Source organism: Pseudomonas sp. Lb2C2 (assembly GCF_052112205.1).
Classification (GTDB): Bacteria; Pseudomonadota; Gammaproteobacteria; order Pseudomonadales; family Pseudomonadaceae; genus Aquipseudomonas; species Aquipseudomonas kilonensis.
Genome location: NZ_JAUTYW010000003.1, coordinates 802,854 through 853,089, shown reverse-complemented (window position 1 = coordinate 853,089; position 50,236 = coordinate 802,854). Strand labels below are relative to the sequence as shown.

Annotated in this window: 44 protein-coding genes (1 of these 44 running past the window's edge); 23 read left to right on the top strand and 21 right to left on the bottom strand. The window is 59.8% G+C overall.

All coding sequences use genetic code 11. The annotated features are described in order from the left end of the window. Nucleotides 1-477: 477 nt before the first annotated feature. Nucleotides 478-1,677, bottom strand: coding sequence for a tyrosine--tRNA ligase (gene tyrS / locus Q7F16_RS12110; protein ID WP_046064577.1), 1,200 nt, complete (start codon nt 1,675-1,677; stop codon nt 478-480). Between the two features lie 212 nt (nt 1,678-1,889). Between tyrS and Q7F16_RS12105 the strand changes: the two genes are divergently transcribed. Next, entirely contained in the window at nt 1,890-3,308 is a 1,419-nt protein-coding gene (locus Q7F16_RS12105; RefSeq protein WP_046064576.1) for a peptidoglycan DD-metalloendopeptidase family protein, read from the top strand. A gap of 2 nt (nt 3,309-3,310) precedes the next feature. Next, entirely contained in the window at nt 3,311-4,402 is a 1,092-nt protein-coding gene (locus Q7F16_RS12100) for an anhydro-N-acetylmuramic acid kinase (protein ID WP_409557396.1), read from the top strand. A 67-nt stretch (nt 4,403-4,469) separates the two neighbouring features. Here the strand turns inward: Q7F16_RS12100 and erpA are convergent, their stop codons facing one another. Both erpA and argC read right to left on the bottom strand, forming a co-directional pair. Then, nucleotides 4,470-4,820: an iron-sulfur cluster insertion protein ErpA gene (gene erpA / locus Q7F16_RS12095; RefSeq protein ID WP_003177727.1), complete on the bottom strand. Its 351-nt coding sequence runs from the start codon at nt 4,818-4,820 to the stop codon at nt 4,470-4,472. A 148-nt stretch (nt 4,821-4,968) separates the two neighbouring features. Then, entirely contained in the window at nt 4,969-6,003 is a 1,035-nt protein-coding gene (gene argC, locus Q7F16_RS12090) for an N-acetyl-gamma-glutamyl-phosphate reductase (RefSeq protein ID WP_046064574.1), read from the bottom strand. A 135-nt stretch (nt 6,004-6,138) separates the two neighbouring features. Between argC and hemJ the strand changes: the two genes are divergently transcribed. The 6 genes from hemJ (at nt 6,139) to coq7 (ending at nt 10,589) form a co-directional block, all read left to right on the top strand. Then, nucleotides 6,139-6,570 (top strand): protoporphyrinogen oxidase HemJ, encoded by a 432-nt coding sequence (hemJ, locus tag Q7F16_RS12085; RefSeq protein ID WP_003206117.1) that lies wholly within the window; start codon nt 6,139-6,141, stop codon nt 6,568-6,570. Between the two features lie 35 nt (nt 6,571-6,605). Beyond that, a complete protein-coding gene (locus Q7F16_RS12080; protein WP_046064573.1) occupies nt 6,606-7,601 on the top strand; it encodes an NAD(P)H-dependent flavin oxidoreductase in 996 nt (331 codons plus the stop codon). A 24-nt stretch (nt 7,602-7,625) separates the two neighbouring features. After that, on the top strand, nt 7,626-8,594 hold the full coding sequence (locus Q7F16_RS12075) for a DUF805 domain-containing protein (RefSeq protein WP_046064572.1): 969 nt from the start codon (nt 7,626-7,628) through the stop codon (nt 8,592-8,594). A gap of 62 nt (nt 8,595-8,656) precedes the next feature. Further along, on the top strand, nt 8,657-9,445 hold the full coding sequence (locus Q7F16_RS12070) for an SDR family NAD(P)-dependent oxidoreductase (RefSeq protein ID WP_046064571.1): 789 nt from the start codon (nt 8,657-8,659) through the stop codon (nt 9,443-9,445). A gap of 82 nt (nt 9,446-9,527) precedes the next feature. Further along, nucleotides 9,528-9,866: a histidine triad nucleotide-binding protein gene (locus Q7F16_RS12065; protein ID WP_003316306.1), complete on the top strand. Its 339-nt coding sequence runs from the start codon at nt 9,528-9,530 to the stop codon at nt 9,864-9,866. Nucleotides 9,867-9,941: 75 nt separating this feature from the next. Further along, a complete protein-coding gene (coq7, locus tag Q7F16_RS12060) occupies nt 9,942-10,589 on the top strand; it encodes a 2-polyprenyl-3-methyl-6-methoxy-1,4-benzoquinone monooxygenase (RefSeq protein ID WP_014340488.1) in 648 nt (215 codons plus the stop codon). 113 nt (nt 10,590-10,702) lie between these two features. On the opposite strand, the gene Q7F16_RS12055 is transcribed toward coq7, so the two are convergent. Beyond that, nucleotides 10,703-11,125 carry an OsmC family protein gene (locus tag Q7F16_RS12055; RefSeq protein ID WP_003206127.1) on the bottom strand — a complete coding sequence of 141 codons (423 nt, stop codon included), beginning with the start codon at nt 11,123-11,125 and terminating at the stop codon, nt 10,703-10,705. Nucleotides 11,126-11,365: 240 nt separating this feature from the next. Between Q7F16_RS12055 and crp the strand changes: the two genes are divergently transcribed. Then, nucleotides 11,366-12,010 (top strand): cAMP-activated global transcriptional regulator CRP, encoded by a 645-nt coding sequence (gene crp / locus Q7F16_RS12050; protein ID WP_046064570.1) that lies wholly within the window; start codon nt 11,366-11,368, stop codon nt 12,008-12,010. Here the strand turns inward: crp and Q7F16_RS12045 are convergent. Genes Q7F16_RS12045 through Q7F16_RS12030 form a run of 4 tightly spaced genes read right to left on the bottom strand, consistent with a single transcriptional unit; the run spans nt 12,007 to nt 15,197 of the window. Next, nucleotides 12,007-12,708 (bottom strand): lipoate--protein ligase family protein, encoded by a 702-nt coding sequence (locus Q7F16_RS12045; RefSeq protein ID WP_014340491.1) that lies wholly within the window; start codon nt 12,706-12,708, stop codon nt 12,007-12,009. The genes crp and Q7F16_RS12045 overlap by 4 nt on opposite strands. Nucleotides 12,709-12,711: 3 nt before the next feature. Then, complete coding sequence (gene trpC, locus Q7F16_RS12040) at nt 12,712-13,548, bottom strand: indole-3-glycerol phosphate synthase TrpC (protein ID WP_014340492.1); 837 nt, start codon at nt 13,546-13,548, stop codon at nt 12,712-12,714. Next, on the bottom strand, nt 13,545-14,594 hold the full coding sequence (gene trpD / locus Q7F16_RS12035; protein WP_046064569.1) for an anthranilate phosphoribosyltransferase: 1,050 nt from the start codon (nt 14,592-14,594) through the stop codon (nt 13,545-13,547). The genes trpC and trpD overlap by 4 nt, the downstream gene beginning before the upstream one ends. Before the next feature lie 9 nt (nt 14,595-14,603). Further along, on the bottom strand, nt 14,604-15,197 hold the full coding sequence (locus Q7F16_RS12030) for an aminodeoxychorismate/anthranilate synthase component II (protein WP_014340494.1): 594 nt from the start codon (nt 15,195-15,197) through the stop codon (nt 14,604-14,606). A 411-nt stretch (nt 15,198-15,608) separates the two neighbouring features. Here Q7F16_RS12030 and estP point away from each other — a divergent pair, with 411 nt between their 5' ends. Continuing rightward, nucleotides 15,609-17,516, top strand: coding sequence for an esterase EstP (gene estP, locus Q7F16_RS12025; protein WP_409557397.1), 1,908 nt, complete (start codon nt 15,609-15,611; stop codon nt 17,514-17,516). 63 nt (nt 17,517-17,579) lie between these two features. On the opposite strand, the gene trpE is transcribed toward estP, so the two are convergent. The 10 genes from trpE to Q7F16_RS11975 all read right to left on the bottom strand — a co-directional run bounded on the left by trpE (nt 17,580) and on the right by Q7F16_RS11975 (nt 30,073). Then, the gene (gene trpE / locus Q7F16_RS12020; RefSeq protein ID WP_046064567.1) at nt 17,580-19,061 is read right to left on the bottom strand and encodes an anthranilate synthase component I; all 1,482 of its coding nucleotides are present in this window, start codon (nt 19,059-19,061) and stop codon (nt 17,580-17,582) included. Nucleotides 19,062-19,131: 70 nt separating this feature from the next. Next, on the bottom strand, nt 19,132-19,950 hold the full coding sequence (locus Q7F16_RS12015) for a phosphoglycolate phosphatase (RefSeq protein WP_079302809.1): 819 nt from the start codon (nt 19,948-19,950) through the stop codon (nt 19,132-19,134). After that, nucleotides 19,947-20,621: a ribulose-phosphate 3-epimerase gene (rpe, locus tag Q7F16_RS12010; RefSeq protein WP_014340498.1), complete on the bottom strand. Its 675-nt coding sequence runs from the start codon at nt 20,619-20,621 to the stop codon at nt 19,947-19,949. The genes Q7F16_RS12015 and rpe overlap by 4 nt, the downstream gene beginning before the upstream one ends. 78 nt (nt 20,622-20,699) lie before the next feature. Beyond that, nucleotides 20,700-21,848, bottom strand: coding sequence for an iron-containing alcohol dehydrogenase (locus Q7F16_RS12005; protein WP_046064565.1), 1,149 nt, complete (start codon nt 21,846-21,848; stop codon nt 20,700-20,702). 202 nt (nt 21,849-22,050) lie between these two features. Further along, on the bottom strand, nt 22,051-22,875 hold the full coding sequence (locus Q7F16_RS12000; protein WP_018607199.1) for an ABC transporter permease: 825 nt from the start codon (nt 22,873-22,875) through the stop codon (nt 22,051-22,053). Between the two features lie 13 nt (nt 22,876-22,888). After that, nucleotides 22,889-24,136 (bottom strand): ABC transporter permease, encoded by a 1,248-nt coding sequence (locus Q7F16_RS11995; protein ID WP_018607201.1) that lies wholly within the window; start codon nt 24,134-24,136, stop codon nt 22,889-22,891. A gap of 226 nt (nt 24,137-24,362) precedes the next feature. Beyond that, nucleotides 24,363-25,406, bottom strand: coding sequence for an ABC transporter substrate-binding protein (locus tag Q7F16_RS11990; RefSeq protein WP_014340502.1), 1,044 nt, complete (start codon nt 25,404-25,406; stop codon nt 24,363-24,365). Between the two features lie 49 nt (nt 25,407-25,455). Next, nucleotides 25,456-26,580 (bottom strand): ABC transporter ATP-binding protein, encoded by a 1,125-nt coding sequence (locus Q7F16_RS11985; RefSeq protein ID WP_409557398.1) that lies wholly within the window; start codon nt 26,578-26,580, stop codon nt 25,456-25,458. A gap of 343 nt (nt 26,581-26,923) precedes the next feature. Beyond that, nucleotides 26,924-27,553: a response regulator gene (locus Q7F16_RS11980; protein ID WP_003206156.1), complete on the bottom strand. Its 630-nt coding sequence runs from the start codon at nt 27,551-27,553 to the stop codon at nt 26,924-26,926. A gap of 123 nt (nt 27,554-27,676) precedes the next feature. Beyond that, complete coding sequence (locus Q7F16_RS11975; RefSeq protein ID WP_409555833.1) at nt 27,677-30,073, bottom strand: PAS domain-containing sensor histidine kinase; 2,397 nt, start codon at nt 30,071-30,073, stop codon at nt 27,677-27,679. 74 nt (nt 30,074-30,147) lie between these two features. Here Q7F16_RS11975 and Q7F16_RS11970 point away from each other — a divergent pair, with 74 nt between their 5' ends. After that, nucleotides 30,148-31,140, top strand: coding sequence for an alpha/beta hydrolase family protein (locus tag Q7F16_RS11970; protein WP_186652104.1), 993 nt, complete (start codon nt 30,148-30,150; stop codon nt 31,138-31,140). Nucleotides 31,141-31,206: 66 nt separating this feature from the next. On the opposite strand, the gene Q7F16_RS11965 is transcribed toward Q7F16_RS11970, so the two are convergent. The 3 genes from Q7F16_RS11965 to Q7F16_RS11955 are packed head-to-tail and all read right to left on the bottom strand — an operon-like array spanning nt 31,207 to nt 33,669. Continuing rightward, nucleotides 31,207-31,974 carry a TerB family tellurite resistance protein gene (locus Q7F16_RS11965; protein WP_041476175.1) on the bottom strand — a complete coding sequence of 256 codons (768 nt, stop codon included), beginning with the start codon at nt 31,972-31,974 and terminating at the stop codon, nt 31,207-31,209. A gap of 1 nt (nt 31,975) precedes the next feature. Beyond that, nucleotides 31,976-32,647 carry an N-acetylmuramate alpha-1-phosphate uridylyltransferase MurU gene (murU, locus tag Q7F16_RS11960; protein WP_046064561.1) on the bottom strand — a complete coding sequence of 224 codons (672 nt, stop codon included), beginning with the start codon at nt 32,645-32,647 and terminating at the stop codon, nt 31,976-31,978. Further along, on the bottom strand, nt 32,644-33,669 hold the full coding sequence (locus Q7F16_RS11955; RefSeq protein WP_409555832.1) for an aminoglycoside phosphotransferase family protein: 1,026 nt from the start codon (nt 33,667-33,669) through the stop codon (nt 32,644-32,646). The genes murU and Q7F16_RS11955 overlap by 4 nt, the downstream gene beginning before the upstream one ends. 1,129 nt (nt 33,670-34,798) lie before the next feature. Here Q7F16_RS11955 and ltrA point away from each other — a divergent pair. The 12 genes from ltrA to Q7F16_RS11895 form a co-directional block, all read left to right on the top strand. Beyond that, nucleotides 34,799-36,502: a group II intron reverse transcriptase/maturase gene (gene ltrA, locus Q7F16_RS11950; protein WP_409555831.1), complete on the top strand. Its 1,704-nt coding sequence runs from the start codon at nt 34,799-34,801 to the stop codon at nt 36,500-36,502. Nucleotides 36,503-36,657: 155 nt separating this feature from the next. After that, on the top strand, nt 36,658-39,456 hold the full coding sequence (locus Q7F16_RS11945) for an LPS-assembly protein LptD (protein WP_046064558.1): 2,799 nt from the start codon (nt 36,658-36,660) through the stop codon (nt 39,454-39,456). After that, nucleotides 39,437-40,753, top strand: coding sequence for a peptidylprolyl isomerase SurA (gene surA, locus Q7F16_RS11940; RefSeq protein ID WP_152667581.1), 1,317 nt, complete (start codon nt 39,437-39,439; stop codon nt 40,751-40,753). The genes Q7F16_RS11945 and surA overlap by 20 nt, the downstream gene beginning before the upstream one ends. Next, the gene (gene pdxA, locus Q7F16_RS11935) at nt 40,750-41,739 is read left to right on the top strand and encodes a 4-hydroxythreonine-4-phosphate dehydrogenase PdxA (protein ID WP_079302816.1); all 990 of its coding nucleotides are present in this window, start codon (nt 40,750-40,752) and stop codon (nt 41,737-41,739) included. Before surA ends, pdxA begins: the two co-directional genes overlap by 4 nt. Beyond that, a complete protein-coding gene (gene rsmA / locus Q7F16_RS11930) occupies nt 41,736-42,554 on the top strand; it encodes a 16S rRNA (adenine(1518)-N(6)/adenine(1519)-N(6))-dimethyltransferase RsmA (protein ID WP_409555830.1) in 819 nt (272 codons plus the stop codon). The genes pdxA and rsmA overlap by 4 nt, the downstream gene beginning before the upstream one ends. A gap of 115 nt (nt 42,555-42,669) precedes the next feature. Next, nucleotides 42,670-43,050 carry a Co2+/Mg2+ efflux protein ApaG gene (gene apaG, locus Q7F16_RS11925; protein WP_046064555.1) on the top strand — a complete coding sequence of 127 codons (381 nt, stop codon included), beginning with the start codon at nt 42,670-42,672 and terminating at the stop codon, nt 43,048-43,050. Then, entirely contained in the window at nt 43,050-43,925 is an 876-nt protein-coding gene (locus Q7F16_RS11920; protein WP_409555829.1) for a symmetrical bis(5'-nucleosyl)-tetraphosphatase, read from the top strand. Before apaG ends, Q7F16_RS11920 begins: the two co-directional genes overlap by 1 nt. A gap of 33 nt (nt 43,926-43,958) precedes the next feature. Continuing rightward, nucleotides 43,959-44,288, top strand: a complete 330-nt coding sequence (gene glpE / locus Q7F16_RS11915; RefSeq protein ID WP_014340515.1) for a thiosulfate sulfurtransferase GlpE — start codon at nt 43,959-43,961, stop codon at nt 44,286-44,288. Nucleotides 44,289-44,587: 299 nt separating this feature from the next. Continuing rightward, nucleotides 44,588-46,510: a PrkA family serine protein kinase gene (locus tag Q7F16_RS11910; protein ID WP_014340516.1), complete on the top strand. Its 1,923-nt coding sequence runs from the start codon at nt 44,588-44,590 to the stop codon at nt 46,508-46,510. A gap of 112 nt (nt 46,511-46,622) precedes the next feature. Then, the gene (locus tag Q7F16_RS11905; protein WP_018607231.1) at nt 46,623-47,894 is read left to right on the top strand and encodes a YeaH/YhbH family protein; all 1,272 of its coding nucleotides are present in this window, start codon (nt 46,623-46,625) and stop codon (nt 47,892-47,894) included. Beyond that, nucleotides 47,891-49,456 (top strand): SpoVR family protein, encoded by a 1,566-nt coding sequence (locus Q7F16_RS11900; protein ID WP_014340518.1) that lies wholly within the window; start codon nt 47,891-47,893, stop codon nt 49,454-49,456. The genes Q7F16_RS11905 and Q7F16_RS11900 overlap by 4 nt, the downstream gene beginning before the upstream one ends. A gap of 63 nt (nt 49,457-49,519) precedes the next feature. Further along, on the top strand, nt 49,520-50,236 hold the 5' portion of the coding sequence (locus Q7F16_RS11895; protein ID WP_409555828.1) for a multifunctional CCA addition/repair protein. Its footprint extends 510 nt past the window's final position; only the first 717 of its 1,227 coding nucleotides appear in the window; the start codon lies at nt 49,520-49,522; the stop codon falls past the right edge of the window.

Sequence of the window (50,236 nt, the reverse complement as noted above, 5' to 3'; positions counted from 1 at the left end):
ATGCTGATAATCTGTTGACTAGCAGTCTGACTCCACAAGCACCCACACGAATTGCTTGATTCAGTTGTTAAAGAGCGGTTGGCTGAGTCTTTCGTCTCAACCGAGGCGCGCATTCTACAGCGCCCCGTGTATCTGTCAAGCGGTTATTTTCAGAAGTTTTCAAAGTTTCGCTTCGGAAACATCAACAACTTCAACCACTTGCGCTTCCGATCTCTCGTTAGCGGGAGGCGAATTCTACAGCGTTACTCGCCGCTGTCAACACCTCTTTTTCACCGCTTTCGACCGAAAAGATCGAACCGCCGATAGAGCCAAACAACACCGCTCTACCTGCTCCTTCCGGGCTTCGATGACCTGAAGCCCAACACCTTCGAAACTTACTTAACTCATTGAATCTCAAGGAGTTTTCCGTTTCGACTGCGCCGGAAGTGGGGCGAATTATAGACTTCCAGAATCTGCCGTCAACCCCTATTTTCAGCTTTATTCAGATTTCAGCGTAATACGCGCGAAAGCCTTCTTGCCAGCCTGACATACATGAGTAGAACCCAGCTCATATATATAGGTGCGATCCACAACCTCACCATCGATACGCACCCCACCCGAACCCAAAAGGTCTCGCGCCACCGCCGCGTTCTTGACCAGGCCTGCTTTATTAAGGACTGCCGCAATCGGCATATCCTCGGCAGCAGTCAACTCGATCTCCGGCAGATCATCCGGCAGCTCACCATCCTTCATACGATTACCCGCCGCACGATGAGCATTGGCCGCAGCCTCCTCACCATGGAAACGAGCAACAATCTCTTCAGCCAGCTTGATCTTGATATCACGCGGATTGGCTCCAGCCTCGACATCGGCACGGAACGCATTGATTTCATCCATGGACCGGAAACTCAACAGCTCAAAGTAACGCCACATCAGCACATCAGGAATGGAGACCAGCTTGCTGTACATGACGCCCGGCGCTTCCTGGATACCCACGTAGTTGCCCAGCGACTTGGACATCTTCTTCACACCATCCAGACCCTCCAGCAATGGCATGGTCAGGATGCACTGCGCTTCCTGACCATAACCACGCTGCAGCTCACGCCCCATCAACAGGTTGAACTTCTGGTCAGTACCGCCGAGCTCAACGTCCGCGCGCAACGCGACCGAGTCATAACCCTGTACAAGCGGGTAGAGGAACTCATGAATGGCAATTGGCTGATTGGATTTATAGCGCTTGTCGAAATCATCGCGCTCGAGCATACGAGCCACGGTGTATTGAGACGTCAGGCGAATGAAATCCGCCGGCCCCATCTGATCCATCCAAGTGGAATTGAAAGCCACTTCGGTCTTGGCCGGATCAAGAATCTTGAAAACCTGAGTCTTGTAAGTCTCGGCGTTATCGAGAACCTGCTCACGAGTCAGCGGCGGGCGCGTAGCACTCTTGCCGCTTGGATCACCGATCATCCCGGTGAAGTCACCTATAAGGAAGATGACCTGATGCCCCAGATCCTGGAACTGGCGCAGCTTATTAATAAGCACGGTATGCCCCAGGTGCAGATCGGGTGCCGTCGGATCGAAACCAGCCTTGATACGCAGCGGCTGCCCGCGCTTGAGCTTTTCGATCAGCTCGGACTCAACCAACAGTTCTTCCGCACCACGTTTGATCAGCGCTAGCTGCTCTTCAACCGACTTCATAACAGACCCGTAAGGCTCAGATTCAAAGGGCCCCAACCATACAAGATCGCGCACCAAATACAAGGTTTGCCCGGCGCACGGACGCCAATCCACAGAACAGAGCGTTCGCGGGCTTGCTTCGCAGGGGTTTTGGTTATATTTTATACAGTTATTTCATCTTCATCATGTCAGTCATCTTTTCCAATTCATCTTTTCAAAAGTCAAAATTACCTATGACCACAGAACCGTCTAAAGCGCCGCCGCTTTACCCGAAGACCCACCTGCTTGCCGCAAGTGGCATCGCAGCCCTCCTTAGCCTGGCGCTGCTGGTGTTTCCCTCCAGCGATGTTGAAGCCAAAAAGACGACCCTGAGTCTTGAACTGGAAAGCCCGGCTGAACAACTGACACAAGAACAAGACGCCGCCGAAGCCGTTCAAGCCACAAACGAACCGGCCGCCTCTCCTTTTGCGCAGATTGAAAACAGCCCGGAAGACACCACCGAGGCCGCCGCTCAGGCAGAAGCGCCTGCAGCAGAAGAAAAGAAAGGACCAGAGCATCGCGAAGTGATTGTTGCCAAGGGCGACACACTTTCCACCCTCTTCGAAAAGGTGGGCCTGCCCTCGACTTCGGTCCATGAAATCCTGGCCAGCGACAAGCAAGCCAAACAGTTCACTCAACTGCAGCGCGGCCAGAAACTCGAATTCGAACTCAATCCAGACGGACAGCTGGCCAACCTGCACACCAAGCTGAGCGACCTGGAAAGCATCACCCTGACCAAAAACGACAAGGGTTATGTATTCAATCGCGTTATCACCAAGCCTACCGTCCACTCGGCCTACGTTCATGGCGTCATCAACAGCTCATTGTCCCAGTCGGCTGCACGCGCAGGCCTTTCCCACAGCCTGACCATGGACATGGCCAGTGTATTTGGCTACGACATCGACTTCGCCCAGGACATTCGCCAGGGTGACGAATTCGACATCATCTATGAGCAGAAAGTGGTCAATGGAAAAAGCGTCGGCAACGGCCCGATTCTCTCCGCGCGCTTCACCAACCGCGGCAAGACATACACCGCCGTGCGCTACACCAACAAGCAAGGCAACAGCAGCTACTACACCGCCGACGGCAACAGCATGCGCAAGGCCTTCATCCGTACACCGGTTGATTTCGCCCGCATCAGCTCGAAGTTCTCCGCTGGCCGCAAGCATCCAATCCTGAACAAGATCCGCGCCCATAAAGGTGTCGACTACGCAGCTCCCCGTGGCACGCCAATCAAGGCTGCTGGCGACGGCAAGGTATTGCTGGCCGGACGTCGCGGCGGTTACGGCAACACCGTGATCATCCAGCACGGAAACACCTACCGCACGCTGTACGGCCACATGCAAGGTTTCGCCAAGGGCGTGAAGACTGGCGGCAGCGTCAAGCAAGGCCAGGTAATCGGATACATCGGTACTACCGGCCTGTCCACCGGCCCGCACTTGCACTATGAATTCCAGGTCAACGGCGTCCACGTCGATCCGCTTGGCCAGAAACTGCCGATGGCCGATCCGATCGCCAAGGGCGAACGCGCGCGCTTCCTGGCTCAAAGCCAACCCTTGATGGCTCGCATGGACCAAGAGAAAGCCACCATGCTGGCCTCGAGCAAGCGCTAAGCATGGCGCTCTATATCGGTGTGATGTCCGGGACCAGCCTGGATGGCTTGGATATCGCACTGATCGAACTGACCCCGGCGATCAAATTGATCGCCACGCACTACATCCCTATGCCCGCCGCCCTGCGCACCGAATTGCTCGGATTGTGCAGCAGTGGGCCCGATGAGATCGCCCGCTCCGCCATTGCCCAGCAAAGCTGGGTAAAGCTGGCTGCACAGGGTATCCATACCCTGCTCAACGAACAGAAACTCAAGCCTGAAGACATCACGGCGGTCGGCAGCCACGGCCAGACCATCCGCCATGAACCAGCCCGCGGGTTTACCGTACAGATTGGCAATCCGGCCTTGTTGAGTGAGTTGACCGGCATCGCCGTCATCAGCGATTTCCGCAGCCGCGACGTCGCCGCCGGTGGACAAGGCGCCCCGCTGGTTCCAGCATTTCACGAAGCACTGTTCGAAGAACGAGTCGGCAATCGCGCCGTGCTGAATGTCGGCGGTTTCAGCAATCTCAGCCTGATAGAGCCGGCAAAACCCGTTGCGGGTTTCGACTGCGGTCCAGGCAACGTATTGCTTGATGCCTGGATACACCAACAACGAGGCGAGCATTTCGATCGCGACGGTCAATGGGCTGCCAGCGGGAAAGTCGAGCCAGTCTTGCTCAAGGCACTGCTCACCGATCCCTTCTTTGTCACCAAGGGTCCGAAAAGTACCGGGCGCGAAGTATTCAACCTGCCTTGGCTGACACAGCATTTATCGCAGTTGCCAGCCTTCGCCCCCGAAGACGTGCAGGCGACGTTGCTCGAACTGACAGCCCTGACCATCGTCGAATCACTCCAACACGCCCAGTCCAATACTCAGGAGTTGCTGGTCTGTGGCGGCGGCGCGCACAACCAGACGCTCATGCAGCGCCTGGCTGACTTGCTGCCGGATACCAAAGTCAGCAGTACCGCGGTGTACGACGTAGACCCGGATTGGGTTGAAGCCATGGCTTTCGCCTGGCTTGCCCATTGTTGCCTTGAAGGTATTCCAGGCAACCGCCCAAGTGTCACCGGCGCACGCGGGCTGCGCGTACTCGGCGCCATCTACCCGGCCTGAACCCAATAATCACGGACAAAAAAATGCCGCAGTGCCCTAAGGCACTGCGGCGTTTTTATTGAAGCACTCAGATCGAGAACGAAGAACCGCACCCACAGGTCGTGGTCGCGTTTGGGTTCTTGATCACGAATCGAGAGCCTTCCAGGCCTTCCTGATAATCCACCTCGGCACCAGCCAGGTACTGGAAGCTCATTGGATCGACCACCAGGCTGACCCCTTCGCGCTCGACGATGGTGTCATCTTCGGCCACTTCTTCATCAAAAGTGAAACCGTACTGAAAACCGGAACAACCGCCGCCCGTTACAAACACGCGCAGCTTCAAACGATCATTGCCCTCTTCATCGACCAGGCTCTTCACCTTGTGCGCGGCACCGTGGGTGAATTGCAAAGCCGTGGGGGTGAAGGTTTCGACGCTCATGCTGAATATCTCCCGGCGCTTACGCCGCCATAATGCGTGATGGCGGGCATTATCCGCTTCTCCTAGAAAATCGGTCAACTATTTACAAGAGCAGCGGCGACTACAAGCCTCAAGCTTGTAGCTGCCAACTTGAACCGAGTGACTGCCGTTACGGCAACATCCCTGCGTGGGACAGTCCCAGGCGCTCATCCAGCCCGAACAGGATGTTCAGGTTCTGCACTGCCTGGCCGGACGCACCCTTGACCAGGTTATCGATGACCGACAACACCACCACCAGATCACCGTCCTGCGGACGATGCACGGCGATCCGGCAAACGTTCGCACCGCGCACGCTGCGAGTTTCCGGGTGGCTGCCAGCCGGCATTACGTCGACGAACGGTTCGTTGGCGTAACGCTTTTCAAACAACGCCTGCAGGTCCACCGAACGATCGACGACGGTTGCATAAAGAGTGGAGTGGATGCCACGAATCATCGGGGTCAGGTGCGGCACGAAGGTCAGGCCGACGTCCTTGCCCGCAGCCCGGCGCAATCCCTGGCGAATTTCCGGCAGGTGGCGATGCCCCTTGACCGCGTACGCCTTCATGCTTTCCGAGGTTTCGGAATACAGCGAGCCGACACTGGCGCCACGCCCGGCACCGCTGACACCGGATTTGCAATCGGCAATCAGACGCGAGGCATCGGCAAGGCCCGCTTCAAGCAGAGGCAAGAATCCCAACTGTGTGGCCGTCGGATAGCAACCCGGTACGGCGATCAGTCGTGCCTGCTTGATTTTCTCGCGATTGACTTCCGGCAACCCATAAACCGCCTCGTCGAGCAGATCCGCCGCGCCATGAGGCTGGCCGTACCATTTGGCCCATTCATCGGCGTCCTGCAGGCGGAAGTCCGCCGACAGGTCGATGACCTTGGTCCCGGCGGCCAGCAGCTCACCGGCCAGGGCGTGGGCGACACCATGGGGCGTGGCGAAGAACACCACATCGCAGGCGCCGAGGGTCTTGACATCCGGAACGCTGAACGCCAGGCCGTCGTAATGGCCTCGCAGGTTCGGGTACATGTCGGCGACGGCCAGGCCGGCCTCGGATCGGGAGGTGATGACCACCACCTCAGCCTGCGGATGCTGTGCCAACAGACGCAGCAGTTCGACACCGGTGTAACCCGTGCCGCCGACGATACCGACCTTGACCATAAACCTGCCCTCAACGAACCCACTGGAAAGCCGTCGATGATAGGGGCCGCAGGGCCCGGCGACAACCGCCAAGGTGACGTGCGGACGCTCTAACCTCTACTATCGGGCTACCGTGAATCCTGGGAATAACTAAAAATGCTCTATCTGTGGCTCAAAGCACTTCACATCGTCAGCATGGTCTGCTGGTTCGCCGGCCTGTTCTACCTGCCTCGCCTGTTTGTCTATCACGCCCAAAGCGAGGACAGCGTCAGCAAAGAACGTTTCAGCGTCATGGAGCGCAAGTTGTACCGCGGCATCATGGGCCCGGCGATGATTGCCACGCTCGTATTCGGCATCTGGCTGCTCAGTCTCAACGCCGGCGCCTATTTCACCCAAGGAGGCTGGATGCACGCCAAGCTGACCCTGGTCGTGCTGCTGATCGGTTACCACCATATGTGCGGCGCCCAGGTAAAGCGCTTCGCCCGTGGCGAAAACACCCGCAGCCATGTCTTTTATCGCTGGTTCAATGAAGTGCCGGTTCTGATATTGCTGGCTATCGTAATTCTGGTCGTGGTCCGACCGTTCTAATCTCCAATCAGCATCCATTATCCGGGGTACTTCCAATGTCGTTGCCCGCTCTGCTTGAACAACGCTTGCGCCTGCCTGTCGTGGCCGCGCCAATGTTCCTGATTTCCAATCCGCAACTGGTGCTGGCCTGCTGCCGCAACGGCATCGTCGGAAGTTTTCCGGCGTTGAACCAGCGCGAAAGCAGTGGCTTCAAGGCCTGGCTTGAGGAAATCGAAGCAGGCCTGGCGACCCTGGAGAATCCGGCACCCTACGCCGTGAACCTGATCGTCCATCACAGCAACCCGCGGCTTCAAGCCGACTTGGCCATCTGCATCGAACACAAGGTGCCGATTGTCATCACCAGCCTGGGCGCGGTGAAGGAGTTGGTGGATGCCGTCCATGCTTATGGCGGACTGGTGTTCCATGACGTGACGACCCGGCGTCATGCCGAGAAAGCCGCCGAAGCCGGTGTCGATGGCTTGATCGCCGTTGCCGCCGGTGCAGGCGGGCATGCCGGAACATGGAGCCCGTTTTCACTAGTCGCCGAGATCCGGCAGTTTTTCGACAAAACCGTGCTGCTTGCAGGATGCCTGAACCACGGCCATCAGATTTTGGCCGCACAATTGCTCGGCGCCGATCTGGCCTACTTCGGCACGCGCTTTATCGCTACGAGCGAAAGCCACGCCCCTGACGCTTATAAAGAGATGTTGCTCACATCCAGAGCCGCAGACATCGTGCATACTCCCGCTGTATCCGGAGTGCCGGCCAGTTTCATGCGCCAGAGCCTGGAGAACGCCGGTTTCGATCTGGCCGCTCTGCAGAACAAGGGCGAGGTGGATTTTGGCTCGAAACTCAAACCGCTGAACGATGAAGCCAAGGCCTGGAAAACCGTATGGTCCGCTGGCCAGGGCGTGGGGGAAATCGATGATTTGCCCAGCGTCGATCAGTTGGTGGCACGCCTGGATGAAGAATACCGTCAGGCACAAGCCAGGGCAGCGCAGCTTGGCGGGCAATGGCCCCGCGGAACCAACCCCATAAAAGCAGTTATTTAACTTTCAGAGACAAGGATGCCAGGCATGAGCGAAACCCGTTTCAACATCGTATTCGACGGAGGCTTGATGCCGGGCGTCGATACCACCACAGCCAAACTCAACCTCGCCGACCTGTTCAAAAGCGATATCAGCGCCATTGAACGGCTGTTCACTGGTCGCAAGGTGGCCCTTAAAAGCAACCTGTCCCAGAGCGAAGCCCAGCAGTACCTGGAAGCGCTCAACAAGAGCGGAATCGATGCCCGAATCGAAGCCGAACCCGCCGCCCTCCAACTGAGCCTTGGCGAAGTTCAGGAGTCGCCACAACAGCCGGGGGGACGTCACCCGGAGTCAATCGTCGACCCCGTCTCGCCGTATGCGCCTCCCCGGGCCGAAGTGGGTGAAACACTCGCCGAGTACAGCACCCTCAAGCCGTTCAGCTTCGATGGGCGTATCGGCCGTTTGCGCTACCTGGCCTGGACCATGGTGTTGACCCTGGCCCTACTGCCCTTGGTCGGCCTGGGCTTCTGGTTAGCCACGGCCTGGCTGCTGGCTTCCGACTCGATAGCGGGACTCATCGTCGGCGGCCTGCTCGGCGCAGCCGTCGTACTGGCCTTTGCCTTCGTGAGCATCCAGTTCAACGTCCAGCGCCTGCATGACCTCGGCTGGTCGGGGTGGTTGTGGCTGGTCAACCTCGTTCCATTCGTGGGCAGCATCTTCCCGTTCATCCTCATCATCGCCCCAGGCAATACCGGTGCAAACCAGTATGGCCCGCCGCCACCGCGCAATACCACAGCGGTCAAATTGCTGGCGTCGCTTTGGCTTGTGATGATCGTCCTGATTTTCATGGCTACCTTTGCCGGCATCTTCGGAGCCCTCCAGGAGGACTACGACAGCAGTACCCTGAGCAGCTATGAAAGCAGCGAGTCCAGCACCGACTCCGCCGAAGAACCAGCCGTCGAGGCAGCCGAGCCCGCTTCGCCTTCTGTAGACTATGAAGAAGAAGAGGAACAATAAGCGCGCTTCATGCCGGTGACAGCCCAGTCGCCCGGCGGCGGGCTGTTGCGATGGAGAACTGCATGACCCGTTACGCACTGATCACTGGCGCTTCCAGCGGCATTGGCCTGGCCATGGCCGAAGCGCTGGCCCGGCGCGGCCGCAACTTGATACTGGTGGCTCGACAACGTGATCGGCTGGAAAGTATTGCAATCGAACTGACTCAGCGGTTTGGCGTGGAGGTGTTGTTCCGGGCTTGCGACCTGGGCGAACCGCTGAGGCTTTCAGGCTTTCTCCTGGAACTGGAGGAAGGTGAGCGGCAGATCGACCTGCTGGTCAATTGTGCTGGCATCGGCACCAGTGGGCCATTCCTGGGCCAGGACTGGATGACCGAGCAGGACCTGATCGAAGTCAACATCCTCGCCCTGACACGGCTTTGTCACGCCATCGGTAACAGCATGGCACTGCTTGGCGGCGGCCAGATCCTCAACGTCGCGTCAATTGCCGCGTTCCAGCCCGGCCCCTGGATGAGTACCTATTACGCCAGCAAGGCCTACGTGCTGCACTTCTCCGAGGCCCTGCGGGTCGAGCTGAAGAAATGCTCGATCAAGGTCTCGGTGCTGTGCCCTGGCCCGACCCGAACCGGCTTTTTTTCCAAGGCGCAGATGGACGAACAGAAACTCATCGACAGCAAGCTGTTGATGAGCCCGGAAGAAGTCGCCCTGTACGCCGTGCGCGCGCTGGACCGCAACCGCGCCATCATCATTCCCGGACGCCGCAATCGTTGGCTGGCCGCACTGCCGCGACTGGGGTCGCGATGGCTGGTGCGAACCATCGCCGGCATGATCAACAAGGCATACTGCCCGCGCTGATCCCTTCAAATTGAACAACCAGGCACCTCAACCGGAACCTTCAAGACACCCGACCTCGACGAACCCAACGGAGAAAACAGCTGTGGATACTCTGTTTACCAAGATCATCAACCGGGAAATCCCGGCGAAGATCATTTACGAGGATGACCAGGTATTGGCCTTCCACGACATCGCCCCGCAGGCGCCTGTACATTTTTTGGTCATACCGAAAAAGCCGATCCGCACCCTCAACGACCTGACCGAGGAAGATAAAGGCTTGGCGGGGCACATTTTGTTCACTGCCCAGCGCCTGGCGCTTGAATTGGGCTGTGAAGAAGGTTTTCGCGTGGTGATGAACTGCAATGAACTGGGTGGGCAAACGGTCTATCACATTCATATGCATGTGCTGGGGCAGCGCCAGATGAACTGGCCGCCGGGCTGATACCCCTGACCCAACGCAAATCTTCGGCGGTCGATTGAGTTAAACTGGCCGCTGTGATTTTTCCCGGAGGTAAGCATGACTACCCAACGTCACTACTCGCCGATTGACCGTCTGTTGCTGCAAGCCGATACCGCGATGCGCACGCTGCTACCCTTCAGTGGCCAGCCGTACCGCCCATCACCGGCTATCGTGCAACCAGACGCGCAACTGAGTGACGAGCAAACCCGCCACGTCGCCGGCCTGATGCGTATCAACCACACCGGCGAAGTCTGTGCCCAGGCGCTGTATCAGGGCCAGGCGCTGACAGCGAAGCTACCGCAAGTGCGTGAGGCGATGGAGCATGCCGCCGAGGAAGAAATCGACCATCTGGTCTGGTGTGAACAACGGATTCGCCAGCTGGGCAGTCATACCAGCGTCCTGAACCCGCTGTTCTATGGGATGTCATTCGGGATCGGCGCCGTTGCCGGGCTGATCAGCGACAAAGTCAGCCTCGGTTTCGTTGCGGCGACCGAGCATCAAGTGTGCAAGCATTTGAATGAACACCTCGAACAACTGCCAGCCGAGGATGAAAAATCCCGGGCGATCCTTGAGCAGATGCGCGTGGACGAGGAACACCATGCCGAGAGTGCACTCGAGGCCGGTGGCTTCCGTTTTCCGGCCCCGGTGAAGTTCGGCATGAGCCTGCTAGCCAAGGTCATGACCAAGAGCACTTATCGGATTTGACGGCAATTGGGGACTGACTAGCTCATTCCCACGGAAATTAAAAAGGCGACGTCCCCAAGGGAAGTCGCCTTTTTTCTATCCGAAAACTTCAATACGGCCAGTCGATTATCGACTCAACCCAACTCGATGATTTCATAATCGTGGGTGATTTCGACCCCAGCGGCGCCGAGCATGATCGAAGCCGAGCAGTATTTCTCGGCGGACAGCTCGATGGCGCGCTTGACCTGGGCTTCCTTCAGGGCTCGCCCCTTCACCACGAAGTGCATGTGGATCTTGGTAAACACTTTGGGATCTTCAGTGGCGCGTTCTGCCTCCAGGAAAGCTTCGCAGCTTTCGACGGCCTGGCGGGACTTTTTAAGAATGCTGACCACGTCAAAATTGCTGCAACCGCCTACGCCCAGCAGGAGCATTTCCATCGGCCGAACACCCAGGTTCCGCCCACCGGCCTCTGGCGGGCCGTCCATGACGACCACATGACCACTGCCTGACTCACCGAGGAACATGGCTTCGCCAGCCCATTGGATGCGTGCCTTCATCGCCAAGACTCCACTGTTAAAAAAGGGTCGCCAGCTTAGCACAGCGCTCCGGCAGGACCGCTCTTCGTCTTAGGAGACCTGACCGAGCAGCATGTAGGTAAATTCTCAAATCAATTAAGGACGCCTCTGTTAAGCTGGCCATACGCCAACTCGCTGGCGTATGGCCAGCTTTTAGCGATAGCCATTCGCGCTTATAAAAAAACCAAACCACCACACCGCGCAGTCTTTCGGGATACAACCATGGTTGCCATTACTCCCACGTTCAAGATCAAGAATCTCGACAAACTCTTGATGCATTGCCAGCGCCGCCGCTATCCAGCCAAACACAACATCATTTGTGCGGGAGATCGCTCCGACACGCTGTTTTTCATCATCAAGGGTTCGGTCACTATCCTGATAGAAGATGACGACGGTCGGGAAATGATCATCGCCTACCTCAATTCCGGAGATTTTTTCGGCGAGCTGGGGTTGTTCGAACAGGCGGGCAAGGAACAGGAACGCAGTGCCTGGGTACGGACCAAGATTGAATGTGAAGTTGCGGAAATCAGCTACGCCAAATTCCGAGAACTGTCCCTGCAAGACCCGGACATTCTTTACGTCCTCAGCGGACAAATCGCACAGCGCCTGCGCAATACCACCCGCAAGGTGGGCGATCTCGCATTTTTCGACGTCACCGGACGTGTCGCACGCTGCCTGTTGGAACTGTGCAAGCAACCCGATGCCATGACCCACCCGGACGGCATGCAGATCAAAGTGACCCGTCAGGAGATTGGTCGGATTGTCGGTTGTTCGCGTGAAATGGTCGGTCGCGTACTCAAGGACCTGGAAGAGCGCAACCTGGTCAGCGTCAAAGGCAAGACCATGGTGGTGTTCGGAACGCGTTAGGCGCCCAGCAGATTGGTCAGCAGCTCCCGGTACAAAGCATCGAGCCGCTCCAGCGCGTGAGGGGCCGGGAATTTTTCATGCAGGGCAATATGACTCTCGGCACGCACTCGCTGCTCCAGGCCACAGGCCTCATTGAAGCGATTGACTGCCGCGACCATGGACTCGCGCTCGTTCTCCAGCAAAAGCGCGCCATGAACCAGCCCCACCGGACGTTGACCACCCTTGCTCTGGCGCCAGCGCTGAGCGGTGCCGACCATTTTCCGGCCGTCGAGATTGACGTTGAAGCGCCCGTCACAGAAAGCTCCCTCCACCTCTCCCAGTGAAGCCATTCCGCCCAACTCATCCAACAACTGGCAGATGGGATCGCACAACCGGCGATACCCGGTTTCGATACGTCCGTGGTCGCCTTCGCTGCGCGGTGGTGCGTAGACCAGGGCGATATTGACGGTGGCGGCCGACTGCGGCACCGGTTCGCCACCGGTTTCGCGCAACAGCACCGGCCAACCGTTGGCGGCCGATACTTCACAGGCGTGTTCAAACCCCGGCAGGCGACTCAAGCGACGCGGCATCACCAGTGCACGATCGTTGGGCTGCCAGAACAGCAAGCCGAACTCGGCGTCGCCCGCGCAGATGCTGGCCAACAGATCCTGTTCAGCTTGCAGACCAGCTTCGACGGTGAGGAAAATCACAGGCGACATGGATCAATCCAGCGTCGAGCCGCTCACCGGCAGGCCACGTTCAGGAAAGAACAGTCGCTGCAATTCCGTACCCGGGTTCTCGGCGCGCATGAACGCCTCGCCCACCAGGAACGAGTACACATCGCTGACTTCCATCAACTCGACATCGGCCCGGTTGAGGATGCCGCTTTCGGTGATGACCAGGCGATCACGCGGGATGCGCGGCAACAGGTCCAGGGTGGTTTCCAGGCTCACTTCGAAAGTGTGCAGGTTGCGATTGTTCACGCCGACCAGTTTGGTATCGAGGGTTTTCAGGGCTCGTTCCAACTCGTCACCGTCGTGGACTTCCACCAGGACATCCAGCCCGACGCTTTTGGCAACGGCCGCCAGCTCGGCCATTTTCACGTCGTCCAAGGCGGAAACGATCAACAGCACGCAGTCGGCGCCCAGCGCACGCGCCTCGACGATCTGGTAGGGGTCGATCATGAAATCCTTGCGGATCACCGGCAACTTGCACGCCGCCCGCGCCTGTTTCAGGTAGTCGTCGGCCCCTTGAAAAAAGTCGACGTCGGTCAGCACCGAGAGGCAGGTCGCGCCGCCCTTCTCGTAGCTTCGCGCGATGTCGGCCGGGACGAAGTGTTCACGAATCACGCCCTTGCTGGGGGACGCCTTCTTGATTTCGGCAATCACCGCTGGCTGTTTTTTCTTGGCCTGATCGATCAGAGCCTGGGCAAAGCCGCGCGGCGCATCCGCTGAACGCGCCAGGTTTTCCAGCTCGGCCAGACTGACGCGAGCGCTGCGCTCGGCCACTTCCTGGACCTTGCGAGCCAGAATGTTTTCCAGAACCGTTGGCACGCTCATCCTTCGTTCTCCACTTTGAATACGGCGGTAAATGCACCCAGCTCCTCGAGTTTTTCCCTGGCCAGGCCAGTGTGCAGCGCATCATGGGCCAGTTCTACGCCTTGCTTGAGGCTGCTGGCGTGGTCGGCGGCGTACAACGCAGCGCCGGCATTGAGCACGATCATCTCAGCGGCTTTCTGGCCATTCTCGGTCTTGCGGCGACCCAGGGCATCGCGGATCAGCTCCAGCGACTGGGCCGGGCCATCGACCGCCAGGCCATGCAAGCTCTGGCTCTTCATGCCAAGGTCTTCAGGTTCGACCCAATACTCGCTGATCTGATCATTTTTTAGTTCGGCCACGAATGTGGGCGCCGCCAGGCTGAACTCATCCAGCCCATCCTTCGAATGGACCACCAGCACGTGCTTGCTGCCCAGGCGTTGCAGAACTTCAGCCAATGGTCGGCACAGCGCCTGGCTGAACACCCCAACCACTTGATGCTTCACGCCGGCCGGATTCGTAAGCGGGCCGAGCATGTTGAACAGCGTACGCAGTCCCAGCTCACGACGGGGCCCCGCGGCGTGTTTCATGGCGCTATGGTGGGTCTGGGCAAACATGAAACCGATGCCGACGTTATCGATGCAGCGTGCTACCTGGATCGGCGTCAGGTTCAGGTAGATGCCGGCCGCCTCCAGCAGATCGGCACTGCCGCTCTTGCCGGAAACTGCCCGATTGCCGTGTTTGGCAACGGTGCAACCGGCCGCCGCGACGACAAACGACGAAGCCGTGGAAACGTTAAAGATATTGGCGCCGTCACCGCCGGTACCGACCACATCCACCACACCGTCCAGCGTCTTGAGTTCGACCTTGTCCGCCAGCTCACGCATCGCCGAAACCGCACCGACGATTTCATCGATGCTCTCACTCTTCATGCGCATGGCCATCATGAACGCGCCGATCTGCGCATCCGTGCATTGTCCAGTCATGATTTCGCGCATCACGTCGCGCATCTCGTCGGTGCTCAGGTCGAGATGGCCGACGATACGGCTCAGGGCTGTCTTGATATCCATGAAAAGTCCTTAGCGCGTGCCGCCGGTTTGTTTGAGAAAGTTGGCGAACAGTTCGTGGCCCTGCTCGGTGAGAATAGACTCGGGATGGAATTGCACACCCTCGATATTCAATGTCTTGTGGCGCAGCCCCATGATTTCATCGACCGAGCCGTCTTCAAGCTGGGTCCAGGCCGTCAGCTCCAGGCAGTCCGGCAGAGTTTCGCGCTTGACGATCAGGGAGTGGTAGCGGGTTACGGTAAGCGGATGATTCAGCCCCTCGAACACGCCCTTGTCCTCGTGAAATACCGGGCTAGTCTTACCGTGCATGACTTGTCGGGCGCGCACCACGTCACCGCCGAACGCTTGGCCGATCGACTGATGTCCCAGGCAAACACCGAGGATCGGCAACTTGCCGGCGAAATACTTGATGGCGGCGATGGAAATGCCCGCTTCGGTCGGCGTGCACGGGCCGGGTGAAACCACGATGCGCTCAGGCTTGAGGGCTTCGATTTCGGCGATGGTCAATTCGTCGTTGCGCACGACCTTGACCTCGGAGCCCAGCTCGCCGAGGTACTGCACAACGTTGTAGGTAAAAGAGTCGTAGTTATCGATCATCAGCAACATGGCGTAAGCAACCTATTGAATTCACTGACTTTAAATACAGCCTTCAGAGAATGACCCACACGCTGCTGCGCTTGGCGAGGCGAGTGATGCCCCTGCGAAGCGGCTCTACAAGCGGGTAAAGAAGGCAAATCGGTACAGGTCCGGCGAGGCCGGCGGAGATTGTTCAGGCGCGCCAACGCCAACGGGCGTGTGCCTTGATCATTTGATCCAGAGGTTTGCTGACAATCGACACAGGGGAAGTCTCGTTCATACGTCCCGGCACAGTAGCTTAGCTGGGCGGAGCACGCAATATGAGCGATCCCGAAGGGCTTTGAAACAATCGCGACGTTCAAGATGGATGGCAAAACGCCGGAAGTTTTTGGTACTGTCGTTTCGTTTTCTAACAAAAATAAGATAAAAACGGACTTTCTCATGATCAAAAAGACGCTGTTCGTACCGATTGCCAGTTGCCTGCTGGCGATGGCCTGCGCCCAGGCGAGCGCCGCCCCCAACCCATATTCCAAGTTCGTCGTGTTCGGCGACAGCCTCAACGACGCTGGTCAGTTTGCCGACCCGAATGGTCCGCCCGGCTCGACCGAGCGCTATACCAACCGAACCGGTCCGATCTACACCGACGGCAGCGGCGAGGCCTACTCCGCCAACTCCACCCAGTTGCTCGGTGGGCGCCTGGGTTATTCGGCCGACGAGACTGCCGCCTCCACTTCAGCGGTCCGCGCCAGCGAGGGGCTGGCAGACGGCAACAACTGGGCGGTGGGCGGTTATCGTACCGACCAGATCCTCGAATCAATTACCGGCGTGTCCGACACCGGCGAGCGCAGCCGTCCCGGCTACCTGCAGTCCAATGGCCTGCGCGCCGATCCTAATGCGCTGTATTACATTTCCGGTGGTGGCAACGATTTCCTTCAAGGCCGGGTACTAAACACCGCGCAAGCAAACGCCGCAGCGGACCGCCTGGCCGACAGCGTCCAGGTGCTGCAAACAGCCGGTGCCCGCTATGTGATGGTCTGGCTGCTGCCCGACCTGGGCCTGACCCCAGCCCTCAACGGCGGCCCTTTGCAAGACACCTTTTCGCAACTGGGCAATCAGTTCAACCAGCAGTTGATCACGCGTCTGCAAGGCATCGACGCTGAAATCATTCCGTTGAACATTCCGCTTTTGCTGAAGGAAAGCTTCGCCGACCCGGCAAGATTCGGCCTCGCCACTGGTGAGAACCTCACCGCGACCTGCTTCAGCGGCAACGGCTGCACGGAAAACGCCACCTATGGCATCAACAGTGCCACGCCGGATCCCACCAAACTCATCTACAACGACTCGGTCCATCCAACCGAGACGGGGCAAAAACTGATCGCCGACTACGCCTTTTCCCTGCTCGCGGCGCCATGGGAACTGACGTTGCTACCGGAAATGGCCCACTCAACCCTGCGCGCTCACCAGGATGAGCTGCGCAGCCAGTGGCAATCGGACTGGGAAAACTGGCAGGCCGTCGGCCAGTGGCGAGCCATCGTCGCAGGCGGCGGCCAGCATCTGGACCTGGACAGCCAGAGCAGCGGCGCCAGCGCCGACGGCAGCGGCTACAGCCTGAACATCGGCGGCAGCTATCGCCTCAACGACGCGTGGCGCGTGGGTGTCGCCGCCGGTTTCTACCGCCAGGACATGGAAGCAGGTCATAACGATTCGAAGTACAAGCTCAACAGCTACCTGGCGACCGCTTTCGCCCAGTTCCAGCAAAACCGCTGGTGGGCCGATGCGGCGCTGACCGGTGGCAAGCTCGACTACGACAACCTGGAGCGCAAGTTCGACCTGGGCGTCAACGAAGCGCAGGAGAAAGGCGACACGGACGGCCATCTATGGGCATTCAGCTCGCGGGTGGGCTACGACATCGCCCAGCCGGGCAGCGAATGGCACCTCTCGCCGTTTGTCAGCGCTGATTATGCGAAGGTGGAAGTCGATGGCTATTCGGAAAAGAGCAGCCGTTCCACAGCCCTGACCTTCGATGACCAGACCCGCGATTCGAAACGCCTGGGCATTGGCTTGCAGGGCAAATACAACATCACCCGGCAGACCCAGGTGTTTGGCGAGTATGCCCACGAACGCGAGTACGAGGACGACACGCAAAAGGTCAATATCGCCCTCAACAGCCTGCCGGCCAACGACTTCACGCTGGAAGGCTACACGCCACAGAGCCACCTGAATCGCCTGAGCCTGGGGGTCAGCCACAAGTTGACCAACGACTTGGCGTTACGGGGCGGTTATACACTGCGCAAGGATGATGACCTGACCCAGCAAGGGGTAAGCCTGGGCGTTAGCCTGGATTTCTGATCAAGAAAAACCTGTGGGAGCGAGCTTGCTCGCTCCCACAATGATCGAGTTGCCTGAAGGCCTTCAGCCGTTCGAGGTCTGCTCGGCCAGCGCCACGGCGCGGAACATGGCCCGGCGCTTGTTCAGGGTTTCTTCCCACTCCAGTGCTGGCACCGAGTCGGCGACGATACCGCCGCCGGCCTGCACGTGCAGTTCACCGTTCTTGATGACCGCGGTGCGAATGGCAATGGCGGTGTCCATGTTGCCGTTCCAGGCGAAGTAACCCACGGCCCCGCCGTACACGCCCCGCTTGACCGGCTCCAGTTCGTCGATGATTTCCATCGCGCGGATTTTCGGCGCGCCGGACAAGGTGCCCGCCGGAAGAATCGCCCGCAAGGCGTCCATCGCCGTCAGCCCGGCCTTCAACTGGCCGGTGACGTTGGAGACGATGTGCATCACGTTGGAGTAGCGCTCGATGACCATCTTCTCGGTGAGCTTCACCGAGCCGATTTCCGAGACCCGCCCGGTGTCGTTGCGCCCCAGGTCAATCAGCATCAGGTGCTCGGCGATTTCCTTGTCATCCGACAGCAGGTCCTCTTCCAGCGCCCGGTCAGCTTCCTCCGTGGCGCCACGGGGGCGAGTCCCGGCGATCGGCCGTACCGTGATCAGGTTGTCTTCGACCCGCACCAGCACTTCCGGCGAACTGCCCACGACATGGAAGTCGCCGAAGTTGAAGAAGTACATGTAGGGCGTCGGATTGAAACAGCGCAGCGCCCGATAGAGATCGATGGGCGCCGCCTTGAAGTCGATGGACATCCGTTGCGACGGCACGACCTGCATGCAGTCACCGGCGAGGATGTACTCCTTGATGGTATCGACGGCCCGTTCGTAATCGTCCTGGGTGAAACTGGAACGGAATACCGGGTCGGCCGCCGACTGCTTGCTGAAGTCCAGGCCGGGGCGCGGAGCGATCGGCTGACGTAACTTTTCCAACAGTGCCTGCAGGCTTTGTTGACCTTGCTCGTAGGCATCTTCCTGGGACGGATCGGCCAGGACGATAGCGTGCATCTTGCCGGCGAGGTTATCGAAAACGACGACCGCATCAGACACCATCAGCAAAATATCCGGCACGCCCAGCGGATCGGGGTTCGGGCAGGTGCCCAGGCGTTTTTCCACGTAACGCACGCAGTCATAGCCGAAATACCCCACCAGGCCTCCGTTGAAACGCGGCAGGCCGGGGATGGTCGGCACGTTGTAGCGGGCCTTGAAGGTTTCAACGAATGCCAACGGGTCTTCGACTTCGAGGCTTTCGATTTCGACACCGTCGTGGGTCACGCTGACGCGGTGGTCATGGACCCGCAGCACCGTACGGCACGGCAGGCCGATGATGGAATAACGGCCCCATTTCTCGCCGCCCTGCACCGATTCGAGCAAGTAGGAGTTGGGTTGGTCGGCCAACTTGAGGTAGATCGACAGCGGTGTGTCGAAGTCGGCCAGAGTTTCACAAGCAAGGGGGATGCGGTTGTAGCCGGCAGCGGCTAGACGCAGGAATTCTTCGCGGATCATGGGGTGCCTCGTGGCAAGAGGAGCTGACAGTCAGGTATGCAAACGCGCCGGATAACCGGCCAGGATCACGTCAGGTGCGCCAACGCCAGCGGGCCAGGGCCTTCATGACTTTCATCCAGAGTTTGCGAGTGACCACCACGATGGCGTTTCCAGAAGAGGATTGAACAGCGTCGGGCAACGTTATCTCAGCGGCCGGGTCCAGGCAACCGGGAATTAACAGACGCAAATCGTCGATCACCAGCGTCGGAAACTCTTCGGCGATTGGCCTGCCGTGGTTGTAGCCATAACTCAGCGCCACGCATTTGACCCCCGCCGCCTTGGCCGCCAGCACATCACTGCGCGAGTCGCCGACGAACAGGGATTGGGAAGCCGGGATGTTGGCCATTTTCATCACGAAAAACAGCGCGGCCGGATCCGGCTTTTTTTGTGGCAAGGTATCGCCGCCGATGATCCAACGGAAATAGCGGCCGATTTTCATCTGGTCCAGCAACGGCGCAACGAAGCGCTCCGGTTTGTTGGTAATCAGGGCCATTTCCACGCCCTGCTTTTTCAGCCATTTGAGGGTGGAGCGCACGCCGGGATAGACCACCGTCAGTTGGTGATTGTCTTCGTAGGCTTCATTGAACAACGCCAGCGCCCGCTCGGCCTCGGCATCATCGACACCTTGGGCATCGATGTCATTGGCCAAGGCCCGGCGCACCAGCATGGGCGCGCCGTTGCCGACCCAGTGGCGCACCGAGTCGATGCCGGCAGAAGGACGTCCAAGCTTGAGCAGCATCGTATCCACGGCCGCCGCGAGGTCCGGGACCGAATCGACCAATGTGCCATCGAGGTCGAACATCACCAGACGCGGCAAGCTGCCGGGGAACAGCTGCTCGAAGCCGCTCATGGGCGCGCCAGGGCCAGTTCGGCGCGCATTTTTGCAATCACCTCTTCGTAGTTCGGTGCGTTGAAGATCGCCGAACCCGCGACGAACGTATCGGCGCCGGCCGCGGCGATTTCACGGATATTGTTCACGTTCACGCCACCGTCGATTTCCAGGCGGATATCACGGCCCGAGGCATCGATCAGCGCACGGGCTTCGCGCAGCTTGTCGAGCGTACCCGGGATGAACTTCTGCCCGCCGAAGCCAGGGTTGACGCTCATCAGCAGGATCATGTCGACCTTGTCCATCACGTACTTGAGCACGTCCAGGGGCGTGGCCGGGTTGAACACCAGGCCGGCCTTGCAACCGCCCTCGCGGATCAACTGCAGGGAGCGGTCGATGTGCTGCGTGGCTTCAGGGTGGAAAGTGATGTAGGTAGCACCGGCTTCGATGAAGTCACCAACGATGCGGTCCACCGGGCTGACCATCAGGTGCGCGTCGATCGGCGCGGTGACGCCGTACTTGCGCAGCGCCGCGCAGACCATCGGGCCGATGGTCAGGTTGGGCACGTAGTGGTTGTCCATGACATCGAAGTGCACGATGTCGGCCCCGGCGGCCAGAACGTTGTCCACTTCCTCGCCCAGGCGGGCGAAGTCGGCAGAGAGAATCGACGGAGCAATAGCGAAGGGCTGCATGACGCACCTGTTTTGAGCGAAATCACGATGGCGCGCATTGTATACCTCAAGATTTGGCGCGCCCACCGTGGCAATCGATCAATACGCCGCGCGGTAGATCTTCTCGATATCGGCGGCGCTCAGTTTGCGCGGATTGTTGCGCATCAGCCGTTCTATTCCCGCCGCTTCCACCGCCATGGAGGGAATCACGTCATCGGTCACGCCCAGGCTGCTGAGGCCGTTGGGTATTTCCACGGCGGCGCACAACGCAACCATGGCCTCCACGGCTTCGTCGGCCGCTTCAAGATCACTCAGGTGCGCGGTCTTGAGGCCCATGGCCTCGGCGATGTCACGCATGCGCTCGACACAGGCCATCTTGTTCCAGGCCATGACGTACGGCAGCAACAATGCGTTGGCGACGCCATGGGACACGTGAAAGCGCCCGCCCAACGGATAGGCCAGCGCATGCACCGCCCCGACTCCGGCATTGCCGAATGCCATGCCGGCCATCAGGCTGGCCGTGGCCATGTCTTCACGGGCTTGCAGGTGAGCCGGGTTGGCATAGGCCTTGGGCAGCGCGCGGGTGATCAGCTTGATTGCGCCGATGGCCAGGGCATCGGTGATCGGCGAAGCATTGAGCGACAGGTAGGCCTCGATGGCGTGTACCAGCGCATCGACGCCACTGGCAGCCGTGACGCTGCGCGGGCACGTGAGGGTCATCTGCGGGCTGACCAACGCCACGTCCGGCAACAGATAATCGCTGACGATGCCTTTTTTCAGCTGCGCGGCCTTGTCGGAGAGGATCGCCACGTTGGTGACTTCCGAACCAGTACCGGCCGTGGTCGGGATGGCAATCATGGGCGGGCCTTTGCGCGGCACCTGATCGACACCGAACATATCCTGCAACTCGCCGTGGTACCCGGCATAGACCCCCACGCACTTGGCGATGTCGATGGCGCTGCCACCACCCAGGCCGATCAAGCCATCATGACCACCGTCGCGGTAGGCTTGCATGCAGTCTTCGACAATGGCGATTTCCGGGTCCGGCATGACCCGGTCGAAAATCTCGTAGTCCCGTCCGCCCAGATGTTGCAGGGCCAGTTCCACGGTGCCGGACTTGACCAACGCCGCATCGGTCACGATCAGTGGGTTGTCGACGTCCAGCCGGGTCAGCTCAGCCGCCAGTTGCTCGATGGCAGCGGCACCGGTGATCAGTTTATGGGCGATCTTGAATGAGGAAAGACTCATGTGCGCGGCCTCTTATTCGAGTATGGGCTGGCACAAGGATAGCTCGGTATTGAGGGTTGTCTGCCATTCAGCGCATGAATGCGATAAGGAACCTGTGAATGAGGCTCCTGTGGGAGCGAGCTTGCTCGCGATAGCGGATCAGCATTCAACATCTGCTTCGAATGTATCACCGCTATCGCGAGCAAGCTCGCTCCCACATTCGTCAGACTTGGGTAGTACGCAGCTTCTCGCTACGCCCACGCAACCACTCCAGGGTCAGCAACAGGATCACCGAGAAGGCAATCAGCAGGGTCGCCGCCGCCGCGATGGTGGGGCTGAGGTTTTCGCGGATGCCGCTGAACATCTGCCGTGGCAGGGTTGCCTGCTCGGGACCGGCCAGGAACAGGGTCACCACCACCTCATCGAACGACGTCGCGAAGGCGAACAGTGCGCCAGAGATCACGCCCGGGGCGATCAACGGCAGGGTCACCCGACGAAACGCCGTCAGTGGCGAAGCCCCAAGGCTGGCGGCGGCCCGAACCAGATTGTGGTTGAACCCCTGCAGGGTCGCCGAGACCGTGATGATGACGAACGGTACACCCAGCACGGCGTGGACCACGATCAGCGAGAAGAAGCTGTTGCCCATCCCCAACGGTGCGAAAAACAGGTAGCTGGCCACGCCGATGATTACCACTGGCACCACCATGGGCGAAATCACCAGGGCCATCACCAGTGCCTTGCCTGGGAAGTCACCACGGGTCAGGCCGATGGCCGCGAGCGTGCCGAAGATCATCGCCAGCAACGTCGCTGCCGGGGCCACGATAATGCTGTTTTTCAGCGCCCGCATCCATTCGGCCGAGGCGAAGAAATCGTGATACCACTGCAGCGAGAAGCCTTGCAGCGGGTACACCAGGAAACTGCCGGAGTTGAACGACAGCGGAATGATCACCAGCACCGGCAGGATCAGGAACAACAGGATCAACCCGCAGAGTATGCGCAGACTGTAGAACCACACCCGCTCAATGGGGGACATGTAAGGACTCACCATTTTCGATCTCCCCTTAGCTCAGGCGCAGGCGACTGGCGCCCACCAACCAGCTGTAAATCAGATAAAGCACGATGGTCGCCAGCAACAGCAGCCCGCCGAGCGCCGTGGCCATGCCCCAGTTAATGCTGGTGTTGGTGTAGAACGCAACGAAGTAGCTGACCATCTGATCGTTCGGGCTGCCCAGCAGCGCCGGCGTGATGTAGTAGCCGATGGCAAGGATGAACACCAACAGGCAACCGGCACCGACACCTGCATAGGTCTGTGGGAAGTACACCCGCCAGAAACTGGCGAACGGATGGCAGCCCAGGGAGATCGCCGCCCGCATGTAAGTAGGCGAGATGCCTTTCATCACGCTGTAGATCGGCAGGATCATGAATGGCAGCAGGATGTGGACCATGGAGATATACACACCAGTGCGATTGAACACCAGTTCCAGAGGCTTATCGATGACGCCCATGGCCATCAGGGCGCTGTTGATCAAGCCGCCCGACTGCAACAGCACGATCCATGCGGCGACTCGCACCAGGATCGAGGTCCAGAACGGCAGCAACACCAGGATCATCAATAGGTTGCTTTGGCGCGATGGCAGGTTCGCCAGCAGGTAGGCCAGCGGATAGGCCAGCACCAGGCAGATCGCGGTGATCACCAAGCCCATCCAGAACGTGCGGGTGAAGATATCCAGGTAAATCGCCTGGTCAGGGGTGGCTGGGGCCAGTTCGCCGAGGTCATCGATGCGGTGATCGACGGCCGCCAGCAAGTAATACGGGGTAACGTCGCTGGTGTTGCGGCGGATCACCTGCCAGTACGCGGGGTCGCCCCAACGCTCATCGAGGTTTTCCAAGGCTTCTTTATAGGAAGCCGGCTCGGTGGCAAACGGCAACGCCCGAGCAGTCTTGGTCAGCAGGCTGCGATAGCCGGCCAGTTCCATGTTCAGGCGCTTGGACAAGTCGCCCAGGGTCTGATTCTTGCGGGCTTCGGCCAAGTCTTCACTGGCAGCCTTGTACACTGGTTCGCCCGGCAAACCGCGTCCGTCCCATGCAGCGACGGCGGCGACAGTGCGCGGCATGGCGCCCACCACTTCCGGGTTGCTGACGCTTTTGAACAGCAGCGCCACGATCGGCACCAGGAACACCAGCAACAGAAACAGCACCAGCGGCGCGATCAAGGCCTGGGCCTTCCAGCGGTTGATCCGCTCGGCGTGCTTGAGCCGCTGCTTGAGGGTGGGGCTGGTGCCCGCGTTCAGTGGAACGGCGATGGCCATGGCGAACTCCGCAAATCTCTTTGATCGTTACAGGGGCGGCGGGCCGCCTCTGTTCTTTTGAAACCGCAACCTGTGGGAACGAGTCATTGTGGCGAGCGAGCTTGCTCGCGCTGGGCTGCGAAGCGGCCCCAAAATTTTGTCGGCAACGCCAATTTTGTGAGTGCTGCGCACTCAAGCGGGAGCAAGCTCCCTCGCCACAAAAGCCCGTTCATTCAGGGCGCTTTGGTTACTTCGCAGCCCAGGAGTTGAAGCGCTGTTCCAGTTGCTCGCCGTTGTCAGCCCAGAAGCTGACGTCGATCTGCACCTGGTTGGCGATGTTTTCCGGGGTGGTCGGCATGTTGGTCAAGACATCCTTGGCCAGCAACGGTACTGCCTGGGTATTGGCCGGGCCGTAGGCGATGTTTTCCGAGTAGGTCTTCTGCTGCTGCGGCGCCACCGAGAAAGCGATGAATTTCTTCGCAGCTTCGGCGCGGGTCTTGTCCAGGCCACGTGGGATGGCCCAAGCGTCAAAGTCGTAGATGCCGCCGTTCCACACCACCTTCAGGTTGCTTTCTTTCTGTACCGCGGCGATCCGGCCGTTGTAGGCCGAGCTCATGACCACGTCACCGGAAGCCAGGTACTGCGGCGGCTGGGCGCCAGCTTCCCACCACTGGATGTTCGGCTTGAGCTCATCGAGCTTCTTGAACGCACGGTCCTGGCCGTCTTTGCCAGCCAGCACTTTGTAGACGTCTTTCGGCGCTACGCCGTCGGCCATCAAGGCGAATTCCAGGGTGTACTTGGCGCCCTTGCGCAGGCCGCGTTTGCCCGGGAATTGCTTGGTGTCCCAGAAGTCTGCCCAACTGGTCGGTGCGGTCTTCAGTTTGTCAGCGTTGTAGGCCAGCACGGTCGACCACACGAAGAAGCCCACGCCGCAAGGCTGGATAGCACCCTTGACGTAGTCTTCGGCCTTGCCGAACAGGGCCGGATCGAGTTGTTCGAACATGTCTTCGTCACAACCACGGGACAACTCCGGGGACTCGACCTCTACCAAATCCCAGGAAACGCTCTTGGTATCAACCATGGCCTTGACCTTGGCCATTTCGCCGTTGTACTCGCCAGCTACGATCTTGCCGTTGCCGGCCGCTTCCCACGGTGCGTAGAAGGCTTTGACCTGAGCCGCCTTGTTCGCCCCGCCGAAAGACACCACGGTCAGGTCCGGGCCCGCCGCCATCGCGCTTGCCGCACCCATCATGCCCAGTGTCAGGGCTGTGAACTTCAGGGATCTCAACATTTATTGTTCTCTCCACGTGCAGGGTTGGTGTTGGTACAGCAGGGGGCGATCAATTCGCCTCTAGAAGGGGATCGAGCGCACGCACATGCTCGACTTGCCAGCCAAGCGGAACCACGTCCCCGACAGCGAGCCCGGGATCGAGCTCGGCAATCGGCTGTTTCACGAAGAAGTCGGTCTTGCCGCAGACTTCCAGGCGAACCCGGACGTGGTCGCCCAGATAGATGAATTCCGCCACCCTCCCTGAGAAGCGGTTGACACATTGTTCGCTTGCGCCGTTGAGACTCACCCGCTCCGGGCGGATCGACAGGGTCACCGGCTCGCCGGGCTGGCCGACGTTCACCGCCAGGGCCTCGACCTTCTCGCCGCGCGCCAACTCCACCAGGCAGCGCTCGCCGGTTTGACTGTGCAGACGACCGTTGAGACGGTTGTTCTCGCCAATGAAGTTGGCGACGAAAGTGTTTTTCGGCTCTTCATACAGGGTGCGCGGTGGGGCGATCTGCTGGATCTCGCCCTGATGGAACACCGCCACGCGGTCGGACATGGTCAAGGCTTCGCCCTGGTCATGGGTCACGTAGACCACGGTCACGCCAAGGCGCTGGTGCAGGTGTTTGATTTCCATCTGCATGTGCTCGCGAAGCTGCTTGTCCAGCGCACCGAGGGGTTCGTCCATCAGCACCAACTGCGGCTCGAACACCAGCGCCCGGGCCAGAGCCACCCGTTGTTGCTGGCCGCCGGACAATTGCGCCGGGTAGCGTTGGGCGAAGCTGTCCAGCTGGACCATGCTCAAGACGCGCTTGACCCGATCACTCACGTCGCTCTTGTTCAAACCTCGCACGGTCAGCGGGAACGCCAGGTTCTCGGCAACGGTCATGTGCGGGAACAAGGCGTAGTTCTGGAACACCATGCCGATGTCGCGCTTGTGCGGTGGCACATTGTTAATCGAGCGCCCAGCCAGCAGGATCTCACCAGCGGTTGGAGTCTCAAACCCGGCGAGCATCATCAGGCTGGTGGTCTTGCCGGAGCCGGAAGGCCCGAGCAGGGTCAGGAATTCGCCTTTGCGAATATCCAGGTTGAGGTCTTTGACGATCAGGTTCTCGCCGTCGTAGCTCTTTTGCACACCACGAAAGCTGACCAGTACATCACTGGCCCCCGCGCTTGAATCGACCTGGCTCATACCCGCACCTTTTGTATTGATGACTGCTTGTGAGTCAAGCCTAGTGGAGCCTGGGGCCCGCGCAAATCGGGACGCAGGAGAGAATCACCTCAGCCGGATGGAAGAGTCGGGGTAGGGATTGCCCTACAGGGATGGCGGGATTGGATAAGGACAGCGGGCAGTTGGCAGCGGCACGCCGCAAGCAGGGGCAAAAGCGCTGTTGGGGCGTGTCGCAAATGGATATGCCGAAACAAAACCTGTGGGAGCGAGCTTGCTCGCGATAGCGGAGTGTCAGCCAACATCAATACTGAATGTGCTGCCGCCATCGCGAGCAAGCTCGCTCCCACAGGGGGAGTGGTGAAGCTCAGAGCAACTTGTGCTCCATCGCATATTTCACCAGTTCCGCCAATGAGGTGATGTTGAGCTTCTGCATCAGCCGCGCCTTGTGGGTGCTGATGGTCTTGCTGCTCAGGGCCAGTTGCTGGGCGATGTCGTTGACGTTGGCGCCCTGGGCCAGGCGTTCGAAGACTGAGAATTCACGCTCGGACAGCAGCGAGTGCAGCGGTCGCGTGTCGGTCAGGCCGACTTCAAAGACCATGCGGTCGGCCAGGTCCGGGTCGATGTAGCGCCCGCCGGCCGCGACCTTGCGAATCGCCATGAGCAGCAAGGCCGGGTCGCTGTCCTTGGTCGCGTAGCCGGCGGCGCCGACCTTCAGGGCACGGGCGGCCATTTGCGCCTCGTCATGCATCGACAGCACCAGGATGGCCGGCGGATTGTTCAGCGCCCGGATCCGTGGGATCGCCTCCAGGCCGTTGACGCCCGGCATGGAAATATCCAGCAGCACCACTTCGCAGGGCACATGCCGTAAGGTTTCGAGCAACTGTTCGCCATTGCTCGCCTCCCCCACCACCACCAGATCCTTGGCCAGGCCGATCAACTGCTTGATGCCTTCGCGGACGATGGTGTGGTCTTCGGCTACCAGTACACGGATCACGTTGTTCTCCAGATTCAGGATCTCATCGCGAGCAAGCTCGCTCCCACAGTGTGTATGTGTACATCTCAATCAATGTGGGAGCGAGCTTGCTCGCGATTGGGCCCGCCCAGACAACCCACCCCATCAGGCCTCATGCAACGGCACCCGCACCGACAGGGTCGTCCCCTCCCCCGGCTCACTCTCCAGGGACAACTGCCCGCCCATGATCAACACCCGCTCACGCATGCCGACCAGGCCAAAGGAGGTTGGCCGCCCCGTATCGGCAATAAATCCTACACCGTCGTCGCTGACCATCAGACACAATTCGTCGTCGTCCTGAACCAGCGTCAGCTCTACAGTATGCGCCTGGGCATGGCGCATCACATTGGTCAGCGCTTCCTGGAGAATCCGGAACAGGCCAATGGCCTTGGCGTCGCTCAGGGCCGGCAGGTTGTCCGGCACCTGCACCAGGCATGGGATCTGCGTACGCGCCTCGAAACGCCGGGCCTGCCATTCGATGGCCGAGGCAATGCCCGCATCCAGGATCGGCGGGCGCAAGGCCGTCGCCACGTCCCGCACCAGTTGGAACAACTGGGCAATCAAGCGCTTCATGCTGTTAAGCCGCTCATGCAGGCCCGGATCAAGTTGCGCGTAGGCCAATTCACACATGGACGTTTCAAGCTTCAGCACCGTCAGCATCTGACCCAGCTCATCGTGAACCTCCCGGGCGATGCGCGCCTTCTCCTCTTCGCGCACGCTTTCCAGGTGCGCCGACAACTCGCGCAACTGCTCCCGGGAGCTGGCCAGTTCCAGCTCGATGCGCTTGCTTTCGGTGATGTCCCAGACGATTCCGTCCCAAACGTAGGCGCCATCTTCCAGACGACGGGTGATCGCCTTGATCTCGGCCCAACGCTCCTGGCCTTCGCGGGTCAGGATGCGGCCCTGCCATGACCAATCACTGTCAGTGTCCAGCGCCTGGTCCTGGGTCCGATGGTAATCGGCCTTGTCCTGCGGGTGCACCAGGCTGCGCAGCCCGGTGTCGCTGCGGGCCAGGGTCGCGGGGGAATAACCCACCAGGCTTTCGCTGCCCTCGCTGATGTAGGCAAAGTCGATCTGGCCGGTCACCGGCGCCCGCTCCAGGCGAAAGACCAGGCCTGGCACATTGGCGGCGATGCCTTGCAACCGCGCTTCGCTTTCGCGCAACGCCGCCAGCGCACGTCGGCGTTCGGTCACGTCGTTGAGGTAGACCACCAGGTATTCGGCGTCGCGAAAACGCAGGAAGCTCAGGGAAACGTCAGCCGGCAGGATGCTGCCATCGGCTCGCACGCATTCGGTCTCGAAACTCTGCGGCCCGTCGTCACTGGCCCGGGCGCGCTTCCACAGGTTCAGCCAGCGATCCATGTGCAAGCCCGGCTCGAAGTCGATCAAAGGGCGGTCGATGATCGCGCCCGAGGCGTAGCCGAGCATGGTTTCAGCCGCTCGGTTGGCATAACGCACGTGGCTGTCCCAATTGACCCAGAGAATGCCGACCGTGCTTTGATCGATGGAAAACTGCGTCAGGCGCAAGGCTTCTTCGCTGGCAGCGCGCTGGACGATGTCCTCCCTCGCGGCTCGCAGACGGCGCTCCAGTGCGCGTTGCTGGCGGCGCTGCCAGAACACGATGGCAACGCTGCTGAGCAGCAGGACCAGAATCAACAAGGTCAGGTTCTGCCAGAAGCCCGGGGTCTCGGTCAGGCGTGGGTATTTTGGCTTGAGCCAACGGCTGTGCAGTTGCTCCAGATCCTTGGCCGGGATCGCCTGCAAACCGCTGTCGATGATCTCGGCCAATTCCGGCCAGTCCCGGCGCGTGGCAACCCTCAGCAACTGCGGCAGGCCAATGTCGCCCACTACCGCCAGCTCAGCGAATTCGGGCTCGACCATCAGCCGCCCGAGTTGTGCCTCGTCGACCACCGCGTATCGGGCCTGCTGGGTCAGCAATAATTGCAGGGCCTCGCGCTCCATCGGCACACCTTGCAGATTCAGCGTCGGGTAGTTGCTGCGCAAGTAATCGGCTATGGCGCTGGGCATGCGCACCGCGACCCGGGCCTGGGTGTCGAGTTTTTCCAACTCCACCCCTTCGGCCCCCTTCTGCGCGCCGACGATCAATTGCGGCACGCGCATATAGGGATCGGAAAACTGCCAGAGCTTGAGCCCGCCCGGGGATTGGGTCAGGCCCGGAGCAATGTCCACCTCCCCGGCGCGCACCGCGGCTTCCAGTTGCGTCACATCCTGGAAATTGCGCCAGGTCAGCTCGACGTTCAACGCCTTGCCCAGCCATTGCATCAACTCGACGTTGGTGCCGGACAAACGCTGCAAGCGCCGGTCGTATTGCGCATAGGGCGCCTGCAACACCAGGCCAACCCGCCATTGCGGATGTTGCACCAGCCATTGGCGCTGCCCTGCATTCAATTGCACCCCGTGCACCGACAGCGCGGGCGCGGCCCACGCCATCAAGGGAAGCCATAAACAGCCGATAACCCACAGGCAGCAAAAACGCATCATCGAAGTCTCATGCACTGACAAATACTGACCAACCCATTAGGCTGCCGGAAATACTTCTGGTCATGGAATATCCGATGCCCTCTGTTTATCGCCTGGCGTTGCCAGCATTGTGCCTGTCGCTGATCCTGCCAAGTGCCTTTTCTGTACTGGCCAGCGAAACGGCCCCCGCCGCCGAGCAACCTGCCGAAGAAAAACCCATCGAGCGCCAGCCTTTGCTCGAGCGTAGCCAGGAAGAAGCGAGCGCACTTGAACGAAAAGTCCCGGTCCAGGAACAGCAACAGTTGCAGACTGGCAGCGATACCTTCCTGGCGCTGTGGAAACCGGCCAACACCAGCGACCCCAAAGGTGCCGTCATCATAATCCCTGGCGCCGGCGAAACAGCTGACTGGCCTCAAGTCGTCGGCCCATTGCGTAAAAAGTTGCCCGATGTCGAATGGAGCAGCCTGAGTATCACCCTGCCGGACCTGCAAAGCGACGTCATTGCACCGCGCGTGGTAGAAGCGCCGCCCGAGACCAAGCCGGCCGACACCGCTGCCGCAGCACCGGACGCCACCACGGCGGCACCGATCGAACAGGTCGCAGGTGGCGAAGCCGATGCGGCAGACCCGGTCGTTGCCCAAACCGATGAAGAACACGCCAAGGCCGACGCCGAGCGCATCTTCGCCCGTATCGATGCAGCCCTGGCCTACGCCGAGCAGCAAAGCGCACGCCGCATCGTGCTGCTGGGCCATGGCACCGGCGCCTATTGGGCGGCACGTTACTTGAGTGAGAGGCAGCCCTCACAAGTCGAACGCTTCGTGATGGTGGCCGCCCAGCCCCCGGTTACCGCCAAGCCAGCCCTGGCCGAACTGACCCCGACCTTGAAACTGGCGACCGCCGACATTTTCTACATGGACAAGCCGCTGGATCGCAACGCGGCGCTGGAGCGCTTGCAGGCGAGCAAACGCTTGAAAGGCTCGACCTTCAGCCAGGTGTCCCTCAAAGCCCTGCCGAACCAGGCGGCGGAGCAAGAGCAGCTGTTTCGTCGGGTTCGGGGTTGGTTGAATCCGCAGAAGGTGGGGGAGTAAGGGCCGACTCACACCTCAAGTGAAGCACTGCAGTGGCAAGGGGATTTACCCCCTTGCCACATAAAGCTAACGAAAATCCCGCCGCTCGCGAATCAAGCGATAGGCGTTATGCAGCTCTCGGGTTTTGTCGGTGGCTTCACGCACCTGCAAGGGCGTTGCCCCGCTGCCGGCAATCTTGTCCGGGTGATGACGGCTGAGCAGGCGACGATAAGCGCGCTTGATCTGCGACGGTTCGCTGGTGGCCGAAACCCCCAGCAAGCGCATTGCTTCCTGGTAGGTCACGCCACTGTTGGGCCGCGACAGTTTCTGCGGCTCGTAATCGGACGCCAGCGCCTGGACCTGTTGCGGCGTCCAGCCCAGCCACCGGCCCCATTGAGTCACCAGTTCTCGCTCGGCGACACCGGCACGCCCATCGGCCCAGACCATCCGCCAACACGCGCGCAATACACCTTCAGCCGCATGGGGCTGGACGGCCAGGCGGCGCATGTAACCGCGCAAGCGATCGTTTCCGGACTTGCCCCGGTTGAACGCCGCGATCGCCCGGCGCTGCGCCGACTCGCTCAAGTCCAGCGCACGCATCTCCTGGCGAGCCTGCTGGATATGGCCATCGACCACACGCCCATCACTTTTCGCCAGCCGCCCGAGCAATACAAACAACAACTCATCGTTGCGCAACGCCGGGCGTCCACCCAGGCGCTCACGTACCTGCGCCCAGCCCTGCAGGTTCAGGCGCCGATCCAGCGCCTGTCCCAACAACGCCCCAAGCATGGCCCCCGGGATGCTGGCTATGGCAAAGCCCGCCCCGGCTCCAATCAGAGTCCCTGGCCACCACATATCAACCGCTCGCTTCTATCAAGGTTTCGACCTGCGCCAAACGTTCATGGGTGCCGACATCGACCCAATGCCCTTTGAGGTGCTCGCCACTGACGCGCCCCTCGGCCATGGCCGCGCGCAACAGCGGTGCGAGCTTGAACGCACCGTCCGAGCAACCGTCGAACAACCGCGGGTGCAGGACGGCAATGCCGCTATAGGTCAGGTTGTCGGCAGGCGCGAGCCTATCGTGAACCTTTCCGTCGACCAGGACGAAATCGCCGCCTGGGTGATGCTCGGGATTATCGACGAGCACCAGGTGCGCCAGCCCTTTTAGCGGCCTGCGCAACACGCTGAAATCGTAGTCGGTCCAGATATCGCCGTTCACCACCACAAACGCTTCATCGCCCAGCAACGGCAAGGCCCGGAAGATTCCACCGCCGGTTTCCAGCGGCTCGCCTTCGGGGGAAAACCGAATGTTCACGCCAAACCGTGAACCGTCCCCCAGGTGATCTTCGATCTGCTGACCGAGCCAGGCGTGATTGATCACGATCTCGGTGAACCCGGCCCGCGCCAGCGCCCGCAAGTGGTATTCGATCAAGGGAACACCACCGACGCGAATCAACGGCTTTGGCGTGGTAAGAGTCAAGGGCCGCATGCGTTCGCCCTTGCCCGCCGCCAGGATCATCGCCTTCATGCCGTTGCTCCGGCCGATTGCCGCAGGCTGCCCAGCAGTTCATCGAGCGGTGCCAGTTCCGGGCGACGGGCAATGACCGCTTCTATATAAGCAAAGAACCGCGGCACATCGCCGAGGTAGCGTGGTTTGCCATCACGATGGCAAATGCGCGCGAAGATCCCGATGACCTTGAGATGGCGCTGCACGCCCATCAAGTCGCTGGCCCGCAGGAAGTCCTCGAGATCCGGCTGGACGGGAATGCCGAGGGCGCCGGCCTGCTGCCAGTAATTCTCCAGCCAGCCGCGCACACGGGCTTCGGGCCAACTGAGGAAGGCATCCTTGAACAGGCAGGTCACGTCGTAGGTGACGGGGCCATAGACCGCATCCTGAAAGTCCAGCACACCGGGATTCGGCACGCTGAGCATCAGGTTGCGCGGCATGTAGTCGCGATGCACCAGCACTTTGGGCTGGGCCAGGGCGCTGTCGATCAACAGCTCGCTGACCTGCTGCCAGAGTTGCTGCTGGGCCGAATCCAATTCGATACCCAGCTCGCGCTTGACGTACCACTCGGGGAACAGTTCCAGCTCCCGGCGCAGCAACGCGACATCGTAGCTCGGCAACGGCGCAACCATCGGCAGTTGCTGGAAAGCCAACAAAGCTTGCAGGGCATCACGGAATAAATCGTCGGCATTTTCGCCGTTGATCACGTCCAGATAGGTCTGGTTGCCCAAGTCATTGAGCAAAAGAAAGCCGCGTTCGAGGTCTTCGGCATAAATTTTTGGCACGTTAATGCCGGATTTCGCCAGCAAAAAAGCAATATCCACGAAGGGTTTGCAGTTTTCCTGGGGCGGTGGCGCATCCATTACGATCAAACTGCGACCCTCGCCTTCCCAGCGGAAATAACGCCGGAAACTCGCGTCACTGCTGGCGGCGGTCAACGTGGCCGGGGGTACGGTGCCCCAGCCCTGTTGAGTGAAAAGGATCGGCAGTTGTTCATCGAGCCAAACTTTCAGGTGTTGCAAGCGTACATCTTGGTCGGGCATTGCAAGGGTCTCCGACGGCGCTAGAGCCGTCAAGCGGGTCATGCTTTATTATCCAGCATCTTGTGCGACACGCGTAGCGTGCCTCCAGCTTCGCGATGAGGAGTCATCGTGAAGGGTTCTTGCAAAGGAACCAACAGCCCGGCAGCCAATTCGGGAAACAAAACCGCCCAAGGAGTCCTTCGCTCAAAAAGACTCGTTGTCGCTGCGGCGCAATAGCGAACCCAAGACCACTTAGCGCTCGGAAGCGTGGTTATGGTCCGAATTTCGGACTGGGAGTGCTTACTTCAGTTCATCACATCGGCCTCACGGCCTTACTCTGACGGGAAGAATCCCCGCAGGGGTTCCTCCTTCTGCAAATAGGGGGAACATCACCCAGACAAGCCGTTTTCCTACGGTCCTTGTCCATTTCAACTGGAGACATGAGCGAAAGTTCTGTCTGTCATTGTCCAACTGTTGCAGTCACTGAACAGTAGCGGACTCGTTGTGCGACCAACGATAGCCTAGGAAGACATGCGTCACTGGTAACGGTGGGGTATGAAGCTCTTCCGACAATGTAGCCCCCGTCAGGGCGTGATCTTGCTGCGAGGCAAATCATGGATGCTCGGAGCAGTACCGGGTTGAGGCGCTAGGCTGACCGGCAAGGGCACCGTAAGTGAACTGCTGATAAACGCCGTAAGGATAACCATGCCCAAACTGCTGTCAGGCATGAACCAAAAGGTACGAGGCCAGATATTCCTGTGGGATGTGGGAATACGTCGCTGCACAAGCCTCCGGCGAAAAGGCAGGTCCTAAACCAGTCGTGTGACAGTCAGGGAACGTGGTAAGCCCGTATGGCTGCCTTCGGGCAGGTAAACCGCAAGGTGAACTGTTGGCTGTGCGGGTATGGGATCGCAGAGAAAGCGAACGCCGGGCTGTAATGGTTCGGATAGGGATTGGAACATTATCCCACGGGAAACCGGGCAGACTTCTGCGTGGTCTTTCGTCGCATGAATGCTGATTGAGCCTGTTTCAATGAACTTCGAGGTCCAGAAATACCGGACCTTCCAATAGTCCAACCCTGACGGGAGCGCCCCTCCCCATCAGGGGATGCGTACGTCTTTTGCTCAGGGTCATCTGAGAGGAAGGCAGCATGATAGAACACAGCCAAATGGCCGTGTCTGCGCCTTCCGACGTTCCGCAGCAATGGCACGACATCGACTGGTGTCGCGTTCAGCGGAACGTTCGGGCAATGCAGATACGGATTGCGAAGGCTTGTCGGGAAGGCAACTGGCGCAGGGTGAAAGCCTTGCAACGGATGCTGACCCGCTCACGCTCGGCCAGATACTTGGCCGTACGGCGAGTCACTGAAAACCAGGGTAAGCGCACGGCGGGAGTCGACCGCGTGCTCTGGGATACACCGGATGCCAAATGGAAAGCGGCAGATGGATTGAAGCGCCACGGGTATAAACCTCGGCCGCTACGGCGAGTGTTTATCCCAAAGTCGAATGGAAAGGAGCGCCCTTTGGGCATCCCGACCATGACTGACAGGGCAATGCAGGCGTTGTACTTGCTTGCTCTGGCGCCCATCGCAGAAACCACGGGTGATCCCAATAGCTACGGCTTCAGGATCGAACGCTCGACGGCGGATGCGATGGGGCAGTTGTTCGTTTGCCTGTCCAAGAGGCTATCGGCCAAATGGGTTTTGGAAGCGGACATCAAGGGCTGCTTTGACCATATCAACCACGACTGGCTGATCCACCACGTCCCTACGGACAAAATGGTTCTTCGCAAATGGTTGAAAGCAGGCGTGATCCATAAAGGCCAGCTTCAGGCAACGGATGCCGGTACACCTCAAGGCGGGATTATCTCGCCGACCCTGGCAAACATGGTGCTGGATGGCCTGGAAACACAGCTCAAGCGATATCTGGATCTGGGCGTGACACGGGCCAAGAAGCTGAAAATCAATGTAGTGCGATATGCGGACGATTTTGTGATCACTGGCGAATCGAAAGAGGTGCTCGATAGCGAAGTCAAACCTTGGGTGGAGCAGTTCCTCGCGGTGCGCGGATTGCAGTTATCCCCTGAGAAAACCCATGTCGTCCATATAGATGAAGGCTTTGACTTTCTGGGTTGGAATTTCCGCAAGTACGGCGGGAAGCTTCTGATCAAGCCGAGCAAGAAAAACGTGAAAGCGTTCTATCGCAAGGCCAAGGAGGTCATCAGCACCAACAAAGCGGTGACGCAAGAGGATCTGATCCGATTGCTGAACCCGATGCTGCGAGGCTGGGCGTTCTATCACCAGCCAGTAGTCGCCAAGAAGGCGTACAGCCGCATGGACTTTCAAATATTCCAAGCGCTATGGCGCTGGGCAAAACGGCGACACCCGAACAAAAACCTCGACTGGATCAGGAAGAAGTATTTCCAACTCATCGAGGGTCGAAACTGGGTGTTCTGCACCACGTTACTGACAGAGACTGGGGACAAAGAGGAGATCAGGCTATACACCCTTGAGGCTACGCCGATCGAGAGGCACAGAAAAATCAGCGGGGAGTACAACCCGTTCGATCCTTCGATGGAGGAAATGGGCGAGAAACTGCGGATGTCCCGGATGCTCGGGAAGCTGAAATACCGTAAACAAGTATCAAACCTGTTTCAATCGCAAAAAGGTCTGTGTTTACTGTGCAAGAACCCGATAACCAGGGAGACGGGGTGGCACGACCACCACATCATTTATCGCTCACAAGGCGGTGGTGACTCGCTAAGCAACCGGGTACTATTGCATCCCATTTGCCACCAGCAGCTTCATGCTCGTGGGCTAACAGTGAACAAACCGGCTCCCGATTTCGGGGGTTAAGTAGAGACTTGAGCCGTATGCGCTGAAAGGCGCACGTACGGTTTTTAGGGGGGAGCAGGCCAGAAATGGTCTGCTCCTACCCAACTTTCAGACCATCGAGAGGCGTGCGGCCCACACCGCGGGCAGATGGCACGCAGGAAGCCCGGACTAATAAGATGGCATTGAAATCCCCCGCGTTTCGTAAAAAATTTCCGTTGCTGGTCACCGGCAGTCTGCTGGCCCTGCAACCCCTGGCCTCTTCATTCGTCGTCGCGGCGCAGCAGTATGACTGCTCCGTCTCCGCTTCGGGTGCCTGGGACTGTGCGCCCAAGACACCGGCCGCCGCGTTGCCGCCGCGTCCCGTGCATGACGGCAGTGCGGTTTCCGACAGCGGCGCAGCTGCGGCCGACAGCAGCTCGGGCGAGGAAGCCGGCGAAAAGCCGATGCTCGTTACCGAAGCCAAGGGCCGTGGCCTGAAATCGCGCAGTGCAGACTACAGTCACCTGGATTGGGTTCCACGAGAGAACCTCACCCCGGCGCAATTGGCTGAAACCGGCCCTTACTGTGCGGGGGCCTATATCGAGCCGACGCGTCCTGGCATGAATGACAAGACCGCCAAGAGCGACGCCCCCACCTTCCTCGGCGCCAAGGCGTCACGCTATCAGCAGGAAGAACAGGTGGCGACCCTGGCCGGTGACGTGGTCATGCGCCAGGGCAGCATGCAGGTCGAGGCCGATGAGGCCAGCCTGTATCAGGCCGAGAATCGTGGCGAGCTGAGCGGCAATGTGCGGGTTCGCGACAACGGTGCGCTGATCGTCGGCGACCACGCCGATGTACAGCTGGACACCGGCGAAGCCAAGGTCGACAACGCCGAATACGTGATGCACAAGTCGCGCATCCGGGGTAACGCGCTGTACGCCAAGCGTGCCGAAAACGCGATCATCCGTCTCAAGGACGGTACGTACACCACGTGCGAACCGGGCAGCAACGCCTGGACGCTCAAGGGCAACAACATCACCCTGAACCCGGCCACCGGCTTCGGTACCGCGACCAACGTGACGCTGCGGGTCAAGGACTTCCCGGTCCTGTATACGCCGTACATTTATTTCCCGATCGACGACCGTCGCCAGTCCGGCTTCCTGCCGCCGACCATCGGCAGCAGCAGCGACACCGGTTTCCTGCTGGTCACCCCGTACTACTTCAACCTGGCGCCGAACTATGACGCCACGTTGTACCCGCGCTACATGGCCAAGCGCGGTCTGCTGATGGAAGGCGAGTTCCGCTACCTGACCAAGTCCAGCGAAGGTCAGTTCGGCGCGGCGTACCTCAACGACGAAGACGATGAGCGCAGCGGGCAGAGCGACTACGACAAGACCCGCTACATGTACAACTGGCAGCACAAGGGCGGCCTCGACTCGCGCGTGCTGACGGAAGTCGACTACACCAAGATCAGCGATCCGTACTACTTCCAGGATCTTGAAAGCGATCAGATTGGCGTCGAGTCCAGCGATTACGTCAATCAGCAAGGCGCTGTCAGCTATCGCGGCGACAACTACACGGCACGAGTGAACGCCCAGGCCTATCAGATGGCGACGATTTCGAAGATCACGCCCTACAACCGCTTGCCTCAGATCACCTTCATCGGTGAACTGCCGCAACATCCGTATGGCCTGGACTTCGCTTACAAGACAGAGCTGGTGCGGTTCGATCGTGATCTGCGGACCGGTGACTACACCGACGAAGACGGTAACTCCGAGGCGCGGCTGGACACCAACGTTCGCGGACTGGCGCGGGCTAACGGCACTCGCCTGAATCTGGCGCCTGTCATGAGCCTGCCGATGGAAGAGACTTACGGTTTCATTAAGCCTTCGCTTAAATACCAGTACACCCAATACGATCTGGACCTGGATGGCACTGGCAAATCCCAGATCGCCGCACAGTCCGCCGAGGCTGATCGTCTGCGCGGTACCTATAGCGGCAGCCAGAGTCGTGGCGTCCCAATCGCCAGCATCGATAGCGGCCTGTATTTCGACCGTGATACCCAGTGGTTCGGCACCAACTATCGCCAGACTCTGGAACCACGCCTGTTCTATCTCTACGTACCTGAGAAGGACCAGAGCGATATCCCTGTTTTCGACACCGGCGAATACACCTTCAGTTACTCTTCGCTGTTCCGCGACAATCGTTTCTCGGGCTCCGACCGTGTCGGCGACGAGAACAAGCTGTCGCTGGGCGTAACCAGCCGCTGGATCGAAGAAAATGGTTTCGAACGCCAGCGCATCAGCGTCGGCCAAGCCCTGTACTTCAAGGATCGCGAAGTACAGTTGCCGGGCATCGACTTCAGAACTCGCGAAGACGCCAAATCGGACGTATCGCCTTATGCCCTGGAGTACGAATACCGCTGGAACCGCGACTGGCGGACCACCGCTACCTACAACTGGGACCCGGACACACGCAGCCCCCGTTCGGGCAGCGCGATGTTCCACTACCAACCGGAAGACAACCCGAACAAGGTCATCAACGCGGGCTATCGCTATCGCAACGATCAGGTCCGTTACGACCAGACTACGGGGCAATGGTCCGTGGGCGGAGGCGACTACGGCACGCCAGGTACGCCTGGCTACGTGAAGGACTACTACAAGATCAAGCAGCACGACTTCTCGGTTATCTGGCCGATCGTGCCGCAGTGGAACGCGATCAGCCGCTGGCAGTATGACTACAACCGCAACCGTACCCTGGAAGCCTTTGGTGGTTTCGAATACGACAACTGCTGCTGGAAACTGCGCCTGATCAACCGTTACTGGGTCGACTATGAAGAGTTCAGTCAAGCCGCCCCGGAAAACGAAAAAGGCGACCACGGCATCTTCCTCCAAATTGTCCTGAAGGGACTCGGCGGCCTCACCGGCGCCAAGGTAGAGAGCTTCCTCGACAAAGGCATTCAAGGTTATCGTGAACGTGAAGACCAAGCTTTCTGATTGTCTGCGCCCGCTGATGCTGGGCGCGCTGTTCCTGGGTACCGCGGCGAACGCCGCGGTGCAGTCCATCGATAAGGTAGTGGCCATCGTCGACAACGACGTGGTCATGCAGAGCCAGTTGGACCAGCGCGTCCATGAAGTGCAGCAAACCATCGCCAAGCGCGGCGGTGGTCAGCCGCCACCAGGTGTACTGGACCAGCAGGTGCTCGAACGCCTGATCGTCGAAAACCTGCAGCTGCAGATCGGCGAACGTTCTGGTATTCGCATCACCGATGAAGAACTGAACCAGGCCGTCGGCACCATTGCCCAGCGCAATAACATGAGCATCGACCAGTTCCGTGCCGCCCTGGCTCGCGACGGCCTTTCCTACGAGGACGCCCGCGACCAGATCCGCCGCGAAATGGTCATCAGCCGTGTGCGCCAGCGCCGCGTGGCCGAACGCATTCAGGTATCGGAGCAGGAAGTGAAGAACTTCCTCGCCTCCGACCTGGGCAAGATGCAGCTTTCCGAAGAACTGCACTTGGCGAACATCCTGATTCCGACCCCGGAAAGCGCCAACTCCGAAGCGATCCAGAGCGCTTATCGCCAGGCGATGGATGTCTACCAGCAACTCAAGCAAGGCGCTGATTTCGGTCAGATGGCCATTGCCAAGTCAGGCAGCGACAACGCCTTGGAAGGCGGTGACATGGGCTGGCGCAAGCCCGCTCAACTGCCGCCTCCGTTCGACCGCGAACTGAGCGCCATGGCCGTGGGCGACATCACCCAGCCAGCGCGCACACCAGGCGGCTTCATCATCCTGAAAGTGCTGGAAAAGCGCGGTGGTGGAACCCAGGTCCGTGACGAAGTGCATGTTCGCCACATCCTGATCAAGCCAAGCGAGATTCGCAGCGAAGCCGAGACCAAGCGCCTGGCTGAGAAACTCTACGACCGCATCGAAGCGGGCGAAGACTTCGCTGAACTGGCGAAGAATTTCTCGGAAGACCCGGGGTCGGCCCTCAACGGCGGCGACCTGAACTGGGTTGACCCCAATGCACTGGTTCCAGAGTTCCGCCAGGTCATGGCCGACACGCCGCAAGGCCAGTTGTCCAAGCCGTTCAAGAGCCCTTATGGCTGGCACGTGCTGGAAGTCCTTGGCCGCCGCGCCACTGACAGCACCACCCAGGCTCGCGAACAGCAGGCGATGACCGTATTGCGCAACCGCAAATACGACGAAGAGCTGCAAACCTGGCTGCGTCAGATTCGCGACGAAGCCTACGTTGAAATCAAACTTCCTGGTGCAGACCAGGCAGCACAGTGAAACCCAAGCGTTTCGCGCTGACACCCGGCGAACCAGCCGGCATCGGTCCCGACCTGTGCCTGCTGCTCGCCTCGCAAGCCCAGCCACATCCCCTGATTGCCATCACCAGTCGCGACCTGCTCCTTGAGCGGGCCGCGCAGCTGGGGGTGATCGTCAACCTGTTACCCGTGACACCGCAGGCCTGGCCGGACGTCCCGGCGCCCGCCAACAGCCTGTATGTCTGGGATACCCCCCTGGGTGCTCCGGTCGTCACCGGGCAGTTGGACAAGGCCAACGCCGCGTTCGTCCTGCAAACCCTGACCCGCGCAGGCGAAGGCTGCCTGGACGGGTCGTTCGCAGGCATGATCACCGCACCGGTGCACAAGGGTGTGATCAACGAGTCCGGGATTGCCTTTTCCGGGCACACCGAATTCCTGGCGGACCTGACCCACACCGCGCAAGTGGTGATGATGCTCGCTACCCGTGGCCTGCGAGTGGCCCTGGTGACCACTCACCTGCCCTTGCGCGACATCGCCGACGCTATCACCCCGGAACGCCTGGAACGGGTCACGCGCATCCTGCACGCCGACCTCCAGGAAAAATTCGGCATCGCCCGGCCACGCATCCTCGTCTGTGGGCTCAATCCCCATGCCGGTGAAGGCGGACACCTGGGCCGTGAAGAAATCGACATCATCGAACCTACCTTGGAGCGCTTGCGCAGCGAGGGCATGGACCTGCGTGGCCCGCTGCCTGCCGACACTCTGTTTACCCCAAAATATCTGGAGCACTGCGACGCAGTGCTGGCGATGTACCACGACCAGGGCCTGCCCGTGCTGAAGTACAAAGGCTTCGGCGCGGCAGTCAACGTGACGCTGGGCCTGCCGATCATCCGCACCTCCGTGGACCATGGCACCGCCCTGGACCTGGCCGGCAGCGGCAAGATCGATAGCGGCAGCCTGCAAGTCGCGCTGGAAACCGCCTACCAGATGGCCGAGACCCATTTATGACCGAGCAATACCAACACCGCGCGCGCAAGCGCTTCGGCCAGAATTTCCTGCATGACGCCGGCGTGATCGATCGCATCCTGCGCTCCATCCGGGCCAAGCCAGACGATCGCCTGCTGGAAATCGGCCCGGGCCAGGGCGCCCTGACCGAGGGCCTGCTCGACAGCGGCGCGCAACTGGACGTGGTGGAACTGGACAAGGATCTGGTCCCGATCCTCAACCAGCAGTTCGCCGGCAGGAGCAATTTCAGCCTGCACCAGGGCGACGCGCTGAAGTTCGACTTCAATAGCCTGAGCGCCGCGCCGAACAGCCTGCGCGTGGTGGGAAACCTGCCGTACAACATCTCCACGCCGCTGATCTTCCACCTGCTGAGCAATGCCGGCCTGATCCGCGACATGCACTTCATGCTGCAAAAGGAAGTGGTCGAGCGCCTCGCCGCCGGCCCTGGCGGCGGCGATTGGGGCCGCTTGTCGATCATGGTCCAGTACCATTGCCGGGTCGAACACCTGTTCAACGTCGGCCCGGGTGCATTCAACCCGCCGCCGAAAGTCGACTCGGCCATCGTCCGCCTGGTACCCCATGCCGTCCTGCCGCACCCGGCCAAGGATCACCGCCTGCTGGAGCGGGTGGTGCGCGAAGCGTTCAACCAGCGCCGCAAGACGCTGCGCAACACCTTGAAGCTGCTGCTCAGCAGCGCTGAAATCGAAGCCGCTGGCGTCGATGGCAGCCTGCGCCCCGAGCAGTTGGACCTGGCCGCTTTCGTGCGCCTGGCCGACAAGCTCAGCGAACAGATCGCCCCGCAAGTCGACGCCAACTGAACGGATGACGATGGCTATCGGGCAGTACGCCAGTCTGGTCTACTACCCGATACTTGGCCTAGACTGATCTTCTGAGCCGCGCCCGCGTCCCGCTTCGCTTTTAAGGCCTTTTTGCATGTCCGATCCTCGTTACCAGGTCGACGTCAGCGTCACCACCCGTTTTCTGGCAGAACAGTCGCAACCCGAGCATGACCGCTTCGCCTTCGCCTACAGCATTACCGTGCACAACAACGGCTCCTTGCCGGCCAGGCTGCTGTCGCGGCACTGGATCATCACCGACGGCGATGGCCATGTCGAAGAAGTGCGTGGCGAAGGCGTGGTCGGCCAGCAGCCGTTGATCGACGTCGGCAACAGCCACAGCTACAGCAGCGGAACAGTGATGACGACCAAGGTCGGCACCATGCAGGGCACCTACCAGATGCTGGCCGAGGACGGCAAACGCTTCGAGGCCGTCATCAAGCCCTTTCGCCTGGCCGTGCCCGGAGCCCTGCACTAATGGCCACGTATGCGGTCGGCGACCTGCAAGGCTGCCTCGACCCGCTCAAATGCCTGTTGGAGCGCGTCGCCTTCGACCCGCAAAAAGATACGCTGTGGCTGGTGGGCGACTTGGTCAACCGTGGCCCGCAGTCCCTTGAGACGCTGCGTTTTCTATACGGCATCCGCCAGTCGCTGGTGTGCGTGCTCGGTAACCACGACCTGCATCTGCTGGCCGCCTGGCAGAACATCGAACGCCTGAAAAAATCCGATACCCTGAACGAAATACTCGCAGCCCCCGATTGCGTTGAACTGCTGGAGTGGTTGCGCCAGCAAAAGCTCATGCACTACGACGAGGCGCGCAACCTGGCGCTGGTCCATGCCGGCATCCCGCCCCAATGGTCCCTGCGCAAGGCGCTCAAGTGCGCCGGCGAAGTCGAACAGGCATTGCGCGACGACAATCTGTTCGCCCCTTACCTGGACGGCATGTACGGTAACGAGCCGGTCAAGTGGGACAACAACCTCACCGGCAGCGCCCGCCTTCGCGTCATCACCAATTATTTCACGCGCATGCGCTTCTGCACCCGCGACGGCAAGCTCGACCTCAAGGGCAAGGAAGGCATCGAGACCGCACCGCCCGGCTATGCCCCCTGGTTCAAGCACGGTGAGCGCAAGACCCGTAACCTGAAGATCATTTTCGGGCACTGGGCAGCACTGGGAGGTGAATGCGACGAGCCCGGCGTCTTCGCCCTTGATACCGGTTGCGTGTGGGGCAGCGCCATGACGCTGATGAACGTCGACACCGGCGAGCAACTGCGTTGCGATTGCGATGAGCAGGGCCACGCCAAAACCCATCACCCGACCACTGCACCATTGCCGGCCGGCACTGCCGTCTGACCGGTGTTGCGCTTCAGGCTACAGGAGTCCCTCATGACCGAATTCAAACGCATCCCCCCGGAACAGGCCCAGGCCCTGCGCGAGCAAGGCGCGGTCGTCGTCGACGTCCGCGACCCAGCCACTTTTGCGGCTTTGCACATCAGTGGTTCCAGGCACCTGGATAACCATTCCATCGCCGACTTCATCCGTGCCGCCGACCTAGATGCACCGACGGTCGTGGTCTGCTATCACGGCAATTCCAGCCAGAGCGCAGCCGCTTATCTAATCAGCCAAGGCTTCAGCGACGTCTACAGCCTGGACGGTGGTTTCGAGTTGTGGCGTGCGACTTATCCGTCAGAAACAGCGCAAGACAATCACGAATAATTTTTTATGCTGTCCAAGCCCGCGTGAACCGTGGGCTTGAGCGATGGCGGACGAACGGTCTGCCATAACTAATTACGTATTCCACCTTTACCTCCGCGATTCCGAACTATCCTTAGCCTCAGGCCATCCAAAACAGGGGAGAGCCGGTACACCGGCGCGCGGGTCATCGGGAGTCAGCTTTCAGGAGCCTGCATTCTTGGAAGCATTCTGGGGGGTAAACGGCAACTGGGTTCCCAGCGGCTGTCCAGCATCGACTGATTGATCCGACACCGGCTCCACGTATCGAGCGAGGTGACGTCATGAGCATTTTTAGCCACTTCCAGCAACGTTTCGAGTCCACGCGGCAAGAGGAATACTCGCTGCAGGAATACCTCGAACTCTGCAAGCAGGACCGCAGTGCCTATGTAACGGCTGCGGAACGTCTGTTGCTGGCAATCGGAGAACCGGAGCTGCTGGATACCTCGGCCAACTCGAGGCTTTCGCGGATTTTTTCCAACAAGGTGATTCGCCGCTATCCGGCCTTCGAAGACTTCCACGGGATGGAAGAATGCATCGACCAGATCGTGTCCTATTTCCGCCACGCCGCCCAAGGCCTGGAAGAGAAGAAGCAAATCCTCTATCTGCTCGGCCCCGTGGGTGGCGGTAAATCGTCCCTGGCCGAAAAACTCAAGCAACTGATCGAAAAAGTGCCCTTCTATGCCATCAAGGGCTCGCCGGTGTTCGAATCGCCCCTGGGGCTGTTCAACGCCACCGAGGATGGCGCGATCCTCGAGGAAGATTTCGGCATCCCACGCCGCTACCTCAGCACCATCATGTCGCCATGGGCGACCAAGCGCCTGGCCGAGTTTGGCGGTGACATCAGCCAGTTCCGGGTGGTCAAGCTCTACCCGTCGATCCTCAACCAGATCGCGGTGGCCAAGACCGAGCCGGGTGACGAAAACAACCAGGATATTTCGGCCCTGGTGGGCAAGGTCGATATCCGCAAGCTGGAAGAATTCCCACAGAACGACGCCGACGCCTACAGCTATTCGGGTGCGCTGTGCCGGGCCAACCAGGGCCTGATGGAATTCGTCGAAATGTTCAAGGCGCCCATCAAGGTGCTGCACCCGCTGCTGACCGCCACCCAGGAAGGTAACTACAACAGCACCGAGGGCCTGGGGGCCATTCCGTTCACCGGCATCCTGCTGGCTCACTCCAACGAGTCGGAATGGCATACCTTCCGCAACAACAAGAACAACGAGGCCTTCATCGACCGGATCTACATCGTCAAGGTGCCGTACTGCCTGCGAGTGACCGACGAGGTGAAGATCTACGACAAGCTGCTGTTCAACAGTTCGCTGTCCAAGGCTCATTGCGCCCCTGACACCCTGAAGATGCTTGCCCAGTTCACGGTGCTGTCGCGCCTCAAGGAACCGGAAAACTCCAACATCTATTCGAAGATGCGTGTGTACGACGGTGAAAACCTCAAGGACACCGATCCGAAGGCCAAGTCGATCCAGGAATACCGCGACAACGCGGGGGTCGATGAAGGGATGAACGGGCTGTCCACACGTTTCGCGTTCAAGATCCTGTCCAAGGTCTTCAACTTCGACCCCCACGAGATCGCGGCCAACCCGGTTCACCTGCTGTATGTACTGGAGCAGCAGATCGAGCAGGAACAATTCCAGGCCGAAACCCGCGAGCGCTACCTGCGTTTCCTCAAGGAATACCTGGCCCCGCGCTACATCGAGTTCATCGGCAAGGAAATCCAGACGGCGTACCTGGAGTCCTACAGCGAGTACGGCCAGAACATCTTCGACCGCTACGTGCTGTACGCAGACTTCTGGATCCAGGACCAGGAGTACCGCGATCCGGAAACCGGCGAGATACTCAATCGCGTGGCCCTCAACGAGGAACTGGAAAAAATCGAGAAACCGGCGGGCATCAGCAATCCGAAGGACTTCCGCAACGAGATCGTCAACTTCGTACTGCGCGCCCGGGCCAACAACAACGGCAAGAACCCAACCTGGCTCAGCTATGAAAAGCTGCGGGTGGTCATCGAGAAGAAAATGTTCTCCAACACCGAAGACCTGCTGCCAGTCATCAGCTTCAACGCCAAGGCCAGCAAGGAGGACCAGCAAAAACACAACGACTTCGTCACACGCATGGTCGAACGTGGCTACACCGACAAACAGGTACGACTGCTCTCCGAGTGGTATCTGCGGGTCCGGAAATCGCAGTAAGCAGCGGCAAGCTTCTAGCTACAGACTGCTGGGAACGGCGTTGAGCCCAAGGCTCGACGCCACACCCCTTGCAGCTTGAGGCTTACGACTTGAAGCTCCCCTGGAGGGGCCTATGAGCTATGTGATCGACCGACGCCTTAATGGCAAGAACAAGAGCACGGTGAACCGCCAGCGGTTTCTGCGGCGTTACCGTGACCACATCAAGAAGGCCGTCGAAGAGGCGGTCAGCCGGCGTTCCATTACCGACATGGAACACGGCGAACAGATCAGCATCCCCGGCCGCGACATCGACGAGCCGGTGCTCCACCATGGTCGCGGCGGCAAACAGACCGTCGTGCACCCTGGCAACAAGGAGTTCACCAGTGGCGAGCACATCCCCCGCCCCCAGGGCGGAGGCGCCGGCAAGGGCCCCGGCAAGGCCGGCAACTCCGGCGAAGGCATGGATGAGTTCGTGTTCCAGATCACCCAGGAGGAATTCCTGGAGTTCATGTTCGAGGACCTGGAGCTGCCCAACCTGGTCAAGCGCAACCTGACCGGCACCGACACCTTCAAGACCGTGCGTGCCGGCATCAGCAATGAAGGCAATCCGTCACGCATCAACATCATCCGCACCCTTCGTTCAGCCCACGCCCGGCGCATCGCGTTGTCGGGCAGCAGCCGGGCAAAACTGCGCGAGGTCAAGGAAGAACTTGCCCGTCTGAAACGCGAAGAACCCGACAATTTTGGCGACATTCAGGACCTGGAAGCGGAAATCGAGAAGCTCAGCGCGCGCATCCATCGCGTACCGTTCCTCGACACGTTCGACCTCAAGTACAACCTGCTGGTGAAACAGCCAAACCCCAGCTCCAAGGCGGTGATGTTCTGCCTGATGGACGTGTCCGGCTCCATGACCCAGGCCACCAAGGACATCGCCAAGCGCTTCTTCATCCTGTTGTACCTGTTCCTGAAACGGAACTACGACAAGATCGATGTCGTGTTCATCCGCCACCACACCAGCGCCAGGGAAGTGGACGAAGAGGAATTCTTCTATTCCAGGGAAACCGGCGGCACCATTGTCTCCAGCGCCCTGAAGCTGATGCAGGAGATCATGGCCGAACGCTACCCCGCCAACGAATGGAACATCTATGCGGCCCAGGCGTCGGACGGCGACAACTGGAACGACGATTCACCGATCTGCCGTGACATCCTGATCAACCAGATCATGCCGTTCGTCCAGTACTACACCTATGTGGAAATTACTCCACGCGAACACCAGGCCTTGTGGTACGAATATGAACGGATTGCCGAAGCTTTTTCCGACACATTTGCCCAACAGCAACTGGTCTCGGCCGGGGATATCTACCCGGTCTTCCGTGAACTCTTCCAGCGCAGGTTAGTGACATGACCGCCAAAAAAGAGCAGAAGCGCCAGCCCATTTCCACCGGCTCCGAATGGACATTCGAGCTGATCAAGGCCTACGACCGCGAAATCAGCCGTATCGCGGACCGGTATGCCCTCGACACCTACCCGAACCAGATCGAGGTGATCACCGCCGAGCAAATGATGGACGCCTATGCGTCGGTCGGCATGCCGCTGGGCTATCACCACTGGTCCTACGGTAAGCACTTCCTCAGTACCGAAAAATCCTACAGCCGCGGCCAGATGGGACTGGCCTATGAGATCGTCATCAACTCCGATCCGTGCATCGCCTACCTGATGGAAGAAAACACCATCTGCATGCAGGCCCTGGTGGTGGCGCACGCCTGCTACGGGCACAACAGCTTCTTCAAGGGCAACTACCTGTTCCGCACCTGGACCGATGCCAGCTCGATCATCGATTACCTGGTGTTCGCCAAGCAATACATCATGCAGTGCGAGGAACGCCACGGCATCGACGCAGTGGAAGACCTGCTGGACTCCTGCCACGCCCTGATGAACTACGGCGTGGACCGCTACAAGCGGCCTTATCCGATTTCCGCCGAAGAGGAACGCCGGCGCCAGAAGGATCGCGAAGAGCACCTGCAAAAACAGATCAACGATCTGTGGCGCACCATTCCCAAGGGTGCAGACAAGTACAACGAAAAAGACAATGCCCGTTTCCCTGCCGAGCCCCAGGAGAACATTCTCTATTTCATTGAAAAACATGCGCCGCTGCTGGAGCCGTGGCAGCGGGAAATCGTGCGCATCGTGCGCAAGATAGCCCAGTATTTCTATCCACAGCGCCAGACCCAGGTCATGAACGAGGGCTGGGCCACGTTCTGGCACTACACGCTGATGAACGATCTGTACGACGAGGGCCTGGTCACCGACGGTTTCATGATGGAGTTCCTGACGTCCCACACCAGCGTGGTGTTCCAACCGGGTTTCGACAGCCCGTACTACAGCGGCATCAACCCTTATGCGCTGGGTTTCGCCATGTACCGCGACATCCGGCGCATGTGCGAAAACCCCACCGAGGAAGATCGTCTCTGGTTCCCGGAAATCGCCGGCTCGGACTGGTTGTCCGCGATTAAATTCGCCATGAGCAGTTTCAAGGACGAAAGCTTCATCCTGCAGTACCTCTCACCCAAGGTAATCCGCGACCTAAAATTGTTCAGCATCCTTGATGATGATCAGAAAGATGACCTGTTGGTTCCTGCCATTCACGATGAGGGCGGCTACCGCATCATCCGCGAAACCCTGGCAGCGCAGTACAACCTGGGTAATCGCGAGCCCAATGTACAGATCTACAGCATCGATCGCCGCGGAGATCGCTCCCTCACCCTGCGGCACCAGGCGCACAACCGCAAACCATTGGGCGACTCCACCGACGAAGTGCTCAAGCACCTGCATCGCCTCTGGGGTTTCGACATCCACCTGGAAACCCTGCAAGGCGACCAAGTGATGAAAACCCATCACGTGCCCCCCAGGAGCGAACAAGCCGAAGGCGACTATGGCCGCCTGGACCTGGCCGTCATTCATCTTTGATCCCGTTTTCGCCTCCGGACGTCTGACGCAAAGGTTATCCTGTCGGACCAACGGAGGTTTTTTATGCAGATCTATAAAGTTGGCGGCGCCGTTCGCGATCGCCTGCTGGGCATTCCCGTCACCGACATTGATCGGGTCGTGGTGGGGGCCACCGCCGAGGAAATGCTCGCCAAGGGCTTTCGCCCTGTTGGGGCCGACTTCCCGGTATTCCTCGACCCGAAGACCGGTGATGAATACGCCCTCGCCCGCACCGAGCGCAAGAGCGGCCGAGGTTATGGCGGCTTCGTGTTCCATGCCAGCCCTGAAGTGACCCTGGAGGAGGACCTGGTTCGCCGGGATTTGACGATCAACGCCATGGCTGAAGACGACCATGGCAACCTGACCGATCCGTACCATGGCCAGCGCGATCTGGAAGCCCGCGTGCTGCGCCACGTTTCCCCCGCTTTCGCCGAAGATCCGCTCCGAGTCCTGCGGGTTGCCCGCTTCGCCGCGCGTTATGCTCCGCTGGGTTTCAAGGTGGCGGACGAAACCCTTGAACTGATGCGCCAACTCAGCGATTCCGGCGAGCTGGAAGCACTGACGGCCGAGCGCAGCTGGAAAGAAATTTCCCGCGCCCTCATGGAAAAACAGCCACAGGTATTTATCCAGGTCTTGCGCGACTGCACGGCCCTCAAGGTCCTGATGCCAGAGGTCGATGCACTGTTCGGCGTGCCCCAACCTGAGGCTCATCACCCGGAAATCGACACCGGCGTCCATACCCTGAGCGTGCTGGAACAAGCC

Excerpts from the sequence above, each read along its gene's own strand:
- Q7F16_RS12055 (WP_003206127.1), bottom strand. The coding sequence starts at position 11,125 with ATGAAGGCACGCATCCAATGGGCTGGCGAAGCCATGTTCCTCGGTGAG.
- Q7F16_RS12000 (WP_018607199.1), bottom strand. The coding sequence starts at position 22,875 with ATGGTGAGTCCTTACATGTCCCCCATTGAGCGGGTGTGGTTCTACAGT.
- Q7F16_RS11945 (WP_046064558.1), top strand. The coding sequence starts at position 36,658 with ATGGCATTGAAATCCCCCGCGTTTCGTAAAAAATTTCCGTTGCTGGTC.
- glpE (WP_014340515.1), top strand. The coding sequence starts at position 43,959 with ATGACCGAATTCAAACGCATCCCCCCGGAACAGGCCCAGGCCCTGCGC.
- Q7F16_RS11905 (WP_018607231.1), top strand. The coding sequence starts at position 46,623 with ATGAGCTATGTGATCGACCGACGCCTTAATGGCAAGAACAAGAGCACG.
- Q7F16_RS11900 (WP_014340518.1), top strand. The coding sequence starts at position 47,891 with ATGACCGCCAAAAAAGAGCAGAAGCGCCAGCCCATTTCCACCGGCTCC.
- Q7F16_RS12070 (WP_046064571.1), top strand. The coding sequence starts at position 8,657 with ATGACCCGTTACGCACTGATCACTGGCGCTTCCAGCGGCATTGGCCTG.
- hemJ (WP_003206117.1), top strand. The coding sequence starts at position 6,139 with ATGCTCTATCTGTGGCTCAAAGCACTTCACATCGTCAGCATGGTCTGC.
- coq7 (WP_014340488.1), top strand. The coding sequence starts at position 9,942 with ATGACTACCCAACGTCACTACTCGCCGATTGACCGTCTGTTGCTGCAA.
- Q7F16_RS12105 (WP_046064576.1), top strand. The coding sequence starts at position 1,890 with ATGACCACAGAACCGTCTAAAGCGCCGCCGCTTTACCCGAAGACCCAC.
- Q7F16_RS12045 (WP_014340491.1), bottom strand. The coding sequence starts at position 12,708 with ATGTCGCCTGTGATTTTCCTCACCGTCGAAGCTGGTCTGCAAGCTGAA.
- trpE (WP_046064567.1), bottom strand. The coding sequence starts at position 19,061 with ATGATCCGCGAAGAATTCCTGCGTCTAGCCGCTGCCGGCTACAACCGC.
- argC (WP_046064574.1), bottom strand. The coding sequence starts at position 6,003 with ATGGTCAAGGTCGGTATCGTCGGCGGCACGGGTTACACCGGTGTCGAA.
- Q7F16_RS12100 (WP_409557396.1), top strand. The coding sequence starts at position 3,311 with ATGGCGCTCTATATCGGTGTGATGTCCGGGACCAGCCTGGATGGCTTG.
- trpD (WP_046064569.1), bottom strand. The coding sequence starts at position 14,594 with ATGGATATCAAGACAGCCCTGAGCCGTATCGTCGGCCATCTCGACCTG.
- Q7F16_RS11985 (WP_409557398.1), bottom strand. The coding sequence starts at position 26,580 with ATGAGCCAGGTCGATTCAAGCGCGGGGGCCAGTGATGTACTGGTCAGC.
- Q7F16_RS12080 (WP_046064573.1), top strand. The coding sequence starts at position 6,606 with ATGTCGTTGCCCGCTCTGCTTGAACAACGCTTGCGCCTGCCTGTCGTG.
- crp (WP_046064570.1), top strand. The coding sequence starts at position 11,366 with ATGGTTGCCATTACTCCCACGTTCAAGATCAAGAATCTCGACAAACTC.
- Q7F16_RS11995 (WP_018607201.1), bottom strand. The coding sequence starts at position 24,136 with ATGGCCATCGCCGTTCCACTGAACGCGGGCACCAGCCCCACCCTCAAG.
- rsmA (WP_409555830.1), top strand. The coding sequence starts at position 41,736 with ATGACCGAGCAATACCAACACCGCGCGCGCAAGCGCTTCGGCCAGAAT.
- Q7F16_RS11955 (WP_409555832.1), bottom strand. The coding sequence starts at position 33,669 with ATGCCCGACCAAGATGTACGCTTGCAACACCTGAAAGTTTGGCTCGAT.
- tyrS (WP_046064577.1), bottom strand. The coding sequence starts at position 1,677 with ATGAAGTCGGTTGAAGAGCAGCTAGCGCTGATCAAACGTGGTGCGGAA.
- apaG (WP_046064555.1), top strand. The coding sequence starts at position 42,670 with ATGTCCGATCCTCGTTACCAGGTCGACGTCAGCGTCACCACCCGTTTT.
- trpC (WP_014340492.1), bottom strand. The coding sequence starts at position 13,548 with ATGAGCGTGCCAACGGTTCTGGAAAACATTCTGGCTCGCAAGGTCCAG.
- Q7F16_RS11965 (WP_041476175.1), bottom strand. The coding sequence starts at position 31,974 with ATGTGGTGGCCAGGGACTCTGATTGGAGCCGGGGCGGGCTTTGCCATA.
- Q7F16_RS11990 (WP_014340502.1), bottom strand. The coding sequence starts at position 25,406 with ATGTTGAGATCCCTGAAGTTCACAGCCCTGACACTGGGCATGATGGGT.
- Q7F16_RS11920 (WP_409555829.1), top strand. The coding sequence starts at position 43,050 with ATGGCCACGTATGCGGTCGGCGACCTGCAAGGCTGCCTCGACCCGCTC.
- Q7F16_RS11910 (WP_014340516.1), top strand. The coding sequence starts at position 44,588 with ATGAGCATTTTTAGCCACTTCCAGCAACGTTTCGAGTCCACGCGGCAA.
- ltrA (WP_409555831.1), top strand. The coding sequence starts at position 34,799 with ATGATAGAACACAGCCAAATGGCCGTGTCTGCGCCTTCCGACGTTCCG.
- estP (WP_409557397.1), top strand. The coding sequence starts at position 15,609 with ATGATCAAAAAGACGCTGTTCGTACCGATTGCCAGTTGCCTGCTGGCG.
- Q7F16_RS12030 (WP_014340494.1), bottom strand. The coding sequence starts at position 15,197 with ATGTTGCTGATGATCGATAACTACGACTCTTTTACCTACAACGTTGTG.
- Q7F16_RS11970 (WP_186652104.1), top strand. The coding sequence starts at position 30,148 with ATGCCCTCTGTTTATCGCCTGGCGTTGCCAGCATTGTGCCTGTCGCTG.
- Q7F16_RS12075 (WP_046064572.1), top strand. The coding sequence starts at position 7,626 with ATGAGCGAAACCCGTTTCAACATCGTATTCGACGGAGGCTTGATGCCG.
- Q7F16_RS12015 (WP_079302809.1), bottom strand. The coding sequence starts at position 19,950 with ATGAGCGGCTTCGAGCAGCTGTTCCCCGGCAGCTTGCCGCGTCTGGTG.
- Q7F16_RS12005 (WP_046064565.1), bottom strand. The coding sequence starts at position 21,848 with ATGAGTCTTTCCTCATTCAAGATCGCCCATAAACTGATCACCGGTGCC.
- erpA (WP_003177727.1), bottom strand. The coding sequence starts at position 4,820 with ATGAGCGTCGAAACCTTCACCCCCACGGCTTTGCAATTCACCCACGGT.
- rpe (WP_014340498.1), bottom strand. The coding sequence starts at position 20,621 with ATGCAGCCCTTCGCTATTGCTCCGTCGATTCTCTCTGCCGACTTCGCC.
- Q7F16_RS11975 (WP_409555833.1), bottom strand. The coding sequence starts at position 30,073 with ATGATGCGTTTTTGCTGCCTGTGGGTTATCGGCTGTTTATGGCTTCCC.
- murU (WP_046064561.1), bottom strand. The coding sequence starts at position 32,647 with ATGAAGGCGATGATCCTGGCGGCGGGCAAGGGCGAACGCATGCGGCCC.